The sequence below is a fragment of the Pantoea latae genome (assembly GCF_002077695.1).
Lineage (GTDB): Bacteria > Pseudomonadota > Gammaproteobacteria > Enterobacterales > Enterobacteriaceae > Pantoea > Pantoea latae.
On the sequence record NZ_MWUE01000046.1, the window covers coordinates 1 to 51,745 of the forward strand.

A 51,745-nucleotide genomic window follows, 5' to 3' on the forward strand; every position below is an offset into this window, starting at 1 on the left:
TCGCAGCGCTGAACAGAGTGAGTCTGCCAGGAGAGCCCGCATGGATGCGGGCGAAAGGTGGGGCTGGAACAGGGAGGTTCCATCCCCACCGGTCCGTCAGGCAGACGAATGACGTGAAGGGACCGCGTCAGCGGCGCGAGGACCGCCCGCCCCGGAGCGGCACCAGACTGCGTTATCACCCCGTGCTTAACTGACAAGCATTACGCCAGGGCGGGGTTTTTGTTTATTACATACGCTCGACGGTTTTGATACCCAGGGTATCCAGACCCTGCTTCAGGGTCTTCGCCGTCAGCGCCGCCAGCTGCAGGCGGCTCAGGCGCGTTGATTCCTCTTCCGCGCTGAGTATCGGGCAGTGCTCGTAGAAGCCGGAGAAAAGCCCCGCCAGGTCGTAAAGATAGGCGCACATCACGTGCGGCGTGCCGTCGCGCGCCACCTGCGTGATGGTCTCTTCAAACTGCAGCAGGCGCGTCGCCAGCTGCGCTTCGCGATCTTCGGTAATCGCCAGCGGCGCGTCGATGCTGTCGACGTCAACGCCCGCTTTGCGGAACACCGAGAGCACGCGGGTGTAGGCGTACTGCATATAGGGCGCGGTATTGCCCTCAAACGCCAGCATATTGTCCCAGTCAAAGATGTAGTCGGTGGTGCGGCTCTTCGACAGGTCGGCGTACTTCACCGCGCCGATGCCGACCACTTCCGCCAGCTGCTGCAGCTCCGCTTCGCTCATCTCCGGGTTCTTCTCGCGCACCAGCTTCAGTGCGCGATCGTGCGCTTCGTCCAGCAGATCGGCGAGCTTGATGGTGCCGCCGCTGCGGGTCTTGAACGGACGGCCATCTTTACCCAGCATCATGCCGAAGGCGTGGTGCTCCAGCGGCACTGATTCCGGCACGTAGCCCGCTTTGCGCACGATGGTCCACGCTTGCTGCAGATGCTGATGCTGACGCGAATCGATGTAGTAAAGCACGCGATCGGCCTTCAGCGTCTCGTAGCGATATTTGGCGCAGGCGATATCGGTGGTGGTATAGAGGTAGCCGCCATCTTTCTTCTGAATGATGACGCCCATCGGCTCGCCTTCTTTATTCTGGAACTCGTCGAGGAACACCACGGTGGCGCCCTCGCTGGTCACAGCCAGCCCTTTGGCGCGCAGATCGGCGACGATGCCCGGCAGCATGTCGTTATAGAGGCTTTCGCCCATCACGTCTTTGCGGGTCAGCGTCACGTTCAGGCGATCATAAATCAGCTGATTCTGCCCCATGGTGATATCCACCAGCTTCTTCCACATGGTGCGGCAATATTCGTCGCCGCCCTGCAGCTTCACCACGTAGGCGCGCGCGCGCTCGGCGAAGGCTTCATCTTCGTCGTAGGTGCGTTTCGCTTCGCGGTAGAAGGCTTCCAGATCGGCCAGCGCGATCGCTTCGTGGTGCTCGTTCTGCTGCTTCTCCAGAAAAGCGATCAGCATACCGAACTGCGTGCCCCAGTCGCCGACGTGGTTGGCGCGGATCACGTTATGCCCGAGGAACGACAGGGTGCGCACGGCGGCATCGCCGATAATGGTGGAGCGCACATGGCCGACATGCATCTCTTTCGCCACGTTAGGCGCGGAGTAGTCGACAACGATGGTTTGCGGCTCAACGGCGGCGACGCCGAGACGCGGCTGCGTCAGCGCCTGTTTTGCCTGTGCGGCCAGCCAGCTGCGGTCGAGGAAAATATTGATAAAGCCTGGGCCAGCGATCTCGACCTTGCTGGCGATGCCCGCTAAATCAAGGTGGGTTATCACGCTTTCAGCCAGCTGTCGCGGCGCCTGTCCCAGCTTTTTCGCCACCGCCATAATGCCGTTGGCCTGATAATCCCCAAACTGAATTTTAGCGGACTGACGAACCTGGGGTTCACAGTCGGCCGGCGCACCGGCTAAAATCATCGCCTGACTGACTTTTTCGGAAAGAAGAGCCTGAATATTCACCGCATTACCTTCATATGCTGAAAGGCTCGACTGCTGCGCAGCGAGCCATTGTCATCATCCTGCCAGAGCGCCCACAGGCCGCGCAGAATGGAAAAAAAGAAGGGGGAAGTATACGTGAAATGTCACGTTGCGTCAGCAGTCGCCGCGCAGAGAGAGTGCGGGGAAACGGCGTCAGGCCGGTTTCCCGAAAGAGAGGCTAACGACGGCGAAGATGGCGACGAGGGTTTTTGACGCTTTTATCTTCTCGCACCTTCCAGTGGCGGGAAATTGCAAATCCCATCAGTGCGATCAGGACTGCGACAACAATGAGCATGAACATAGAGCCATTCCTTGTAGTTGTGTTAGGTCAAATTTATAAGAAAGGCGGTGCTGCTGCAATTGTTTGGCGGGCAAATAAGAGTTATCTCATTGTATAAATGAATGTCATTAATTTCAGCAATTTAGTGCACTTTCATCCAGAAACTACTGGCCCTGAAGCGGGGATAAATCCGAATTAAAAGGGCTTATTACATGGTTTTGCGGCAAAATTGGGGGCAAATCGGATGATTCTTATCATTTAATCGCGCCTGAACCAGTGCTGGCGGGACTTTGTATTGATAAAAAAACGTAAACAAACAAGGGCGTTTTATGACTTCCAACCTCTCTTTTCCCTCTGAATTAGCGGATTTAGCGATCGATCTGGCGCGATTTAGCGCAGCGCTGGAAGAATTCGCCGCGCGTCTCGGATTAAGCTTAGCGACGCTCGAAGCGGATCATATTGCCGTGCGCTGCCATCAAAACAGCACCGCGGAGCGCTGGCAGCAGGGACTGGCGAAAATCGGCAGCCAGTTTTCCGAGGCAATCATCAATGGCCGGCCTATCCGCCTGTTTAAGCTGCACCAGCCCTTAGCGCTGAACGGCTGGCAGATCGACGTGGTCGAGTTACCCTGGCCGGGGGAGAAGCGCTATCGCCATGAAGGTTTTGAGCATGTGGAAATCGTGCTGCGCGGCGATCACCAGACGCTGGGCGTGCGCGCCATGGCGCTGCTCAGCGACGACGCGCTGACGCAGCCCGGCATCTCGTTTAAAACCAGTTCGCCAAAAGGGGAAAACGAGCGGCTGCCCAATCCGACCTTAGCGGTGACCGACGGGCAGACCACGATAAAGTTTCATCCGTGGCGACTGGAGGAGATCGTCGCCAGCGAGGCGGGCTAAGCGCGCGCGGCGACCGCTGTCTGGAAACGGCGCAGCGCCTCGTCCAGCGTGGCGTGGGTGCAGCCGAAATTAAAGCGTACAAAGCGATCGTCGCCGAAGTCGCGGCCGGGGGAGAAACCCAGCCCGTGCTTTTCGAAATAGAGCGCCGGGCTGGCGACATCCAGCCCGCTGCAGTCGATCCAGCCCAGGTAGGTCGCTTCCGGCAGCGCCATCGAGACGCCCGGCAGCGCGTTGACGGCCGCATGCAGCCGATCGCGGCTGACGCGCAGATAGTCGAGCTGCGCCGCCAGCCAGGCGTCGCCGTGACGCCATGCCGCTTCGGCGGCCACCAGCGCCAGAATATCGACGTCGGGCACGATGCCGTAGCGCGCCTGCTTAAAGCGCGCGCGCAGCCCGGCATTGGGAATTATCGCCAGCGAGGCGCCCAGCCCGGCAATGTTAAAGCTCTTGGAAGGGGAGATCAGCGTAATGCTGCGCTGCGCGGCGTCTTCGCTCAGGCTGGCGAAGGGGATATGACGCGCGCCGGGCGTCAGCAGCAGATCGCAGTGGATCTCATCCGAACAGACGATTAGATCGTGCCGCTGGGCAAACGCCAGCTGCGCCTCCAGCTCGTCGCGGCGATAAACGGTGCCGCCGGGGTTCTGCGGGTTGCAGAGCAGCAGCAGCCTCTCTTTACCGTTGAGCTGCGCATCCGCCTGACGGAGGTCGACCACCCAGCGTCCCGCCTGCAGCGTCAGCGGCAGATAGCGCTGCTCGCGCTCCGCCAGCTTCGCCGCGCCGCGAAACGGCGGATAAATGGGCGACGGCGAGAGAGAGCGTTCGTCGCGCGCCGTCATGGCACGCACCGTCAGATTAAGGCCGCTCACCACGCCAGGCAGCACCACCAGCCATTCCGGCTCTACTTTCCACTGGTAGCGCTGTTCGAGGCGCGCCAGCGCCGCGTCGATGAAGCCGGCTGGCCGCGTGCCATAGCCGAAAACACCATGATCGGCGCGGCTTTTTATCGCGTCGATCACGCACTCGGGCGAGCGGAAATCGGTGTCCGCCACCCACAGCGGAAGCAGGTCCGGGTCACTGTATTTGTTCCATTTGAGACTATCGCTGTGACGACGGTCTATCCGTTGGTCAAAATTAAATGCCATGCGCGGTTTTCCACGTAAACTGATGTCTGTTGCCAGACTAACCGATAGCCCTGTGTCGAGCCAGACGTCATGTAAAGGAGGAACCGATGACAACCCTGGAAATTTGCTGCTACGGCGTGGATTGCGCCATGACGGCGCAGCAGGCCGGCGCCGACCGCGTTGAGCTGTGCGCCGCGCCGCGCGAAGGCGGCCTGACGCCTTCCGCTGGGTCACTGGAAGCGGCACGACGTGAAATATCGATTCCGGTTCATCCTATCGTCCGGCCGCGCGGTGGCGACTTCTGCTACACCGCGCGGGAATTTGAGATCATGAAATCTGACGTGGCGCGCATCCGCGATATGGGCTTCCCCGGCCTGGTCATCGGCATGCTGGATGAAGAGGCGCATATCGATCGCGCGCGTATGCGGCAGATTATGGCGCTGTGCGACGGCGTGCAGGTCACCTTCCATCGCGCCTTCGACCTCTGCCACAGCCCGAACCGCGCGCTGGACGAATTAACCGCGCTGGGCGTGGCGCGCGTGCTCACCTCCGGGCAGCAGCAGAGCGCGGAAAACGGAATTGCATTATTAAAGGAACTTAATGAACAGAGCGAGGGTCCAATCATTATGGCCGGTGCTGGCGTGCGCCTCAGCAACCTGCAAAAGTTCCTCGACAGCGGACTTTGCGAGGTTCACAGCTCTGCCAGCCGCCTCGTGACCTCGCCGATGCGCTATCGCAAAGCCGGTGTCTCCATGTGTTCTGATGCGGAAATGGATGAGTTCAGCCGTTACTGCGTGGACAGCGACGTGGTGGAAGCCATGAAAAGCGTGATGCAGCTTAATACCGTCAGGGTAGCCTGAATCACCAGAGATTTTGCCGCGCAGCACGCCTTATGACGTGATGTTTGCAAGTACCAAACCCCAGCCATCTTGCTGGGGTTCTTTTTATCTGCCGATTAGCAGCAGGCCGCGCCAGAAGCCGCCAATGCGGTTACACTCAGGTTATTGAGATCACTGGGAGTTACACCATGACACGCTCTCTGACTGCGGCGCTTGCGCTGGCTCTGCTTTTCGCCTCTCCCGCGCTGCGGGCCGCCGGGTGCGCTCCGCACAGCAAGGCCGTCGCCAGTAGCAACAGCTGGATTATGCTGGGCGGCAGCGCCAAAGGCGCGGTGCGTCAGGTGATCGCCGGCGAGTTCGGCAAAGACGTGGACTCGCAAAAGCGGGTGCTGGGGCAGTTCGATCCCTGCGGCATCCTGCTGGTGGCCGACGTCACCTTCGATAAAAAAGAGCACAACGTCATCCTGAGCATGGAGCAGCATATCGCCCGCGTGCAGGGCGGCTGGGTGGCGGAATACGCCTACCTGGTGAAGGTGTTGAAAGAGGGGCAGGAGCAGGTGGTCGACAACCGTCAGGGCACCATTAGCTGGCTGACCGGCCAGCACGGCAATATCGTCACCGCCTCCGATAAATTTACCAGCATGGGCAAGAGCGGTTTTACCGATACCACCTACCGCTACGACGCGCAGCTGCGGCTGGCGAAAAGCGTCTCGCGCGGCACCGACGCGCTGACCAACGGCGAAAGTCGCTGGCAGTGGAATCCGCAAGGGCAGGTGATCAGCGCCATCACGGCGCGCAGCAAAGATCGCTACACCTACGATAAAAATTTCCGCGAATGGCAGCTGCACGGCAGCGCCACCACGCCGGTCAGCTCGCTGCGCTCGGTGGATGAGTGTCAGCTGTGGGACGAGGTCGGCAACTGCACCTTAAGCTACCTGCACGAAACCGAAGTGTTTGATAAAGGCACTATCGAACGCCATCTCAGCGCTGCCTATAAATATCAGTACTGGGATCGGCCGGCGGAGGCGGAGTAGCGCGCAGAAACAGCGCGCCTGCGTTAAAAGTTTGTTAGAGTAAGCGGCGCCATTTCAGGGAGATAACTATGACCGCCACGCTGCTGTTCTCGTTTTTATTCGCTATTACCATTTTGACGCTGACGCCCGGTTTCGACACCGCGCTGGTGCTGCGCACCGCCGCCGCGCAGGGCTGGCGACGCGGCAGCGCAACGGCGCTGGGCATCAACCTCGGCTGTCTGCTGTGGGGCGTCGCGGTGGGGTGTGGCCTGGGCGCGCTGCTGCTGGCGTCGGAGATGGCCTATAACCTGCTGAAGTGGGTCGGCGCCGCTTATTTGCTTTATCTGGGCATCAGGCTGCTGCTCAGTCCGCGCACGCAGCCGCAGGAAGAGGCCACGGGCGAAACCGCGCCGCAAAGCTATCTGAGCTGCTTCAATCGCGGCCTGTTCGGCAATCTGCTCAACCCTAAAATAGGCGTGTTTTACGTTACCTTCCTGCCGCAGTTTATTCCGGCGGGCGCCTCGGTGCCGCTCTGGTGCACGCTGCTGGCGCTGATGCATATTGCGATTGGCCTGCTGTGGAACGCCGTCCTGATCGGCGGCAGCCACTACTTTGCCGCGCACCTGCGCCGTCCGGCGGTGCTCAAGGTGATGGACCGCCTGACGGGCATGGTGTTTATCGGCTTCGCGGCGAAGCTGGCGCTTTCGCGCCGCTAGCCCTTAAGGTTTGGTGGCGACCAGCACCGCGCGCAGCGGCGCCGGGTAGCCTTCCACTGTTTTCGTGGCGTCGTGCGGGTCGAGGAACTCGGCCAGCGATTCGCTGGTCATCCAGCTGGTGCGGCGCTGCTCGTCGGTGGAGGTCACCGCATAGTCGACGATTTTCACGTCAACAAAGCCGCACTTCTCCAGCCAGCTTTTCAGCGCCAGCGCTGACGGAATAAAGTAGACGTTGCGCATCTGCGCGTAGCGCTCGCCCGGCACCAGCACGTCCCGTTCGTCCCCTTCGATCACCAGGGTTTCCAGCACCAGCTCGCCGCCGCTCACCAGCTGGTTTTTCAGCTGCAGCAGATGATCGAGCGGCGAGCGGCGATGATAGAGCACGCCCATAGAGAAAACGGTGTCGAACGCCTGCAGCGTCGGCAGCTGCTCAATGCCGAGCGGCAGCAGATGCGCGCGTCGGTCGTCGCCCAGCAGCTTGCGCACCGCTTCAAACTGGCAGAGGAACAGCTGCATCGGATCGATGCCCACCACCAGCTGCGCGCCTGCGCCGACCATGCGCCACATGTGATAGCCGCTGCCGCAGCCGACGTCCAGCACGGTGCGGCCCGCCAGCGAGGAGATATGCGGCGCGACGCGCTGCCACTTCCAGTCAGAGCGCCACTCGGTGTCGATTGCGGTGCCGTAGAGCGCATAGGGGCCTTTGCGCCACGGCATCAGGTTGCGCAGCAGCTTCTCAATGCCCTGGCGCTGGCGATCGCTCAGGTCGTCGCGATCGGCGCTGACGCTGTGCAGCAGGTCGAGATGCTGCGGCTGCAGCAGCGGCAGATGATCCACCGACTTTTCCCAGTTGCGAAACAGGCCATGCAGGTTCTCTTTCTGCCAGGCGGCGATCTGCGCCGGCAGCACCTCCAGCCAGCTGGCGAGCGGACCGGTGGCGATTTGCTGATAAAAACGGCCAAACTCAATCATTTCAACGCCACCAGCGAGCCAAAGTTAAAGCACTGGAACCAGAGTTCCGCGTGAGAGAAGCCCGCCTGTTTCAGGCGCGCTTTGTGCGTCTCGACGCTGTCGGTCAGCATCACGTTTTCCAGCATGCTGCGCTTCTGGCTGATCTCCAGCTCGCTGTAGCCATTGGCGCGCTTGAAGTCGTGGTGCATATTGAACAGCAGCTCACCCACCTCAGCGTCCTCGAAGCTGAACTTCTCTGACAGCACCAGCGCGCCGCCGGGCTTCAGCCCTTGCCAGATCTTCTCCAGCAGTTGCAGACGCGCAGGGGGATCGAGAAACTGCAGCGTAAAGTTGAGCACCACCAGCGAGGCGTTTTCGATGGCGATATCGCGGATATCGGCCTCAATCACGTTCACCGGCGTGTCGGCGCGAAAGGCGTCGATATGGCGACGGCAGCGCTCGACCATCGCCGGCGAATTATCCACGGCGATAATGGTGCAGCCTGGCGCCTTGATATTGCGGCGCACCGAGAGCGTGGCGGCGCCAAGGGAACAGCCCAGGTCGTATACCTGGCTGTCGGGCGTGACAAAGCGCTCGGCCAGCATGCCGATCATCGAGATGATATTGGAGTAGCCGGGCACGGAGCGCTGAATCATATCGGGGAAGACTTCAGCCACGCGCTCGTCAAAGGTCCAGTCGCCCAGCTTATCGATGGGGGCGGAAAATAGCGTATCGCGGTCAGACATAGTAAATCCGGAAAGACGACGGAAAGGGCGCTATTCTGGCAGAAAGTGGGGCGGGCTGCACCCTTTACGCCCGCGGCGGGTCAATGCAGCGTCAGCACCAGCTCCCAGGGGAGGTAGATCAGATTAAACACAGCCATGCCGCACAGCGCGAACAGGGTCAGCATCATGCCATATTTGCGCCCGGCGAGCACGCTGCGGCGCAGCCCCTGCGCATGCAGCACGCGGCTGGCGAAAAAGATCAGCGCGGTGAGGTGCACCATCCAGATATCGGCACCGTTCATCTCCATCATCACCAGCAGCAGCAGCGCCAGCGGGATGGTTTCCACCGCGTTGCCGTGAATGCGCATCGCCACGCGCAGATCGTGAAATCCGCCGTCGCCGAAGGCGACCCGATAGTGGCGGCGATAGCGCACCACGTCCAGCGCGAACTTCATCACCATCAACACACCCAGTACCACATATAACGCGCTAACCATGCTTTTCCTCGTTGATCAGAACAGCGACTCCTGCTGCGGCCAGGCGGGCCCTTCGCCGATACCGGCGTCGATCGCCTGCAGCTGCGGCCACAGGCGTCGCACCAGCGGAAAGACCTGGCCCATGTCCGGTGTATGGATAAAGAACAGCGGATCGCTTTCCGTCTGCCATTGTGCCAGCTTTTCGCGCCAGACCTGAAAAAATCGCTCGCTCTCGTCTACGTCGTCGCTGCCGATAAAGCGCACCATCGGCCGCTCGCCGGTGCGCAGCGCGTGAGGCGGCACGCGCGGCTTTTGCTGACGCGCATGCAGGGCGGCGGGGCTCTGCGAGGTAGAGGCGTGCGCCGGTCGGCTGTCGAGGATCACCCGATTGACGCCGCGCGCCTGCAGACCCTGATTCAGCGCGCGCTCCGCCTCGCCCTTGGCGAAAAAGGCGGGGTGGCGCACTTCGACGCCATAGCTGAAGCGGCGCGGCAGCCCGTCGAGAAAGCGCCAGAGATCGTCGAGCTGCGCCGGGGAAAAGGCGGCGGGCAGCTGTAGCCAGTACTGACCGATGCGATCCGCCAGCGGATCGAGCAGGCGCAAAAAGTCGTTTAGCAGATCGTCGGTATGGCGCAGCTCGGCCTGATGGCTGATGGTGTGCGGAAACTTAAAGCAGAAGCGGAACGCGTCATGGGTCATATCGCGCCAGCGCTGCACGGTGTCGGGCGCGGGCAGCGCATAAAGCGTGGTGTTGCCCTCCACGCAGTGGAACAGGCGGGCGTAATCGGCCAGGCTCTCAATGCCCCAGCGTTTCCAGTGCGAATGCTGCCACTGCGGCAGCCCAATGCGAAGCGTCACGGCGTCTCTTCTCCTTCTGGTTTGGCTCTACAGGGTAGCCTGGTTGCGCGACGCAGGAAAAACCGGCGACGAAATACGCGCTTTGGCGCGGCTCTACTTATCCTGCCTGGCTTTTTCCATTATAATGACCGCCTTTTTTGCGGCAGCATCTCAAATGGTTACGCGGCCTGATGCTGCCAGGCAGCAGCGGCGAAGTTAAAAGGATACGTTATGCGTACAGAATATTGCGGACAGCTCAATCTGTCTCATGTAGGTCAGCAAGTCACTCTTTGCGGCTGGGTCAACCGCCGTCGCGATCTGGGAAGCCTGATTTTTATCGACATGCGCGACCGCGAAGGCATCGTGCAGGTCTTTTTCGATCCCGATCGTCAGGAGGCTTTCCAGCTGGCGTCTGAGCTGCGTAACGAATTCTGCATCCAGATCAGCGGCACCGTTCGCGCGCGCGACGACAAGAACAAAAACGCCGAAATGGCCACGGGCGAAGTCGAAGTATTCGCCGAGGCGCTGACCATCATCAACCGCGCCGAGCCGCTGCCGCTCGACTCTAACCAGGTTAACAGCGAAGAGGCGCGCCTCAAGTACCGCTATCTCGACCTGCGTCGCCCGGAGATGGCGCAGCGCCTGAAGACGCGCGCTAAGATCTCCAGCTTCGTGCGTCGTTTTATGGACAACGAAGGCTTCCTCGACATCGAAACGCCGATGCTGACCAAAGCGACGCCGGAAGGCGCGCGCGACTACCTGGTGCCGAGCCGCGTGCACAAAGGCAAGTTCTACGCGCTGCCGCAGTCGCCGCAGCTGTTTAAACAGCTGCTGATGATGTCCGGCTTCGACCGCTACTACCAGATTGTTAAGTGCTTCCGCGACGAAGATCTGCGCGCCGACCGCCAGCCGGAATTTACCCAGATCGATATCGAAACCTCGTTCCTCACCGCGCCGCAGGTGCGTGAGATCAATGAGCGCATGATCCGTCAGCTGTGGCTGGAGGTGAAAGGCGTCGATCTCGGCGCATTCCCGCAGATGACCTTTGCCGACGCGATGCGTCGCTACGGTTCCGACAAGCCGGATCTGCGCAACCCGATGGAGCTAGTGGACGTCGCCGACCTGCTGAAAAACGTTGAGTTCCAGGTGTTCGCCGGTCCGGCCAACGACGCCAAAGGCCGTGTTGCCGCGCTGCGCGTGCCGGGCGGCGCTCAGCTGAGCCGCAAGCAGATCGACGAGTACGGCAAATTTGTTGAAATCTATGGCGCCAAAGGTCTGGCGTGGATGAAGGTCAACGCGCGCGCCGACGGCTTCAACGGCGTACAGAGCCCGGTGGCCAAGTTCCTCAACGAAGAGATCGTGGAAGCGATCCTGAGCCGCACCGACGCCGCCGACGGCGACCTGATCTTCTTCGGCGCCGATCGCGCCAAAGTGGTGGCGGACGCGCTGGGCGCGCTGCGCCTGAAAGTGGGCCGCGACCTGAAAATCACCGACGAAAGCGCCTGGGCGCCGCTGTGGGTCATCGACTTCCCGATGTTTGAAGAGGATGACGAAGGCGGTCTGGCGGCGATGCACCATCCGTTCACCTCGCCAAAAGAGATGTCGGCAGACGAGCTGGCGGCCGATCCGCTGAGCGCGGTCGCCAACGCCTACGATATGGTGATCAACGGCTACGAAGTAGGCGGCGGTTCAGTGCGTATCCACAGCGGTAAAATGCAGCAGGCGGTGTTCACCATTCTGGGTATTGAAGAGCACGAGCAGCGCGAGAAGTTCGGCTTCCTGCTCGACGCGCTGAAATACGGCACGCCGCCGCACGCGGGCCTGGCCTTCGGTCTGGATCGTCTCACCATGCTGCTGACCGGCACCGAGAACATCCGCGACGTGATCGCCTTCCCGAAAACCACCGCCGCGGCCTGTCTGATGACCGAAGCGCCGAGCGAGGCCAACCCGGCAGCGCTGCTGGATCTGGGCATTCAGATCGCGCCGAAGAAAGAAAAGTCAGAGAATAAGTAATGTATAAGCACCCGGTCTCGGTTCTGGTGGTGATTTTCGCGCAGGATACCGGTCGGGTGTTAATGCTGCAGCGACGCGACGACAGCAGCTTCTGGCAGTCGGTCACCGGCAGTCTGGAAGCGGGCGAAACCCCGCTGCAGGCGGCGCGACGCGAAGTGCTGGAAGAGCTGGCCATCGACGTCGCGGCTGAAAAGCTGGCGCTGGACGACTGCCACAAAGAGATCGAGTTCGAAATCTTTGCGCACTATCGCCATCGCTACGCGCCGGGCGTGACGCACAACCGCGAACACTGGTTTCGGCTGGCGCTGCCGGCCGAACGTCAGCCGACGCTCAGCGAGCACCTCGACGCACGCTGGCTCGAACCCGCCGCTGCCGCCGCCCTGACTAAGTCCTGGAGCAATCGCCAGGCAATTGAAGAATTTATTTAGCTGCCCGCCGTAGTTTTGCTGGCAGCCTGGACTAAAGAAAATGGGTGCGTTCCCACAGAACTGCACCGCAGAACTCAAACAGTCAGGCGTTATCGGCGCCGCGAGGTTGTTCATCGCCAGCGCGCAGCAACCGGAGCGTACTTATGTACGTGAGGAATGCGAGCACTGCCGGGGAACAAGATCGCAAGCAAGATAGCCTGTACGATGCCTAAACTGGAGAAAAGATCGAATGGCTGGTCATAGTAAGTGGGCGAACACCAAGCACCGCAAGGCGGCGCAGGACGCTAAACGCGGTAAAATCTTCACCAAAATCATTCGCGAACTGGTCACCGCCGCTAAACTCGGCGGCGGCGACGCCGCGTCCAACCCGCGTCTGCGCGCCGCCATGGACAAAGCGCTGTCCAACAACATGACGCGCGACACCATGAACCGCGCTATCGCCCGCGGCGTGGGCGGCGAAGATGACTCTAACATGGAAACCATCATCTACGAAGGCTACGGCCCCGGCGGCTCTGCCGTGATGGTGGAGTGTCTGAGCGACAACCGCAACCGCACCGTTGGCGAAGTGCGCCACGCCTTCACCAAAACCGGCGGCAACCTCGGCACCGACGGCTCGGTCTCCTACCTGTTCAGCAAGAAGGGTGTGATCTCCTTCGCGCCGGGCCAGGATGAAGACAGCGTGATGGAAGCGGCGCTGGAAGCGGGCGCGGAAGATGTGGTGAGCTACGATGACGGCGCGATTGACGTCTTTACCGCGTGGGAAGAGCTGGGCGCGGTGCGTGATGCGCTGGAAGCCGCCGGCCTGAAAGCGGACACCGCTGAGGTCTCGATGATCCCGTCGACCAAAGCGGAAATGGATGCCGAAACCGCGCCGAAGCTGCTGCGCCTGATCGACATGCTGGAAGACTGCGACGACGTGCAGGAAGTCTACCATAACGGCGAGATCTCCGACGAGGTCGCGGAAACGCTGTAATGGCGATCATTCTGGGTATCGATCCCGGCTCGCGCGTCACCGGCTACGGCGTGATTCGGCAGACCGGCCGCCAGCTCACCTATCTGGGCAGCGGCTGTATCCGCACCAATACCACGGAACTGCCGGCGCGCCTGAAGCTGATCTATGCGGGCGTCACCGAGATCATCACCCAGTTCTCGCCGGACTACTTCGCCATCGAGCAGGTCTTTATGGCGAAGAACCCCGACTCGGCGCTGAAGCTGGGGCAGGCGCGCGGCGCGGCGATCGTCGCGGCGGTTAATCTGGAGCTGCCGGTGTTTGAGTACGCCGCGCGTCAGGTGAAGCAGACCGTGACCGGCACCGGCGGGGCGGAGAAGAGCCAGGTGCAGCACATGGTGCGCACGCTGCTTAAGCTGCCCGCTAATCCGCAGGCGGACGCCGCCGATGCGCTGGCGATCGCCATTACGCACTGCCACGTCAGTCAGAACGCGGCGCGCGTCAGCGACAGCAAACTGCTGCTGACGCGTGGGCGTTTGCGTTCAGGCTAGGCGGTTGCGCCGCGTTGCGTTTCAGGCTGGATATTCATCCAGCCTTTTTTATGTTATAAATCCCGCCACATTCGTTGATTAAGGAAGCGTTCAGGTGATAGGTCGTTTACGGGGCAATATTCTGGAAAAGCAGCCGCCGCTGGTGCTGATCGAAGCGCACGGCGTGGGTTATGAAGTGCATATGCCGATGACCTGTTTTTATGAGCTGCCTGAACTCAACCATGAAGCGGTGATCTTTACCCACTTTGTGGTGCGTGAAGACGCGCAGCTGCTGTTCGGCTTCAACAACAAGCAAGAGCGCGCGCTGTTTCGCGAGCTGATCAAAACCAACGGCGTCGGCCCCAAGCTGGCGCTGGCGATCCTCTCCGGCATGTCGGCGCAGCAGTTCGTGACGGCGGTGGAGAAAGAGGAGATTGCCGCGCTGATCAAACTGCCCGGCGTCGGCAAGAAAACTGCCGAGCGTCTGGTGGTGGAGATGAAAGATCGCTTTAAAGGGCTGCATGGCGACCTCTTTTCCGGCGAATCCGCCTTTACGCTGGCCGCGCCGCACGCCGAGCCGGAAAGCAACGACGCCGAGGCGGAAGCGGTTGCGGCGCTGGTGTCGCTGGGTTATAAACCGCAGGAAGCCAGTCGTATGATCAGCAAAGTCGCCCGACCTGACGCGGACTGCGAGACCCTGATCCGTGAAGCGCTGCGCGCCGCCATTTGAGGTAAGTCATGATTGAAGCCGACCGTCTGGTCTCCTCCGCCAGCTATAACGAAGAAGAGAATCTCGACCGCGCTATTCGCCCTAAGCTGCTGGCGGAATATGTCGGTCAGCCGCAGGTGCGCGAGCAGATGGAAATTTTCATCAAAGCGGCAAAACTGCGCGGCGATGCGCTGGATCACCTGCTGATTTTCGGGCCGCCGGGGCTGGGAAAAACCACGCTGGCCAATATCGTCGCCAACGAAATGGGCGTCAACTTACGCACCACCTCCGGCCCGGTGCTGGAGAAGGCGGGCGATCTGGCGGCGATGCTGACCAACCTCGAGCCGCACGACGTGCTGTTTATCGATGAGATCCACCGCCTTTCGCCGGTGGTGGAAGAGGTGCTCTATCCGGCGATGGAAGATTATCAGCTGGATATTATGATCGGCGAAGGCCCGGCCGCGCGCTCGATCAAGCTCGATCTGCCGCCGTTTACCCTGATCGGCGCCACCACGCGCGCCGGTTCGCTCACCTCGCCGCTGCGCGACCGCTTCGGCATCGTGCAGCGCCTTGAGTTCTACAACGTGCCGGATCTGCAGCATATCGTCAGCCGCAGCGCCGCCTGCCTCGGCCTGCCGCTCAGCGACGAAGGCGCGCGGGAAGTGGCGCAGCGCTCGCGCGGCACGCCGCGTATCGCCAACCGCCTGCTGCGCCGCGTGCGCGACTTCGCAGAGGTGCGTGCCAACGGTGAGATGAGCGGCAACGTTGCCGCCAGCGCGCTCGATATGCTGAATGTCGACAGCGAAGGGTTCGACTATATGGATCGTAAGTTGCTGCTGGCGATTATCGACAAGTTCACCGGCGGGCCGGTGGGGCTGGATAACCTGGCTGCGGCTATCGGCGAAGAGCGGGAAACCATTGAAGATGTGATTGAGCCCTTCCTGATCCAGCAGGGCTTTATTCAGCGCACGCCGCGCGGCCGTATGGCCACGCAGCATGCTTATCGCCACTTCGGCCTGGCGCGCGACGAGTAATCAGACGGCGGGCTTGCGCGCCATGCTGAGGATAAACAGCAGCGCGGCGCACAGCACCACCGACGGCCCGGCAGGCGTGTCGTAGAAGGCAGAGAAGGTGAGGCCGCCGGAGACGGCGAGAATGCCGACCACCACCGCCAGACCCGCCATCTGCTCCGGCGAACGCGAAAAGCGGCGCGCCGTGGCGGCGGGGATAATTAGCAGCGAGGTGATGATCAGCGCGCCAACAAACTTCATCGCCACGCCGATGGTCAGCGCGGTCACCAGCATCAAAATCAGGCGGGTACGCTGAATATTGACCCCGTCGACCTGCGCCAGCTCCGGGCTAATGGTCATCGACAGCAGCGCGCGCCACTGCCACGCCATCACCGCCAGCACCACGATCACCCCCGCGCCCATCACCCAGAGATCCTCCGGCGTCACCGCCAGCAGATCGCCGAACAGGTAGGCCATCAGGTCGACGCGCACGTTCGACATCAGGCTCACCACCACCAGCCCAAGCGACAGCGCGCTGTGCGCCATAATGCCGAGCAGCGTATCGATCGCCAGATGCGGCCGGCGCTCGAGGAACACCAGCCCCAGCGCCAGACAGACGGTCACCAGGATCACGGCGTAGTAAGGATTGACGTTAAGCAGCAGGCCGAAGGCGACGCCCAGCAGTGAGGCGTGCGCCAGGGTGTCGCCGAAATAGGACATTTTGCGCCACACCACGAAGGAACCCAGCGGACCGGCCGCCAGCGCCAGCATCACGCCGCCCAGCCAGCCCGGTAAAAGCAACTCAATCATGATGGACCCTGTCCTCTGCGTAAAACGATACGTCCCTGAAGGTCGTGACGATGATTATGGTTATGGCGGTAGATCGCCAGCTGCTGCGCGCCGCGCGGGCCGAACATGGCGATAAATTCCGGGTGCTGCGACACCGCTTCCGGCGTGCCGGAGCAGCAGATATGGTGGTTGAGGCAGAGCACCTCATCGGTTTTCGCCATCACCAGATGCAGATCGTGAGAGACCATCAGCACCGCGCAGTTAAGCTCGTGGCGCAGCTGGTCGATGAGATCGTACAGCGCCACCTGGCCGTTGACGTCGACGCCCTGCGTCGGTTCGTCCAGCACCAGCAGCTGCGGCTGATTGAGCAGGGCGCGTGCCAGCAGCACGCGCTGGGTTTCGCCGCCCGAAAGCTTTTGCAGCGGGGCGTTGAGCAGGTGACCCGCCTGCACGCGCTTCAGCGCCGGCAGCACGTCGGCGCGCTTCGCGCCGCGCGTCAGCAGCATAAAGCGCTCGACGCTGACCGGCAGCGTGGGGTCGATATGCAGTTTTTGCGGCACGTAGCCGATGCGCAGCCCGGCGTCGCGCTGCACCTGACCCGAGGTCGGCGCCAGCAGGCCCAGTACCACGCGCACCAGCGTGGATTTCCCGGCGCCGTTAGGGCCGAGCAGCGTAAGAATGCGTCCTGGCGTCAGCGTCAGGCTAATGCCGGAGAGGACAGGACGCCGTGCGAACTGCACGGAAATGTTTTCAAGCGTGACGAGTGAGGTCATGTTATTTACAGGTTGCACAGAATTTCGAATGTTATAATATCACATCCCATCCCCAGGTCACGATGGAATGACGCATTATGTTACACATTAAAAAGAGTACAGTTTTTACCCTTTCTGCGCTGGCGCTGGCCACCACGCTCGCGCTTCCGGCGCAGGCGAATGTCGTCGCCTCGGTGAAGCCGTTAGGGTTTATCGCTGCGGCCATCGCCGACGGCGTGACCCCGGTGGACGTGCTGCTGCCGGATGGCGCCTCGGAACATGATTACGCGCTGCGCCCGTCCGACGTAAAACGTATGAAAAACGCGGACTTAGTGGTGTGGGTCGGGCCGGAGATGGAGGCCTTTATGACCAAACCCGCCGCAGAATTGCCCGCCGCTAAAAATCTCGAAATCGCCGCGATGCCGGCGGTGAAGCCGCTGCTGCTGAAAGGCGGCGACGACGACGATCACCACGATGACGCCGGCGCGCACGACGACGCTGACGGCCATGACGACGACGCCCATCATCACCATCACGGCGAGTTTAATATGCATCTGTGGTTGTCACCGCAAATATCCAGGCTAGCGGCGGTTGCAATCCACGGCAAATTATTGGAACTTATGCCCGAAAGCAAAGCCAAACTTGACGCGAACCTGCAGCAGTTCGAAAACGAACTGGCGGTGACCGACAAGCACATTAGCGCGCAGCTCGCGCCGGTCAGCAACAAAGGGTATTTCGTTTTTCATGACGCTTACACCTATTTTGAAAAACAGTACGGCCTCTCGCCTACCGGGCATTTTACCGTAAACCCTGAGATTCAGCCGGGCGCACAGCGTCTACATCAAATACGAACACAGTTGGTTGAGCAGAAGGCCGTATGCGTCTTTGCTGAGCCACAATTCAGGCCAGCCGTCATCGATGCGGTTGCCCGCGGCACCAGCGTGCGTAAAGGGACGCTGGATCCGTTGGGAACGAATATCAGCCTTAGTCAGGACAGCTACGTGAAATTCCTTTCACAGCTGTCAGGCCAGTATGCGAGCTGCCTGAATGGAGCATGAGGAATAGGTAAACGTGCAGCAGATAGCCCGCTCTGTCGCCCTCGCATTTAATAATTTGCCGCGCCCCCACCGCGTTATGCTGGGGTCTTTAACCGTTGTCACTCTGGCCGTCGCCGTCTGGCGGCCTTACGTCTACCATCCCACCGATGACGCGATGCCCATCGTCAAGAGCATCGAACTCGATAAAAATCAGCTGCGTACGCTGCTGCCCGAGGCCAGCGAACCGATCGATCAGACCACCTCCGAACCGGAGGAAGAGCTGCCTGCGGACGACATCGACAGCGATGTACCGGACGCGTCTGGCACGCACGAATACACCGTCTCTTCCGGCGATACCCTGAGCAGCGCCCTGAATCAGTACGGCATCGAGCTGGGCGATATCAATGCGCTGGTGAACAGCGATAAAGCGCTGCGCAACCTGCAGGTTGGCCAGCAGCTGAGCTGGACCCTGACCGACGACGGCGCCCTGCAGTCGCTCACCTGGGAGATTAACCGCCGCGAAACCCGCACCTATCAGCGCGGCAATAACGGCGCGTTCACTATGCAGTCCGAGATGCAGAAGGGCGAGTGGCAGAACAGCGTGCTGAAAGGCGAGGTGCGTGGCAGTTTCGCCGCCAGCGCGCAGCGCGCCGGCCTGACCGGCAGCGAAGCGAGCGCGGTGATTAAAGCGCTGCAGTGGCAGATGGATTTCCGCAAGCTGCGCGCCGGCGACGAGTTTAGCGTGCTGATGTCGCGCGAGATGCTCGACGGCAAAAGCGCGCAGAGCCAGCTGCTCGGCGTGCGCCTGCGCTCCGGCGGCAAAGACTACTACGCGTTCCGCGCCGAAGATGGCAAGTTCTACGATCGCAACGGCTCAGGCCTGGCGCGCGGTTTTATGCGTTTCCCGACCGTGAAGCAGTATCGCGTCTCCTCTAACTTTAACCCGCGACGTCTTAATCCGGTGACGGGACGCATCGCGCCGCATAAAGGCGTCGACTTCGCGCTGCCGGTCGGCACGCCGGTGCTGGCGGTGGGCGACGGCGAGGTGGTGGTGGCGAAAAACGGCGGCGCGGCCGGCAACTATGTCGCTATTCGTCACGGCCGTCAGTATATGACGCGCTATATGCACCTGAAGAAAGTGCTGGTGAAGCCGGGCGAGAAGGTGAAGCGCGGCGATCGTATCGCGCTGTCGGGCAATACCGGCCGTTCCACCGGGCCGCATCTGCACTTTGAAATCTGGATCAATAACCAGGCGGTGAATCCGCTGACGGCGAAGCTGCCGCGCATGGAAGGCCTGACCGGCAAAGCGCGCAGCGATTATCTGGCAGAGGTGAAAACCAACCTGCCGCAGCTTAGCTTCAAATAGTCTCTCTGTAAGCCGCGCCTGAAAACCGACGCCCCGCGCGTCGGTTTCTTCCTCTTTGCGTCGGGGATTGCAAATTTACCTGTCGCCACTATCATTAGCGCGTCATTGATTGAGGCGAGTGCATGGAAACCCCGAAAAAAAACAGTGCTGAATTCATTCCCGTTTTTGAACGTTCTTTCTTAAAGCCTAAATACTGGGGCAGCTGGCTGGCGATCGGCGCAATGGTCGGTATGGCCTATTTACCCGCCAAGGTGCGCGATCCGCTGCTGGGCGCGCTGGGCCGTCGCGCGGGCAGGCTGGCTAAAAGCGCTCGCCGCCGCGCGCAGATCAATCTGTTTTACTGTATGCCCGAACGCCCCGAGGCGGAGCGGGAAGCGATCATTGATGAGATGTTCGCAACGGCGCCGCAGGCGATGGTGATGATGGCCGAGCTGGCGCTGCGCGATCCGCAGCAGATCCGCCAGCGCGTGGTGTGGCACGGTCGCGAGATTATCGACGAGCTGCACGCCACGCAGCAGAACGTCATTTTCCTGGTGCCGCACGGCTGGGGCGTCGATATTCCAGCGATGCTGCTGGCGTCCGAAGGACAGAAGATGGCGGCGATGTTCCATAATCAGAGCGACCCGCTGATGGACTATATCTGGAACAGCGCCCGCCGCCGTTTCGGCGGTCGTATGCACGCGCGCAATGACGGTATCAAACCCTTTATCAGCTCGGTGCGTCAGGGTTACTGGGGTTACTATCTGCCCGATCAGGATCATGGCGCGGAGCACAGCGAGTTTGTTGATTTCTTCGCCACTTACAAAGCGACGCTGCCGGCGATCGGACGCTTAATGAAGGTGTGCCGCGCGCGCGTGGTGCCGCTGTTTCCGGTCTATAACGGCAAAACCCACCAGCTTGATATATTGGTGCGTCCGCCGATGGATGATCTGCTTGACGCCGATGACGTGACGCTGGCGCGCCGCATGAATGAAGAAGTTGAGATCTTTGTCGGACCGCATCCCGAGCAGTACACCTGGATACTCAAGCTGCTGAAGACGCGTAAAGAGGGTGATACTGAGCCTTACCGTCGTAAAGAGTTGTTCCCGCGGAAATAAAAAATGCGCCCGCAGTAGCGGGCGCATGAACAGGCTTTTATTCCGGCGTGACCGTAAAGGTCATTTTACCGGTGTACTGGCCGGGATCCGGCAGTTTGCTGATATTTGCTGCCGTAACCATACCGGAAAGATACTCATATTTATGGCCGCCCTGCAGCGTCGTTACTGGGCTAGAAGGATTCCACTGGCGAACTTCACTATCGCCATCTTTCTGGATTAAACCAAATCCCCAGTCGGTGGTTGCGCTGCCCGAGGTGTCGACCAGGCTAAAAACTTTCCCATAGCCTTCAATCGGTTTAGATCCGAGCGCCAGCTGGGCTTTGAAGTCTTCGCCGCAGCTGGTCAGATCAATGGTACCGACCTTGATTTTGGTCGGTAACGCGTCAAAAGAAAAATCACTGGCAGGGACAAAGTCCTGCGCGCGCCCGGTCATATGGATATCGTGCAGCGTCATTTTGATATTACAGCCTGAAACCAGTACGCCTTTTACGTTAACGTTGGCGCTGTTATCGGACGCCATGGCGCTATTGGCCATCGCCATCGCCAGGCAGATCGCCGCCAGAGACGCGGAGGTTTTTATATTCTTCATGATGTATTCCTGATTAATGAGAGTAAAGCAGATATTTACGGCGATAGTGCGCTAGCCTAAAAAAATATTCAGGCAGGGCCGCAGCAGCAGTTAATAAAAGCCGCCTGTGCGTTTTGATTAACGCTCTGCTGGCTCAATCACTGCGTAAGAATATAAGTGCTCTTCGCCGGGTGGCGTATTTATAAAGGAAAGCAGGCAGGCGGGGCAATATAATAAATTCCTTTGAAAGTTGCTTTATTGATAGGCGGGAGCTATAAATCAATAGCTTTTTGGCGCAAAAAGTCAGCGATAGAATCTGATTGGTATGCTATAACTTATTGAATTATATGCTTTAATTTGCCAGGGTGCGGCTGGGGTAAATGTTAAATTACGGCAATAATTTAAAAACAATAATTTAATAAAAAACCGCGCTGTGCACAGCGCGGCTTATTTCTATTTATAGCTTGTTGAGCCTCTATTGATAAATTGCGCATGGAAAATCGCGTTTATAGATGGCTTAACAAACGCCACGCAGTAAACCAAAGCTAAACGCTTCTAATTTGGCTCCGCTTTTTATGTTCATGTAAAAAAAGCAGCATCAAAATAAACCATAAAAATCCCGCGATAAAATTGAGCGAGCTAAACCAGGGCGTGCCGCCGCTGAAATAACAGGCCTTTGCCAGCTCAATGCCAAGCGCCAGCGTCAGAATAGATATCATTCCCAGCATCGCTGCGACGCTGCCTTTACCTTCATTGCTGGCATAGAGCGTCATCCGATAAAGGCCGGCGTTTACCATGCCGGCGCCGTAAGCGTAAAGGCTAAGCCCAGCCGTCAGCAGCAGATAGCTGTGGCTGTCGAGCAGGTTAGCCAGCAGCGCCAGCAGCAGTCCAGCCAGTATTGGCCAGGCGGCAAAACGGATCGGCCGCTCGACGGGAACGCGTCCCGCCAGTTTGCCCAGCGTCAGGTTGCCAAGGATCATGGCGCAAAACACCGGCAGCTGGAGCAGCGCATAGTGCAGGCGCGACAATCCCTCATCGTGGATCAGTATCACGGGCGAAAGGGCCACCCAGGTCAGAATGGGGATAAACACCAGGCCAATAGCGAACGAGCCATACATCACCTGCGTGTCGCGCGCAAGGCGCGCATAGCTGCGTAACAACGTGCGCGGCGCCACAGAGTGGCTACGATCGCCAGCGGTTTCCGGCATCACGCGCCACAGGATCAGGAAGGCGACAGCGCTCAGCAGCGCGAAGAGCCAGAACATGCTGCGCCAGCTCGCCACCGTTAGCCAGGCGGCGCCCGCCAGTGGACCGGCCAGCGGCGCCAGCAGCGCCACGTTCGCCATCAGCGCCATGACGCGCACCGCCAGCGCCTCATCAAACGCTTCCTGAATCGCCGCATAGCTGACCGCGCCGATAAAGCAGAGGCTGATGCCCTGAATAAAGCGCAGCGCGACAAATTCGCGAATGGATCCCACCCAGCTGGTGAGGGCGCAGGCGAGGATAAAAAAAAGAATGCCGCCCAGCATCACCGGGCGACGGCCATATTTATCGGAGAGCGGGCCAAGCAGCCATTGCAGCGCGACGCCACCGAGCAGGTAGGCGGTGAGCGAGGTTGAAACCCACTCCGGGCCAACGCCGAACTCCTGCGTCACCAGCAGCATGCCGGGCTGGATCATATCGTGTGCGATATAGGTGGCGAATTCAAACAGCACCAGCGCCAGCGGAAACAGCAGCAGACCTGCTGTCAGCTTGCTGACGGGTTGATAGCGGGGCATTCAGACTCCTTGTAAAAAATAAAACGCGACCGCCAGGCAGTCGCGTTGTTTACCGCATGCTACAGCAGGGAGGCGCGAAATTAGTCTACGCGCAGCACCCGGCTGGTGTTGGTGGTGCCGGTGGCGCCCATCACGTCGCCCTGGGTCACAATCACCAGGTCGCCGGCGACGAGGAAGCCTTTGTCGCGCAGCAGATTGATTGCATCATGCGCGGCAACCACGCCGTCGTTGTCGCTGTTAAAGAAGACCGGCGTCACGCCGCGGTAGAGCGCGGTGAGGTTCAGGGTGCGCTCATGACGCGACATGGCGAAAATCGGCAGGCCGGAGGTAATGCGCGAGGTCATCAGCGGCGTACGGCCAGACTCGGTCATGGTGATGATGGCGGTGACGCCCTGCAGGTGGTTCGCCGCATACATGGCCGACATGGCGATCGCCTCTTCCACATTGTCGAAGGTCACTTCCAGGCGGTGCTTAGAGACGTTGACGCTGGGGATCTTCTCTGCGCCGAGGCAGACTTTGGCCATCGCGGAAACGGTCTCGGCCGGATACTGACCGGCGGCGGTTTCCGCCGACAGCATCACAGCGTCGGTGCCGTCCAGCACGGCGTTGGCAACGTCCATCACCTCGGCGCGCGTCGGCATCGGATTGGTGATCATCGACTCCATCATCTGCGTGGCGGTGATAATGGTGCGGTTCAGCTGACGCGCGCGGCGGATAAGCGCCTTCTGAATACCCACCAGCTCGGGATCGCCGATCTCGACGCCGAGATCGCCGCGCGCCACCATCACCACGTCGGAGGCGAGGATAATATCGTCCATCGCTTCCTGGGTCGCGACCGCTTCGGCGCGCTCGACTTTCGCCACCAGCTGCGCCTCGCAGCCCGCTTCGCGCGCCAGACGACGCGCATAGTTCATATCTTCGCCGCTGCGTGGAAAGGAGACCGCCAGATAGTCGACGCCGATCTTCGCGGCGGTGATGATGTCCGCCTTGTCTTTCTCCGTCAGCGCTTCCGCCGACAGGCCGCCGCCGAGCTTGTTAATGCCTTTATTGTTGGAGAGCGGGCCGCCGACGGTGACTTCGGTGTACACCTTCATGCCCTGAACTTCCAGCACCTTCAGCTGCACGCGTCCATCGTCGAGCAGCAGGATATCGCCCGGCACCACATCTTCCGGCAGGCCTTTATAGTCGATACCGACTTTCTCTTTATCGCCTTCGCCTTTGCTCAGGCTGGCGTCGAGCAGGAAGCGATCGCCCACGTTGAGGAACACCTTGCCCTCTTTAAAGGTCGACACGCGAATTTTCGGGCCCTGCAGATCGCCCAGAATCGCGACGTGGCGACCCAGCTTCGCGGCGATTTCGCGCACTTTGTTCGCGCGCAGCTGATGATCTTCCGGGGTGCCGTGAGAGAAGTTGAGTCGCACAACGTTGGCGCCTGCGGCGATGATTTTTTCCAGATTATTATCGCGGTCAGTGGCCGGGCCGAGGGTTGTAACGATTTTGGTTCTTCTGAGACGTCTTGACATGAAGGACTCCGTTGACAAATTTGCGTATCCCCTAAAGTGGAAAGGGCGTGAACATTATTCTAACTGAAGGACAGCCTGTGATACGACTCACATTGTGAATGTGATGTTAATTTTTTTGCTCTGCTGCGTTTTCCGTCGCGATGGCTTTATCGAGACGGGAATCTTTTAACGCCTCTTTTACCCGCTTTAAGTTTTCGCGAAACGCGCTGCCGCGTTCGAGAATAAAGCCGGTAGCGAGCACGTCGATGGCGGTGAGCTGCGCTAGGCGGGAAACCATCGGCAGATAGACATCGGTATCTTCCGGGACATCAAGCGTGAGCGCCAGCGTGGCGACCTCTGCCAGCGGTGAAGCGGGAGACGTGACGGCTATCACGGTGGAACCGTTTACACCGGCCAGGCGAGCCAGTTCTATCATATTTTTCGTGCGGCCAGTATGTGAAATCAAAACAAACACGTCGCCAGGTCGACTATTTATACAACTCATGCGCTGGATCACAATATCCTCTGACCAGACCACGGGCAGATTAAAACGCAGAAATTTATTGAAGGCGTCGTGCGCCACCACCGCCGACGCGCCCAGGCCAAAAAAGGCGACTTTGTGCGCCTGCGACAGCGCCGCCACCGCTGCGCGAATGACACCGAGATCGAGCTGGTTGCGCACCCGCTGCAGACCCGCCAGCGCCGAGTCAAAAATTTTATGGCTATAGCGTTCGGCGTCGTCATGCTCGTCGACGTCGCGGCTGACCCAGCTGGGCGCCTTCGCCAGGCTTTGCGCCAGCTGCAGCTTAAAAGCGGGAAAGCCGTGCGCGCCCAGCCGATGGCAGAAGCGATTAACGGTGGGCTCGCTCACCTCGGCGGCGCGCGCCAGGCGGGCGATGCTGGCGTGGATCGCCTCCTGCGGCGCCGCGAGGATCTGCTCGGCAACTTTGCGTTCAGATTTGCTGAGCGACGCCAGCTGCGCGCTGATTTTTTCCAGCATATTCATAAGTGGATGACCATTATCGCTTTTATCGATGCCAGCGATGACTGGCAGAGAGGGGATAAAAGCGTGAATATACCGCGTTCGCCATGACCGCGCGCAAGTGAGGATAAGTCGACGGGGATATTTTTTGTCATAATTTGAGCCGGATTAAGTTTTGCCGGAGATCGTCCGCCGCACTAAATTGGGTAAAAGCGCACGCAGTATCACATCGGCACGCCTTATTCCGTACAGAGTTAACTCTGCGGACCAGCATAGAGTCGGTTTACCTGACCCCCTGAAATAAGTACATTGTGCTGAAAGAAAATTACAACACGGACCCGGTGGATGAGGATGCAAACGCCAACGGGATCATCCTGCAATGAGGAGAGGAAAATGGCGGTAACACAAACAGCCCAGGCATGCGATCTGGTGATATTCGGTGCCAAAGGCGATCTTGCGCGCCGGAAACTGTTGCCTTCACTGTATCAGCTGGAAAAAGCGGGACAGATCCACGAGGAAACCCGCATTATCGGCGTGGGACGCGCCGAGTGGGATAAAGCAGCCTACACCAAAGTGGTGCGTGAAGCGCTGGAAACCTTTATGAAGGAGAAGATCGACGAAGCGCTGTGGGACAAACTCAGCAACCGCCTCGACTTCTGCAATCTCGACGTTAACGACACCTCTCATTTCCCTAAACTGGGCAAAATGCTCGACCAGGACAAGCGTACCACCATTAACTATTTTGCCATGCCGCCCAGCACCTTCGGCGCCATCTGCAAAGGACTGGGATCGGCGAAGCTGAACGCGAAGCCGGCACGCGTGGTGATGGAGAAGCCGCTCGGCACCTCGCTGGAAACCTCGAAAGAGATCAACGACGCGGTGGGCGAATTCTTCGACGAGAGCCAGGTGTTCCGTATCGACCACTATCTCGGCAAGGAGACGGTGCTCAACCTGCTGGCGCTGCGCTTCGCCAACTCGATCTTCGTCAACAACTGGGACAACCGCACCATCGACCACGTGCAGATCACCGTGGCGGAAGAGGTGGGCATTGAAGGACGCTGGGGCTACTTCGACCAGGCGGGCCAGATGCGCGATATGATCCAGAACCACCTGCTGCAGATCCTCACCATGATCGCCATGTCGCCGCCGTCCGACCTGAGCGCCGACGCCATTCGCGACGAAAAAGTGAAGGTGCTACGCTCGCTGCGCCGCATCGATCAGACCAACGTGCGCGACAAAACCGTGCGCGGCCAGTACACCGCCGGCTTCGTGCAGGGTAAAAAGGTGCCGGGCTACCTTGAAGAAGAGGGCGCCAATAAATCGAGTTCGACAGAGACCTTCGTCGCCATTCGCGTCGATATCGACAACTGGCGCTGGGCGGGCGTGCCGTTCTACCTGCGCACCGGCAAGCGTCTGCCGACCAAATGCTCTGAGGTGGTGGTTTACTTTAAGAACCCGGAGATGAACCTGTTCAAAGACTCCTACTCCGAACTGCCGCAGAATAAGCTGACCATCCGTCTGCAGCCGGACGAAGGCGTCGATATCGAGATCCTCAACAAGGTGCCAGGTCTGGATCACAAGCACAAGCTGCAAACCACCAAGCTGGATCTGAGCTATTCGGAAACCTTCAACCAGTCGCATCTGGCCGACGCCTATGAGCGCCTGCTGCTGGAGACGATGCGCGGCATCCAGGCGCTGTTTGTGCGCCGCGACGAGGTGGAAGCCGCATGGACCTATGTTGACTCCATTATCGACGCCTGGGCCGCCGACGGCGACTCCTCCAAGCCTTATCAGGCAGGCACCTGGGGGCCGGTGGCGTCCGTGGCGATGATCACCCGAGACGGCCGTTCCTGGAACGAGTTCGAATAATCCTGAAAACAGCCCGCGCTATGCGGGCTTTTTTACGTCTGCGCGCAGAAAACTGAACCGCAGTTTCAAAAACAGCGCCGGGCGGATAGACGATGCGGAAGGCGATCCTGTATGGTAGTGGCGCATTGATGGCGCGCTGCGCGGCAGTCGCCGGTATGGATAAGCAAGGGGAACTGATGAAGAACTGGAAGACGAGTGCTGAAAAGATTCTGACCACTGGACCTGTGGTGCCGGTGATCGTAGTGAACAAGCTGGAACATGCGGTGCCGATGGCGAAAGCGCTGGTGGCCGGCGGCGTGCGCGTGCTGGAAGTGACGCTGCGCACGCCGGTGGCGATGGACGCGCTGCGCCTGATGATCAAAGAGGTGCCGGACGCCATCGTCGGCGCGGGCACGGTGATCAACACCCAGCAGCTGCAGGAAGTGACCGAGGCGGGCGCGCAGTTTGTGATCAGTCCCGGCATTACCGAACCGCTGCTGAAGGCGGCGGTAGAAGGCCCGGTGCCGCTTATTCCCGGCATCAGCACCGTTTCCGAGCTGATGACCGGCATGGACTACGGCCTGCGCGAGTTCAAATTCTTTCCGGCGGAAGCGAACGGCGGCGTCAAGGCGCTGCAGGCGATCGGCGGTCCCTTCCCGCAGGTGCGTTTCTGCCCGACCGGCGGCATCTCGCCCGCGAACTATCGCGACTACCTGGCGCTGAAGAGCGTGCTCTGCATCGGCGGCTCCTGGCTGGTGCCGAACGACGCGCTGGAGTCAGGCGACTGGGATCGTATTACCCGCCTGGCGCGCGAAGCGGTAGCGGGCGCGCAGTAACCGCAAGCGGTGAGCAGGGCGCTCACCGCTCTCTCTTACCCTTCTACTTTTACCGCTGCGGCGCTGGCAATGGCGCGCGCAACGGCGTCATCCACGCTGTCGCCGCTCGCCAGCGCCACGCCGAGACGGCGCGAACCGGCGATTTCCGGCTTGCCGAACAGGCGCAGCTGCAGACCGGCGCCCAGCGCCGCTTCCACATTGACGAACTGAACATTCTGGCTGTGCAGCTGCGGCAGGATCACCGCCGACGCCGAAGGACCATACTGGCGGATCGCGCCGATCGGCAGGCCGAGAAAGGCGCGCACGTGCAGCGCGAACTCAGAGAGATCCTGCGAAATCAGCGTCACCATGCCGGTATCGTGCGGACGCGGTGAGACTTCGCTGAAGATCACCTCATCGCCGCAGACAAACAGCTCGACGCCGAACAGGCCGAAACCGCCCAGCGCCTTTACCACATCGCCGGCGATCGCCTGCGCGCGCTGCAGCGCCAGCGCGCTCATCTGCTGTGGCTGCCAGGATTCGCGGTAGTCGCCATCTTCCTGACGATGACCGATCGGCGCGCAGAAGTGAACGCCATCTACCGCGCTGACGGTCAGCAGCGTAATTTCAAAATCGAAGTTAACCACGCCCTCGACGATTACGCGGCCTGCGCCGGCGCGGCCGCCCTGCTGCGCATACTCCCAGGCGCGATCGAGCTGGCTCGCATCGCGGATAAAGCTCTGGCCTTTGCCTGACGAACTCATCACCGGCTTAACGATGCAGGGAAAGCCGATCTCCGCCGTTGCCGCGTCGAAGCTCGCCTTGCTGTCGGCGAACCGGTAGCTCGAGGTCGGCAGCGACAGCTCTTCCGCTGCCAGACGGCGAATGCCTTCGCGGTTCATGGTCAGGCGCGCGGCGCGCGCGGTCGGCACCACGCGCTGACCCTGCTGCTCCAGTTCAACCAGCTTATCCGTGGCGATCGCTTCGATTTCCGGCACCACGTAATCGGGCTTTTCCTGCGCGATCAGCGCGGCCAGCGCCTCGCCGTCAAGCATGTTTACTACGTGGCTGCGGTGCGCCACGTGCATTGCAGGCGCATCGGCGTAGCGATCGACCGCAATCACTTCCACACCCAGTCGCTGGCACTCCAGCGCCACTTCTTTACCCAGCTCGCCCGAGCCTAACAGCATGACACGCGTCGCCGCCGGACGCAGCGCAGTTCCAAGAGTCGTCATAATTTCACCTGTGAGTCAAAACGCGCGCAGTATAAACGAAAACGTTTGCGTTCTCATCCTCCTCTGCTTTGCCTCTCTTTTCTCACCTTGACGTTACCTGACGTCCGCCAGGGCAGAGTAGGGGCCTTATCGCCTAAAGAAGGAGTGAACGATGAACAACCTGTTGCAGCAGCTTCAGTCGCTGCTGGCGAAGAAAGGTCACAGCGGCGGCAACGGCGGTTTGAACGATATGCTGGCACCCGGCGCGCTGGGTGGCCTGGCGGGCCTGCTGATCGCCAGTAAAAAGTCGCGCAAGCTGTTAACCGACTATGGCGGCAAAGCGCTGATTATCGGCGGCGGCGCGGCGGCGGGCGCGCTGCTGTGGAATAAATATAAGCAGCGCGTGCGTGACACCCACCAGAATGACGCGGGCTTTGGCGAGTTGCAAACCCCGGCGGACCAGCGCGCCGAGCGGCTGGTGACGGCGCTGGTGTTCGCCGCCAAAAGCGACGGCCATATCGACGCTAAAGAGCGCGCCGCCATCGAGCGCAGCATTCACGAGTCGGGCTATGGGCAGCAGGCGGAAGCGCTGATCCAGCAGGCGATGAGCCGCCCGCTCGATCCCACCTGGCTGGCAGCCGACGTAAAAAACGAAGACGAAGCGCTGGAACTCTATTTCCTGAGCTGCGCCGCCATCGACGTTGACCACTTTATGGAGCGCAGCTACCTCACCGCGCTGGGCGACGCGCTGAAGATCCCGCAGGATGTGCGCGACGGCATCGAAAACGATCTGCGCGAGCAAAAAGCGCGTATCCCGGCGGATTAAGCGCGCCACGGCCGCCCAGTGCGGCCGCAATAACAAGGTGTTACGCACAAAAATTTGGCTTCCCAGCGACCTGATGCCACCCTTAAGGGATATCAATAACAGGGAGACACCGCATGCAGGCCCCCATCGCAAAAAAAATCCCCCACGCCATGACGCTCCACGGCGAAACGCGCGTGGATGATTACTACTGGCTGCGCGACGATAAGCGCGACAACGAAGAGGTGCTGGACTATCTGCGCGCCGAAAATAACTACGGCAAGCAGATCATGGCGACCCAGCAGCCGCTGCAGAACCGCATATTAAAAGAGATCGTCGATCGCCTGCCGCCGCAGGACCATTCGGTTCCCTATGTGCATAACGGCTATCGCTATCAGAGCCGCTATGAGAGCGGCAACGAATATGCTGCCTATTATCGCCAGCCCGCCGACAGCGCCGTCAGCGACGAGTGGACGCTGCTGCTGGACGCCAACCAGCGCGCCTCGCACAGCGAGTTCTATACCATGGGGTCACTCAACATCAGCCCCGACAATAAGGTGATGGCGCTGGCAGAGGACTTCCTTTCCCGGCGACAGTACGGCATTCGCTTTCGTTGCCTGGAGAAAGGGAGCTGGTATCCCGAGGTGCTGAACAACGCCTCATCGAGCCTCGCCTGGGCCAACGACTCCCGCACGCTCTACTACGTGCGCAAGCATGAGCAGACGCTGCTGCCCTATCAGGTCTGGCGTCATGAACTCGGCACGCCGCAGAGCGACGATCGGCTGGTGTATGAAGAGCAGGACGACACCTATCATCTCAGCGTGCATAAAACTACGTCCGACCACTTTATTCTGATTGCGCTGTTCAGCACCAATTCCAGCGAGATCCAGCTGCTCGACGCCGGCTTCCCGGACGCCACGCCGCAGGTCTTTCTGCCGCGCCGTAAAGATCATGAGTACAGCCTGGATCACTATCAGCATCAGTTTTATATCCGCTCGAACCGGGAAGGGAAGAACTTCGGGCTCTACCGCACGCGCTGGCTGGAGGAGTCGCGCTGGGAAACCCTGATTGCGCCGCGCGACCATGTGGTGATGGAGGACTTCCAGCTGTTCCGCGACTGGCTGGTGGTCGAGGAGCGTCAGCGCGGCCTGACCAGCCTGCGTCAGATCCACTGGCAAACCGGCGAAGACACCGGCATCGCCTTCGACGATCCCACCTACGTGACCTGGCTGGCGTTTAACCCCTCGCCGGAAACCAGCAAGCTGCGCTACGGCTACGGCTCGATGACCACGCCCACCACGCTGTTCGAACTCGATATGGACACCGGCGAACGGCGTATTCTCAAACAGAGCGCGGTCGGCAACTTCGATCCCGATAATTACAAAAGCGAGCACCACTGGATCACGGTGCGCGACGGCACGGAAGTGCCGGTGTCGCTGGTCTATCACCGCAAACACTATCAGCCGGGCAAAAACCCAATGCTGGTTTACGGCTATGGCGCCTACGGCAGCAATATGGAAGCGGACTTTAGCGTCAGCCGCTTGAGCCTGCTCGAACGCGGCTTCGTCTACGCGCTGATTAACGTGCGCGGCGGCGGGGAGCTGGGACAGCAGTGGTATGACGGTGGCCGCCTGTTCAACAAGATGAACAGCTTTACCGACTTTATCGACGTGACGCAGGCGCTGGTGAAAAAAGGCTTTGGTCAGCCCGAGCAGCTCTACGCCATGGGCGGCAGCGCAGGCGGCCTGTTAATGGGCGCGGTGATCAATATGGCGCCGCAGCTGTTTCACGGCGTGGTGGCGCAGGTGCCTTTTGTCGACGTGGTGACCACCATGCTGGATGAGTCGATCCCGCTGACCACGGGTGAATATGACGAGTGGGGCGATCCCAACGAGGCGGACTATTACGGATACATCCGTCAGTACAGCCCCTATGACAACGTCGAGGCGAAAGCCTACCCGCATATGCTGGTGACCACCGGGCTGCACGACTCGCAGGTGCAGTACTGGGAGCCGGCGAAGTGGGTGGCGAAACTGCGCGCGCTCAAGACCGACCACAATCTGTTAATGCTCTGCACCGATATGGACGCCGGTCACGGCGGAAAATCGGGACGCTACAAATCCTATGAGGGCATTGCGCTGGAGCTGACCTTCCTGATCGCGCTGGCGCAGGGCAGCCTGCCGCCGCAGCGCGACTACTGATCGTCGCTGATATATTTGCGCAGCGCCTGCCGCAGCGGCGGGCGCAAATCGCGCACGTTTTCCAGCACCCAGCGCAGATAGCGCGGATCTTTGCGCGCGATAGCGGCGACGCTTTGGCCACGATACTTGCCGAAAGGCAGCACGTCGCCCGCCACGCTGGCGGGCTGGCAGCGCTGCGCCATCTGCGTCGCGTCCCAGCCGGAGGTTTCCATAATACGGATCAGCAGCGCGGCGGTAACGTAGCAGTCGTAAAGCGCGCGGTGGGCGTGCAGATCGGCGGGCGGCGTCACCTCCAGCTTCAGGCTGTGGCGCAGCGCCTGATTGCCATATTTGATGCCGGGCCACAGCTGACGCGACAGCACCATGGTGCAGATCCAGTCGCCGTGCATTTCCGGCAGCATGCGGCGGTCAAAGCTGGCGTTATGCGCCACGTAAAAGGCGCTGCCGTGATAACGGCCTATCGCTTCTTCAATCGTCGGCTTGCCTGCCACCATCGCTTCGGTAATGCGGTGCACCGCCATCGCCTGGCGGCTGATGGGGCGATCCGGCAGGATCAGGTCGCTCATAGGGTTGACGATCTGCCCGTCGATGACGTCAACAGACGCCACTTCCACGACGCCGCCGTGCAGCCCGCAGGTTTCAGTATCAATGACGCGTAGCATAATTTACTTCATTTTGGGTTCATAGGGCAGGCGCGAGAAGTTCAGCGACGCCTGGCGATAGTGCATCAGACGCTGGCGGAACCAGTCGCGCAGCGCAGCCGGCTGCTCGTACTCAACCATCTCTGCCACCACCGGCATGTTGTAGCGCTCTTTGAACGCCACGCCCGCTGCGGCCAGTTCAACGTTGACTTTATCTTTCTCTTGCTGAGAAAGCAGGGCGAGGTTATGGCTCATGGGGATCTCCTGAAGACAGGGGGCAAAAATAATGCTTATCCCTGTCTGAATCAAGGGCAAAGGATAGCATTGCTGGCCCTCGACACCTCAAAAACCTCGGCGTATCCTTGCGCCACGTTTGCCGCCGATGCGTTGGCTAAGAGGATGATCCCATGCAAAAAAGAGCATTTTTATCAGGCGCCGCCGCGCTGGCCAGCGCCGCGCTGTGGTTGATTAGCCAGCCGGCGCTGGCGCATGCACACCTGACGTCGTCGGAGCCGGCCGACAACGCGGTGGTCGCCGCCTCGCCGCAGGCGCTGATTCTGACGTTTAGCGAAGATGTGGAGCCTGCGTTTAGCGGCATTACGCTGCTGGGCGCGGATAAACACAGCCTCGTCGGCGACAAGGCGCAGCAGGACGCGCAGCAGCGCAACCGCCTGATCCTGGCGCTGAAAACGCCGCTGGCGGCGGGCGACTATCAGGTTAAGTGGCATGTGCTGTCGGTGGATGGTCATAAAACCCAGGGCAGCACCCGCTTCCGCGTAAAATAGTCTGTGTCTCCTCTCTGGATCCTGCTGCGTGCGCTCCATTTTGGCGCTGTGATGCTGCTGGCGGGCAGCGCGTTTTATACTACGCTACTGGCGCCGCCGCGCTATCGCCGTGCGCTGGCGCAGCGCCTTCTGCCGCTCATGCGCCTGTGCGCCTCGCTGGCACTGCTCAGCGCGCTGCTGATGCTGGCGACCCAGCTGGCGTTGATGAGCGGTGACTGGCGCAACCTGAGCGACAGCGGGATCTGGCGCGCCGTGCTCAGCACGCGCTTCGGCGTTGTCTGGCAGTGGGAAGCCGGGGTGGCTGGCGTAACGCTGCTGGCCAGCCTGCTGCGCGGTGAGCGGCGGCAGCAGGCGTGGCTGGCAGGCGCCCTGTTGCAGCTGGGCTGTATGGCGCTGATCGGACATGCGGCGATGCGCGAAGGAATAGCCGGCGCGCTGCAGCAGGGCAATCACGCGCTGCATCTTATCGGCGCCGCGTTCTGGAGCGGCGGCCTGTTGCCGCTGTTGATCCTGATGCGCGAAGCGCGGAAAATCGATCGCCGCAGCGACGCGATTCGCTCCATGATGCGCTTTTCGCGCTACGGTCATCTGGCGGTGGCTGTCACGCTGCTGACCGGCATCGTCAACGCGCTGCTTATCGCCGGCTGGCCGCGCCAGTGGCACGCTGGCCTCTACAGCGATCTGCTGTTAATAAAAGTGGCGCTGGTGGCCCTGATGGTCGCTATCGCGCTGGTTAACCGTTATCTGCTGGTGCCGCGTTTCCGCCTCGCGGGGCAGGGCGCGCAGCAAAAATTTATCCGTATGACGCAGCTTGAGCTGCTGCTGGCATGCGCCGTGGTGGGTCTGGTCAGCATTTTCGCCACGCTGTCGCCAGCCTGAGTATGACCCGTTTTGACTGAGTAAAAAGGTAGGCTATGTTGCTGAAGAAAGTGATCCCCGCAATGCTGTTGTTCTCTCTCTGTGGCCAGGCGCTGGCGGCAGAAATTATTACCGTGAGCCGTTTTGAAGTGGGCAAGGCAGCCTGGCCTTTTAGCCGTGAAGAAGTGATGCTGACCTGTGAGAAAGACGGTTCGCTGTTCGCCATTAACCCCAGCACGCTGATGCAGTATCCGCTTAACGATAAAGCCGACGCGCGCGTGAAGTCCGGTCAGGTGAAGGCGCAGCCGATTTCGGTGATCCAGGCGGAAGATAAAAGCCACCCGGGCCAGATGATGAGCCTGCAGCCCATCGTCGAGCGCACGCAGGCGCTGTGCGATAAATAATACCTTCTCCGGCGCGGTTCGCTTGCGCGCCGTTTTCCGCTGATTCTGCCGTCAGGATCACAAACTGATCCTGCGGATTTCCGCTGCCTGAGCGATCGCTGGCATTTCCACAGACGTGGGCTAACCTTAAGTTGCAAGGCGACATCGCCTGCATTAATGCCAACTTTTAGCGCACGGCTCTCAACGAGCCATTTCCCTGGACCGAATACAGGAATCGTGTTCGGTCTTTTTTTGTGCTCTGAACTTAGCCTCCTGTCAAAATACCTTTCTCTGCCACTATTAACCTTTTGCCTTAACCTTATTACGCCGCATGTATTAATATGGGCATTGGTAAATAAGTATGAATAAGACCCGCGCGCTTCCCTGATTGTTATTTCTCTAAGTTCCTGTTCGTAGGGTTATTATATCGCTTTCCCGCTGGGTATAATTTTGGCGCTGTCGCTTCGTTAAGGGCGAAAATAGTTTTACTGGTCAGGAATTGCCTTGCAGATAACCTCAGCTCAGCTAGTCTTAATCATGCAACACGAAATACGGCTGGCGTAACAGATTTATGCCGGTTGCCATTGACCCAATGACAATATATCCAGGAGGATATGATGGCCGAGCATCGTGGTGGTTCAGGTAATTTCGCAAATAATCCTGAAAAAGCGTCAGAGGCTGGTAAAAAAGGCGGTCAGCACAGCGGCGGTGGTTTCGCCGGTGACCGTGAAAAAGCTTCTGAAGCAGGTAAAAAAGGTGGTCAGAATAGCCATAGCGGCGGACGCAAGTCCTGACCAACAGAACCTGATACATTCTGTGTAGACCACCTGCCCCGGCATCTGATGTCGGGGTTTTTTTATGCTCTGCAATCGCCTTTTTGCGCGAGGTCGCGCCTTCAGGCGGCGCGGCGCAGGGCCAGTTAACGAATTAAGATTTTTCAGCTTGTCGACAAAACACAGCAAGGTAAGATCCCTGTTTTACAGGGAGACGGTTATGAAAAATGTTGTGCTGAGCATGCTGGCTAAAATATCCAAAATTGATGCGGAAACCAAGCAGCTGACGGCGCGCGTAGAAGCGCAGTCGCTGTTAATCAGCGCGCTGGTGCTGGCCGTCAGCAGGCAGGGCGGCGTCACCGAGATGATCGACAGCGCCAACAAGGCTATCAATACCGTAATCGATTCAGCCGATTCCGACGAGATGCTGAAATCTGACGCCGCTATTCTGCTGCAGGAGTTTCAGGAGCTGCTGACCATTTCCCGCGCGGTGGACAGCGCCGATAATCAGCTGAATCAGGCGGGCCTGGCGGAAATCAGCGGCGTTTCCCCGCTGATTAATGCTCAGCCGCCGCTCAAAGAGTAGCATCCTGCCGTCCGACACGCCGCGCGCAGCGCTGATATGCCTGCGCGCCCGTCGACACAAACTTATCCTTTCCCGCTTTGATTTTCCCTGACGGAGGATGGCGCCAGCAAATATCGCCGCCTCTGCCTGGCTGACAGAAAAATAACCTCGCAAAAAAACGCAACAGTACAAAAGGCGCGGATATATATCCTTATAAAGGGTGCGCATATTATGCCTGAAATAATGAGAGTAGCGTAAAATAGCCAATCATTTTTCTCTGCGCTAACTGGTTAATATTTCTCGGTTGCCGGTTAATTTGCTGCTGATAGCGATTCCGAAAAGTTTACGGTCACGCTTTCATTTTCCGCGAACCTCTTCCAGGCTTGTCTGGCTTATTCTTGTAAAAAAGCCAGGAGATAAAATATGTTCCACCATTCATCAAAACTTCAATACCCTGTTCGCGTCGATAAAGCGGATCCCGAATTTGCTATGCTGCTGCAACAGGCGATCGGCGGGGTTGAAGGGGAAATTCGTGTGGCAATGCAGTATTTCTTCCAAGCGATGGGCGCACGCGGCGATGCGCGTATCCGCGACCTGCTGATCTCCACCGCAACGGAGGAGCTGGCGCATATCGAAATGCTGGCGCATGCCGTCGCGCTCAACCTGGAAGGGGCACCCCTGTCCTACCAGGAAGCCTCTGCGAAAGATCCCGTTGTCAATGCGGTGCTGGGCGGCATGAACCCGCGCCATATCCTCTCTTCCGGTCTGGCGGCGATGCCGGTCAATGCCAACGGCGTGCCCTTTGATATGAGCCATATCTATGCCTCCGGCAACGTGGCGGCTGATATGCTGGCCAACGTAACGGCGGAAGCGACAGGCCGCGTGCTGGCGACCCGTCTCTACAACCTGACGGAAGACACCGGCATGAAGGACTTCCTCTCATTCCTGATCGCCCGCGACACCATGCACCAGCAGCAGTGGCTGGCGGTGATTGAGGAGATGGGCGGGCTCAACGCCTCGCTGCCGATCCCCAACAGCTTCCCGCAAAGCGAAGAGGCGAGCGAGCACTCCTACTACGTGCTCAACACCTCGCTGGATAAACCGCTGCCGAAAGGTCGCTGGTGCGAAGGTCCTTCATTTGACGGCAAAGCCCAGTTTACGGCGAAAGAGAAGCCTGAGCTGCTGGGCGACGAGCCGCTGCTGGGCCATGCGCGTCCCGGTTCCGGCGCGCAAAGCGAGCAAGAGCTGTCCGGCACCGTGCCGCCTGCATTAAAACCGTAATCGCAGCCTGTCCAGGGAAGGGCGCCACCGATCGATTTGTCCAGTAGCGAAACAAATTCAGTGGGCGGTGAGAGAACCGGCTGACAGGGTAGTCTTGCTGGTTTCTCTCTGCGTTGGCTGTCGCTTATCAGGTAAAAATGAACGATAGCGGGCGCGGGGCATTTTTTTGTCGTACCAGTCAAAACAGGAGAGCAAAAAAATATTTTTTCTCACCTGCGCTCTGCGTCTCATTTTGTCGGCTGGCGCCGCGGCAAAAATGAAAAACCCCAGCGGGCGCCGGGGTCAAAAAGAGCACTTATCTGGACTCAAGCACCTGCTGCAGCCAGACCAGTTCGTCATCGAAGCCGGACTCGCGTAACAGCTGGAAATAGGATTGCTGAATCTCTGTTGATACTGACGCCAACAGCATGCCCAGCATTCCTTTGGTTTTACAGATTTCTAATGCTGCGTTTTCGAGAGAATCAAGGTTAAAACTTACGTTATCAAGCGTTGCAGCGACCATTTTTTATTCTCCTGACGGAGGTAATCAGCCATCCCTCCTTTGCTGTGTGTATCTGCTCCACGTTGTGGACGGGCTGAGATCTCACACTAGCGCAGTTTCGTCAGGGAGAAACATCCTGATATCTGAACAGTAATCGCCGCGCGGTGGCGCTTTTACGCCTCTTTATTACGGAAAATCTGAGAAGCAGGCCAACAGCATTCGGCCGCTAACCCACCAACAGCAAATGCACCAGACGCGCCAGCGATTCCAGCAACAGCAGACTGCCGACAAAGATAAGCACCAGCACGCTGATAAATTGTTTCCGGCTGTTCATCACGCCTCCCTGAAGATGTGACCGGCTATACTTTAACCCGCATCAGATAAACCAGTTGTTAACAAGCGGGCTAATAATGCACTACCAGTATCTCAACGGTGAAAACTGGCAAAACATATGGATTGTAGGCGATCTGCACGGCTGCCGTAGTCAGCTGGATGCGCTGCTGTTGGAAAAGGGCTTCGATAAGCGGAACGATTTACTCATCTCCGTCGGCGATTTAATCGATCGCGGGCCTGACAGCCTCGGCTGTTTGCAGCTGCTGGAGGAGCCGTGGTTTCGCTGCGTGCGCGGCAATCATGAAGAGATGGCGCTGCGAGCGTTACAGTGTCACGATTCGCTGCTCTGGACCCTGAACGGTGGCGAGTGGTTTTATCAGCTGAAAGGCGCGCGGCTGATTGCCGCGCGTCACGCCTTGCGGCAGCTGAAAAGCCTGCCGCTGATCCTGCACCTGCAGCTTGCGGAACGCATCGTGGTGGTGGCGCACGCCGACTATCCGGCAGACCGCTACGCGTGGGAGCAGCCGCTGGACTGGCATCAGGTGGTGTGGAATCGCGAGCGTATCGCCCAGCTGAAAGCGGGCGATGCGGCGAGGATCGCGGGCGCGGATGATTTTTACTTCGGCCATACGCCGCTGCAGCATCCGCTGGAAACGGGCAATTTGCACTATATCGACACCGGCGCGGTGTTCGGCAACTCGCTGACGCTGCTGCAGTTGCAGTAGGCCTCAGCGGAACAGCCGGCCGTCACGCACCAGCTCGCGCGGATAGCTGTTTTTAATGCGGCTGCCGACACGCTTCGCCAGCCCGAGCGGCTGCTGCTGATAGGTCACTATCGCTTCATCGCGCGTCGGCGGCACGTCAGGAAAAATATCCCGCCCGCGATACCACTCCAGCGCCTCGTCGGCGGTCAGCTCAAAGCGGTTTTGCCCATCCGGCTGCGCCAGCGCTATCGCCGCCTCATGCTGCCAGCGATAGCCTTTGGCGAAGGTCTCGGCCAGCTTCAGCCCGATCCGCGAGAAACGTACGCTGTTGAGCAGCGGGGCGATCGCCGCGGGGAACAGCCAAATCTCTTTGTCGCGCTGCCATAGCGTTAGATCGTCGTTCCAGCGCAGACAGACTGCTGCCGCCGCTTCGGCCACTTCCGCCGCCCTCTTTTTATCCAGCGGCGTAAAGGGCAGTTTGCCCAGCTTATAGCCAGGCGTCGGCAGCGGCGCCACCGAGTCGGTTTTACGTAGCCGCGCGACAAAGAAACCTTCGCTGTCGAACAGCTGCGGGAAGACGTGCAAAAAGCCCTCCGGCGTCAACGCCTGCGCGGCGCCGGCGAACAAACCGCTGAGCGGCGCGATCTCCACCGCCTGCGGATAGCGCGCCAGCAGCCAGGCGACCACCTGCTGATTTTCGATCTGATTCAGCGTGCAGGTGGAGTAGACCAGCGTGCCGCCCGGCTTTAGCGCATGGAAAGCGCTTTCGATCAGGTCGCGCTGGGTGGCGGCGATAGCTTCAGTGCTGCTCAGCGACCAGTTTTTTAGCGCATCCGCATCTTTTCGAATCACGCCTTCGCCAGAGCAGGGCGCGTCGAGCAGTACGGCGTCGAACCGTTCCGGCAAGGCGGGGCCGAAGACGCGCGCGTCGAAATGGGTCAGAGCGACGTTGCTGACGCCGCAGCGGCTGATATTGGCGTGCAGCACCTTGACGCGACTGGCGGAAAACTCATTGGCGAGGATCGCGCCGCGATTGCCCATGCGCGCCGCCATCTGAGTGGTTTTCGAACCGGGCGCTGCGGCCATATCCATCACCAGCTGCGCCTCGGGCGCGGCGTCGAACAGCGCGCTGACCGGCAGCATGGAACTCGCCTCCTGGATGTAGAACAGCCCACTAAGATGTTCCGCCACGCTGCCCAGCGGCAAACTCTCATCGTCGCGTTCAATCCAGAAACCCTCCGCGCACCAGGGCACCGGCGTCAGGCGCCAGCCGTAATCCGCCGTCTGGGCGAGAAAATCCGCCACGGCGATCTTGAGGGTGTTGACGCGGATGCTGCGGCGCAGCGGCTGCTGGCTGATAGCGATAAAGCGTTGCAGTTCGGCGTCGTCGGGCAGCGCCGCGCGCATAAGATCCAGGAAGTCAGAGGGGAAAAGGTCGGCCACAGGCAGGTTCCAGTTAAGGCATTAAGGTCAAAAAACAGGGCGGCAGTGTAGCATGAAAGCGTCAGATCGGTTCGAACAGCTGGCGCAATGGTCTGAAGTGACCGGGACGGTTGCTGAGACGCCCCCAAAGAGAGGGTGCGTCTCAGCGTGGGCAGCGAGGCTGCCCGGTCTTATTACTGCTGCGGGTCAGGGATCGCCGTGCCCCAGCTGCGCCAGTTTTTCGGCGCTTCATCCTGCAGCAGGAAGTGCTTGTCCGCGCCCGCCTGCGGCGCCAGCGGCACCGTCGGCGGCGTGGCAAACTGAATGCCGCCGCGAATAAACTGCTGGAAGGTGCCGGTTTTCACCACGCCGCCAATCAGGCCGAAGTCGAGGTTATAGCCCGACGCCAGCCAGAACACCGAGTTGTTGCGCACCAGATGCTGATACTTTTTGCTGATGCGCAGCGCAATCTGCACGCGATCCGCCATATTGCCAAGTGAGGTGCCGGTCACGGTGCCGACCTCGACGCCGCGGAACAGCACCGGCGTGCCGATAGAGAGCGAGCCCGCCTCGGCGGCGTCGACATAGATGGTCAAGCCGTTGAGATAGCGCGAATCGGTAATGGTGCTCTCCTGCAGCTCAAAGTTGCGCGCCGGCACGCCCTTGCCAGGGTCGACGTTGACGTAGGGCTGCAGCAGGGTTTCCAGATGGTTAACGCCCGCCGGGGAGATCTCCGGCGACACCACCGAGAAATGGCTGCCGCTGCGGGCGAAGTCCTGCACATATTCCGGGTAGAGCACCGCTTTCGCCACCACCTGATTGTTGTCCTGGCTCAGCGACAGCGACTCGACCTGGCCGATATTGATGCCGAGATAGCGAATCGGCATCCCCTCTGACAGCTTGCTGGCGTCAAAGGTGTGCAGCGTAATCTGGCTGCCGACCGCGCGCGCCGCCGTCTCGGAAGGATAGAGCGTGCGCTTGCTGCCTTTGGCGTTCGCCGCGCCGCTCATATTGTCGAAGCTGATCGCCCCGCGCAGCGCGCGATTCAGCGGCGACGCCTGCACCGTCAGGCCGCTGCCGTTTAGCTGCACGCGCGCGCCGCCTTCCGCCCAGAACACGCTTTCGTTGGTCAGCAGCTTGCGGTACTCCGGCTTGATATGCACGGCGATATCGAACGCGCTGGCGCGCGGCGTGACGTCGACGATCTCGCCAACCTCATATTTACGGTAGAGCACCACCGAGCCGGCCTGCACGTCCGGCAGGCTGTTCGCCGTCAGCATCAGGGTGGTGGAAGGGCGATCGCCGATAATGCCTTCTTCTGCCTTTTCGGCGTCGGCGTAGAGCGGATAGGCCGCTTTCACCTCGCCTTTATTGCCTGGCTCAAGACGGATGCCGCCATCCACCCACTCGCGGGCGCTGGCGCCCAGCACCTTCATGCCGTCGAGGCCGAACTTAACGTCGAGCCGGCTGTTGACGATAAATTTGCTGTCGCCGTGCACCAGATTGCGATAGCCCGGCTCGATGGCCGCGACAAACTGGATGCCTTTCTCATTCAGCTCGCGCGAAATCACCTGGCCGATTTTCATGCCGTGCAGCATCACCGGCTGACCGGCGTCGATGCCGTAGCTCTCCGGCGCGCTGAGTTTTACCGTCAGCACATCAGGCTTCTGCAACAGCGACTCGCTGGCGGGCAGCACGGTGAAGTGGTTCTGCGGCTCGCCGTCGCCCGGCACCAGCTCCAGCGTATTGCCGGTCAGCAGGCTGCTCAGATTGGTGTCGGTCAGGCTCACTTTTGGGCTGCGCATCTCGATGCGCGTGTTGCTGCGCATCAGGCTGACCACGGAAGGATCGAGTGTCAGCTCGCCCGTGACCTTGCCGCCGCTCAGCAGGTTAAGCTTTGTCAGGCTGCCGACTTCCAGCCCCTGATAGATCAGCGGCGTGCGGCCCGCTTTCAGGTTATTACCGTTGGGCAGATCGAGCGTGATCACCACGCCGCGCTGGCTGTGCGCCAGGTCGGGATAGAGCTGATAGTTCTGGTCCGTCTTCGCCGGTGGCGCGTCGTCTGGCGAGTCAAAGGCGATGGCACCGTTGACCAGCGCCGCCAGGCTCTCAAGCTGCACCTTCGCGCCGCTCAGGCTGACGTCGGCGCTCAGGCCGGAGACATTCCAGAAGCGGCTGTTGCTTTTCACCAGGTTGTTGAAGCGACGTTCGATCAGCACATCAATAGTGACGCCGTCCGTATTGCCGTTGATGCTGTAGTCGTAGACGCGACCGACCGGGATCTTACGGTAGTAGACCAGCGAGCCGGAGTTGAGCGCGCCCAGGTCCGGCGCGTGCAGGTGGATCAGCAGCTCGCCGGTGTTGACGCGGTACTTCGGCTGGGTATCCTGGGCGATAAAGCTCTCGCGCGGCTTGCCGCTGCCCGGCATCATGCCGATATAGTTGCCGCCCACCAGCGCGTCGAGTCCCGATACTCCCGCCAGCGAGGCCTTCGGCGTCACCAGCCAGAACTGGGTATTCTCGCGCAGCGCCTCTTTCATATCGCTTTTAATGCTCGCCTTGATCTGAATGGTGCGGTAATCGTCGCTCAGGTTAATGCCCTGCACGGTGCCGACCTCCACGCCCTGATAGCGGATCGGCGTGCGTCCCGGCACGATGCCGTCCGCCGACTGGAAGTTAATGGTGATCACCGTGCCGCGCTCTTCGTAGTTGGTCCAGAGCAGCCAGCCGGCGATCAGCATCGCGACAATCGGCAGAAGCCAGAATGGAGAGACTTTACGTTTGCTGCGCAGCGTAGCGTTAGTCGGTGTAGTCGGCGTTTCCTGTTGCATGTGCATCCCAAAGCAGGCGGCTGTCGAGCCACTCAACGGCCATAATGGTCAGGATCACCGCCGCGCCGAAGTAAAACGCGGCGGGTCCCATGGTAAAAGCCAGCAGCTGATCGCGATTGACCAGCGACATGGTTAATGAAATCACAAAAAGATCGAGCATGGACCAGCGGCCAACCCAGGTCACCACCCGCAGCAGGCGAATACGGGTTTTTAGCCCCTGCTCGCAGCGGAAATGGATGCTTAACAGCAGCGTCAGCATCACCAGCACTTTGGTAAAGGGCACCAGAATACTGGCGATAAACACCACCGCCGCCACCGGAATATTGCCAGAGGCCAGCCCGAGAATGCCGGAGAAAATCGTATCCTCGCGGCGTGAACCGTTAAGGTAGACCACCGAGATCGGCAGCAGGTTGGCGGGGATCAGCAGCACCACCGAGGCGATCAGCGCCGCCCAGGATTTTTGCAGGCTGTGACGCCGGCGAAAGTCGAGCGGGGTATGGCAGCGCGGGCAGCGGCCGCGCGCGTCCGGCTCGCCGGTATTATGGCAGTTCAGGCAGACCTGTAGCCTGTCGCGCGCGGTGGCGTACTGCTTCTGCGGATAAAAATGCTCCCACAGCTGCTCTACATTCAGATGGATCAGCGTCAGCAGGCTCAGCACCGTCAGCGTCAGGTAGGCGGCCAGCCCGTAGCCGACCTCCAGTGAGGCGTAGTCCTGCACTTTGATCGAGGCCACCGCGATGCCCACCAGATAGATGTCGAGCATCACCCACTCTTTGACCTTTTCCAGCATCAGCAGCACCGGCCGCAGATTCATCCCCAGTCGATGGCCGAGGGTCAGGTAGCCGATGCCGACCACCAGCGCCGCCGGCGCGCCAATGGTGCAAAACGCCACCATCGAGGCGGTGAGCACGTTGCCCTGTTCCGCCATCTGGATAACGCCGCCGAGCAGGCTGGCGTTGATGCGCATGCCGAGCAGGCGAATATCCACCAGCGGCAGGGTAAACGCGAACGGCATCAGCACCAGAATGGCCGCGGCCATCACCGTCAGCCGGGTCATTGACCAGTCGCGTCCGCTGATAATTTGCGCATGGCAGCGTGGACAATAGGCAGACTGATGCGATTTCACATCCGGTAAGGAAAAAAGGGTATCGCATTGCGGACAACGCTGATAACGTGCGTGGGGCAATGGCTGGCTGATGGCGTGAATTTTCATAGGGTGGTGCACGTTTCGCCCAGATATGTGTCGCTGTGACCGGATGCGGTGGTGGGGCAAAAAAACGTTTTCACGTTTCTGACACGCCCGTAAGGGGCCCACGTTTCGATCCACAAAAATCTAAGGTTATAGCAACTAACGCTATGATTCACCTTGTGGCGGTGGATATTTAGTGCTTATTTTAACGGGCGGTTAAATAAAGCCGCTCTGTTGTTAATGTTAATGGTTAAATAATGAACAAAACTGCCTTTTACGCTGATTTGAATCGCGACATGCGCGCGCTGCTCGCGGGCGAGACGTCATTTCTCGCCGCTATGGGCAATTTCAGCGCGCTGCTGTATGAACGCCTTGAAGGCGTGAACTGGGCGGGCTTCTACCTGCTGACAGAAGCCGATACCCTGGTGCTGGGCCCTTTTCAGGGCAAAATCGCCTGCGTGCGCATTCCAGTGGGCAAAGGCGTCTGCGGCACGGCGCTGGCGCAGGATCGCGTGCAGCGCGTCGACGACGTGCACGCCTTTCCGGGTCATATCGCCTGCGACGCGGCCAGCAATGCCGAGATCGTGATTCCTCTGAAAGTAAATGGTGCGCTGGTAGGCGTTCTGGATATCGACAGCACGGTGTTCAATCGCTTCGACAGCGAGGATGAAACTGGGTTGGTTGCACTGACTGATGGGCTTTGCGACGTGCTGGCAGACAGCGATATCGAAAAATTTTTGCAGCTGTCGCGCAGCTAATCGACTGGATCGCATGGCATTTGGCGATGTTGTCATTATAATGTCGCCTGTTCATGCCTGCTCTGGTCGGCAAATCCGTTGTAATCAGGAAATTTCATGGAAAATCAACCTAAGTTGAATAGCAGTAAAGAAGTGATCGCCTTTCTGGCGGAACGTTTTCCAAACTGCTTTAGCGCCGAAGGTGAAGCGCGTCCGCTCAAAATCGGAATCTTTCAGGATCTGGTGGAGCGCGTTCAGGGCGAAATGAGTCTGAGCAAGACCCAGCTGCGTTCAGCGCTGCGTCTCTATACCTCCAGCTGGCGTTATCTCTACGGCATTAAAGCCGGCGCGACGCGTGTCGATCTCGACGGCAACGCCTGTGGCGTGCTGGACGAGCAGCACGTGCAGCATGCGCGTCAGCAGCTGGAAGAGGCGAAAGCGCGCGTTCAGGCGCAGCGCGAGCAGCAGAAAGCCGCAAAACGCGAAGCGGGCGAAGCGGGTAAAGAGGGCGCTGAACCGCGTCGTCCGCGCCGTCCTGCCGCGCGCAAACCGGCCGACGGCGAGGCGCCGCGTAAAGCGCGTCCTCAGGCGCCGCGTGCTGCCGCTCAGGATCGTAAACCGGCTCCGCGTCCGGCTGCGCAGGCGAAACCCATCACCGATACCTCAACTTTGCAACCTGGCCAGAATATCAAAGTCAAAGCAGGCAAAAGTGCGATGGACGCGACCGTTCTTGAAGTGTCAAAAGACGGCGTTCGGGTACAGCTCGCTTCCGGCATGGCAATGATTGTGCGCGCAGAACACTTGCAGTTCTGAAACGGAGGCTGACCCCGGCATGAACACCCTGTTAAAAATCGGTATGATTGCGGGCCTGCTACTGGCAGGCCCTTCATTTGGCGCTGAGAATATTACCCGCGCCGATCAGATCCCCCAGCTTCACGAAGATCCGCAGGATCCCACCGTCAGCGAACGGGTGACCTCCCGCTTTACCCGCTCACACTATCGCCAGTTCGATCTCGACCAGGCGTTTTCAGCGAAAATTTTTGACCGCTACCTTAATCTGCTCGACTACAACCACAACGTGTTGCTGGCGTCGGATGTGGCGCAGTTCGCCGATAAAAAAACCACGCTCGGCGATGAGCTGCGCAGCGGCAAGCTGGACGTGTTTTACGATCTCTATAATCTGGCGCAGAAACGCCGTTTTGAGCGCTATCAGTACGCGCTCGACGTGCTGAACCGTCCGATGAACTTCAGCGGCAACGATACGATCGATATCGACCGAGCCAAAGCGCCCTGGCCGAAAGATCAGGCCGAGCTGAACGCGTTATGGGACGCAAAGGTCAAATATGACCAGCTCAGCCTTAAGCTGGCGGGCAAAGACGAAAAAGAAATCCGCGATGTGCTGACCAAGCGCTACAACTTCGCGATCCGTCGTCTGGCCCAGAGCAACAGCGAAGATGTGTTCCAGATGGCAATGACCGCGTTTGCGCATGAAATCGACCCGCACACCAACTACCTGTCGCCGCGCAACACCGAACAGTTCAACACCGAAATGAGCCTGTCGCTGGAAGGTATCGGCGCGGTGCTGCAGATGGATGACGACTATACGGTGATCAACTCTATGGTCGCGGGCGGTCCGGCGGCGAAGAGCAAGTCTATCAGCGTCGGCGACCGCATCGTCGGCGTCGGTCAGCCGGGCAAGCCGATGGAAGATGTCATCGGCTGGCGTCTGGATGACGTCGTCGCCAAAATCAAAGGGCCGAAAGGCAGCAAAGTTCGTCTTGAAGTGCTGCCGGCGGGCAAGGGCACCAAAACCCGCACCGTCACCCTGACGCGTGAAAAGATCCGCCTGGAAGATCGCGCGGTGAAGATGAGCGTGCATAACGTCGGTAAAGAGAAGGTCGGCGTGCTGGATATTCCCGGCTTCTATGTCGGCCTGACCGATGACGTCAAAGTGCAGCTGCAGAAACTGCAGAAGCAGAACGTCGACAGCATCGTCATTGATCTGCGCACCAACGGCGGCGGCGCGCTGACCGAAGCGGTGTCGCTCTCCGGCCTGTTTATTCCCAGCGGCCCGGTGGTGCAGGTGCGCGACAACAACGGTCGCGTGCGTGAAGACAGCGACAACGACGGCGTGGTCTACTACAAAGGCCCGCTGGTGGTGTTAGTGGATCGCTTTAGCGCCTCCGCCTCGGAGATTTTCGCGGCGGCGATGCAGGACTACGGTCGCGCGTTGATCGTCGGCGAGCCGACCTTCGGCAAAGGCACGGTGCAGCAGTACCGCTCGCTGAACCGCATCTACGATCAGATGCTGCGTCCTGAATGGCCTGCGCTCGGTTCCGTGCAGTACACCATTCAGAAGTTCTACCGCATCAACGGCGGCAGCACCCAGCGTAAAGGCGTCACGCCGGATCTGCTGATGCCGACTGGCGTGGAAGCGGCGGAAACCGGCGAGAAGTTCGAAGATAACGCGCTGCCCTGGGACAGCATCAACGCGGCCACCTACAGCAAAACCGGCGACGTCAAGCCGCTGGTGGCGCAGCTGACCAAACAGCACGAGGCGCGTATCGCTGAGGATCGCGAGTTCCAGTACATCATGAAAGATATCGCGCGCTTTAACGCGATGAAGGACAAGCGCAATATCGTGTCGCTCAATCTTGCCCAGCGCGAGAAAGAGAACCACGAAGAAGATGCGCTGCGTCTGGAGCGTATCAACGCGCGCTATCAGGCCGAAGGCAAAAAGCCGCTGAAGAGTCTGGACGATCTGCCGAAGGATTATAAAGAGCCCGATCCTTACCTCGACGAGACGGTCCGCATCGCCAACGATCTGGCGCAGCTGGATAAGTCGTCGTCCGCACCCGCCGCGCAGTAAGCGCACCGGGTTTAGAAAGCACCGCGCCGCGGTGCTTTTTTTTGCCCTTAACCCGGCCGCGTGCGCCAGGCGTGACAGAATGTAAAGTTATGTCTTTTTAGGCACTTAAAGCTTAAGGTCGCTTGAAATGCGCCGCGATGACCCTAGGATAGGGATCCGCGCAGTCAGCGCATGAACAACTGAGGAAGATTAACTTTTATGATGCGTATTGCTCTTTTCCTGGTGACCAACTTAGCTGTGATGTTGGTCTTTGGGCTGATCCTCAGCCTCACAGGGATCCAGTCAAGCAGTGTTCAGGGCCTGATGATTATGGCAGGCCTGTTTGGCTTTGGCGGTGCGTTTGTTTCACTGCTGATGTCGAAGTGGATGGCGTTGCGTTCGGTCGGTGGTGAAGTGATTGAACAACCCCGTAATGAAACGGAACGCTGGCTGATGCAAACTGTGGGCCAGCAGGCGCAGCAGGCGGGCATCGCCATGCCGCAGGTGGCGATCTACCATGCGCCTGATATCAACGCCTTCGCCACCGGCGCGCGCCGCGACGCCTCGCTGGTTGCTGTCTCTACCGGCCTGTTGCAGAACATGAGCCGCGACGAAGCGGAAGCGGTGCTGGCGCACGAGATCGCGCATATCGCCAACGGCGATATGGTCACCATGACCCTGATTCAGGGCATCGTGAACACCTTCGTGATTTTTATCTCGCGCATTATCGCGCAGGTGGCGTCGGGCTTTCTTTCCGGCAACCGCGACGGCGAGGAGAGCAGCAACGGCAATCCGCTGGTCTACTTTGCGGTGGCGACGGTGCTGGAGCTGGTGTTCGGTATTCTGGCCAGCATCATCACCATGTGGTTTTCGCGTCACCGCGAGTTCCACGCCGACGCCGGCTCAGCGAAGCTGGTGGGCCGCGAGAAGATGATCGCCGCGCTGCAGCGTCTGAAAACCAGCTATGAGCCCCAGGAGCCGAGCAGCATGATGGCGTTCTGCATCAACGGCAAAAACAAGTCGCTGAGCGAGCTGTTTATGTCGCATCCGCCGCTGGATAAACGTATTGAAGCGCTGCGCAGCGGTCAGTATCTGAAGTAACCGCGCCGCCAGCAAAAAGGCGACTCCCCGGAGTCGCCTTTTTTATGCGTGACCTCTACTGCGCCTCGGCGCGTTTCTGCGACAGGCGCGACAGGCTGAAGAGCGCGGCGACGCTGGAGAAGGCGCCGGCCAGGATCAGCGAAGCGTGCGTGCCGCTCTGATCGAACATATTGAACATCAGCGCCACCAGCGCCGCGCCGCTGCTCTGACCCAGCAGGCGCGCAGTGCCCAGCATGCCGCTGGCACCGCCGCTGCGGCTGCGCGGAGCGGAGGAGATAATGGTGTGGTTGTTGGGCGACTGGAACAGGCCGAACCCGGCACCGCACAGCGCCATACGCCAGATAATATCCCAGTCCTGCGGCTGCGCCGGCAGCAGCGCCAGCAGAAACAGCCCCGCCGCGAACAGCGCCAGGCCCAGCCCGCCGAGCAGCCCGGCGTGAACATGCTCGATCAGCCGGCCGGCAATCGGCGCCAGCACCATAGTGGCCAGCGGCCAGGGCGTCAGCAGCAGGCCGGTCGCCACTTCATCGCGTCCCAGCACGTTTTGCAGGAAAAAGGGCAGCGACACCATCGCCAGCATCTGCGCGCAGAACGAGCAGATGGAGGTGCAGATTGAGAGGCTAAAGAGCGGAATGCGCAGCAGATCGACCGGCAGCAGCGGCACCGGCAGCCGCTGCTGGCGCTGGACGAAGAACCAGCCGACGACCGCCAGCACCACTAGTTCAGCCAGCACCCGCGCCGGGCGATCGCCCTGAGAGAAACTGGTCAGCGCGTAGATCAACAGGCCAAAAAAGAGCGCGTTCATCAGCGCGCTCGGCACGTCGAACTTCTGGCTTTTCGCTTTCTGGCTGTTGTCGGGCAGGAAGCGCAGCGCCAGCCACAGCGCAATCACCCCAAGCGGCACATTAATCAGAAACAGCCACTTCCAGCTGGCGAACGACAGGATGGCCGCCGCCACGGTCGGCCCGGCGGCGCTGGAGACCGCTACCACCAGCGAGTTGATCGCCATGCCGCGTCCCAGATAGCGCTGCGGATAGATGATGCGTATCAGCGCCGTATTGACGCTCATCAACGCCGCGCCGCCAAAGCCCTGCAGCACGCGCGCCAGCGTCAGCATCGAAAGCGATGAAGAGAGGGCGCAGAATAGTGAGGTAAGGATAAACAGGCCAAGACCGACCTGGTAAACGCGGCGATAGCCGAGCATATCGCCGAGAAACGAGAGCGACAGCAGCGAAGCGACAATGGCGATTTGATAGGCGTTGACGATCCACACCGACTGCGCCGGGCTGGCTTGCAGTTCGCGCGCAATCGTCGGCAGCGCGACGTTAGCGATGGCGCCGTCCAGCACCGCCATCATAATGCCCAGCGCAATGGTGAAAATCGCGCCGTAGCGCTGCGGCACGGGCAAACCATCCTGAAAAGGTGTAGGGGACATAGAGAGATAAGTAAAGTGGGTGAATATCATCATGCTAACCAAATGTGTGGCGCCGCGCACCGTTTTTACCGTAAAAAAGGGTATTTAAACGCGGGCATCACGCGTGAGGCGATGGTGCGGCGCGCGGCGACGCGCTATATTGGTTAACTGTTCCGAATTTATTAAAACGATTTTAAAAAGGGTGCGCGATGGCCGCCAGTGAAAACGATAAACAACCCGACGCCGTTTCCTCTGTAATGAAGGTGTTCGGCATTCTACAGGCGCTGGGCGAAGAGCGCGACCACGGCATTACCGAGCTGGCGCAGCGCGTCATGATGTCGAAAAGCACCGTTTACCGCTTTCTGCAAACCATGAAGGCGCTGGGTTATGTGACGCAGGAAGGGGAGAGCGAAAAATATTCCCTGACGCTGAAGCTGTTTGAACTGGGCGCGAAAGCGCTGCAGAACGTCGATCTGATCCGCAGCGCCGACGTGCAGATGCGCGAGCTCTCCCGCCTGACCAAAGAGACGATTCACCTCGGCGCGCTGGAAGAGGACAGCATCGTCTACATCCATAAGATCGACTCGCTCTACAATCTGCGCATGTACTCGCGCATCGGGCGCCGTAATCCGCTGCATACCACGGCAATCGGCAAAGTGCTGCTCGCCTGGCGCGACCGCGCCGAAGTCCAGGAGATCCTGAAAGATGTCGAGTTCAAGCGCAGCACCGCCAACACCATCGTCTCTAGCGAGGCGCTGATCGCGGTGCTGGATCAGGTGAAAGCGCAGGGTTTCGGCGAAGATAACGAAGAACAGGAAGAGGGATTGCGCTGCATCGCCGTGCCGGTTTTCGACCGCTTCGGCGTGGTGATCGCCGGCCTGAGCATCTCTTTCCCGACGATTCGTTTCTCAGAAGAGGCGAAAAGCGACTATGTGGCGATGCTGCATCGCGCGGCGCGCACGCTCTCCGCTGAGATGGGCTATCACCACTACGCCTTCTGACCAAAAATAGCGGCCTTTTCATTTACGCGTGTGAGCATGCTGGGGTGCGGGCCACTGCGCCTCCTCTGCTGCCGGGCCGTCCTCGCGCCGCTTCGCGGTGCCTTCGGCTGCAACGTCGTGCCGGACGGACCGTTCGGGTACGGCCATCCAGGCCTACCCGAACTGCCGGTCGCATCCCT

At 59.8% G+C, this 51,745-nt stretch carries 50 protein-coding genes; 29 read left to right on the forward strand and 21 right to left on the reverse strand.

The window, feature by feature from the left end:
• Positions 1-226: 226 nt before the first annotated feature.
• Both argS and B2J69_RS24465 read right to left on the reverse strand, forming a co-directional pair.
• Positions 227-1,957: an arginine--tRNA ligase gene (argS, locus tag B2J69_RS22810; protein WP_081142653.1), complete on the reverse strand. Its 1,731-nt coding sequence runs from the start codon at positions 1,955-1,957 to the stop codon at positions 227-229.
• A 196-nt stretch (positions 1,958-2,153) separates the two neighbouring features.
• Entirely contained in the window at positions 2,154-2,276 is a 123-nt protein-coding gene (locus B2J69_RS24465; RefSeq protein ID WP_255729570.1) for a hypothetical protein, read from the reverse strand.
• A 308-nt stretch (positions 2,277-2,584) separates the two neighbouring features.
• On the opposite strand from B2J69_RS24465, the gene B2J69_RS22815 reads away from it, so the two are divergent.
• On the forward strand, positions 2,585-3,151 hold the full coding sequence (locus tag B2J69_RS22815) for a VOC family protein (protein ID WP_081142655.1): 567 nt from the start codon (positions 2,585-2,587) through the stop codon (positions 3,149-3,151).
• Here the strand turns inward: B2J69_RS22815 and B2J69_RS22820 are convergent.
• Positions 3,148-4,293: a MalY/PatB family protein gene (locus B2J69_RS22820; protein ID WP_081142657.1), complete on the reverse strand. Its 1,146-nt coding sequence runs from the start codon at positions 4,291-4,293 to the stop codon at positions 3,148-3,150. The genes B2J69_RS22815 and B2J69_RS22820 overlap by 4 nt on opposite strands.
• Positions 4,294-4,379: 86 nt before the next feature.
• Here B2J69_RS22820 and cutC point away from each other — a divergent pair, with 86 nt between their 5' ends.
• The 3 genes from cutC to B2J69_RS22835 all read left to right on the forward strand — a co-directional run bounded on the left by cutC (position 4,380) and on the right by B2J69_RS22835 (position 6,840).
• Entirely contained in the window at positions 4,380-5,132 is a 753-nt protein-coding gene (gene cutC / locus B2J69_RS22825) for a copper homeostasis protein CutC (protein ID WP_081142659.1), read from the forward strand.
• A 167-nt stretch (positions 5,133-5,299) separates the two neighbouring features.
• Positions 5,300-6,145 carry a hypothetical protein gene (locus B2J69_RS22830; RefSeq protein ID WP_236722777.1) on the forward strand — a complete coding sequence of 282 codons (846 nt, stop codon included), beginning with the start codon at positions 5,300-5,302 and terminating at the stop codon, positions 6,143-6,145.
• 68 nt (positions 6,146-6,213) lie between these two features.
• Complete coding sequence (locus B2J69_RS22835) at positions 6,214-6,840, forward strand: LysE family translocator (RefSeq protein WP_081142661.1); 627 nt, start codon at positions 6,214-6,216, stop codon at positions 6,838-6,840.
• Between the two features lie 3 nt (positions 6,841-6,843).
• Here B2J69_RS22835 and cmoB read toward each other — a convergent pair whose 3' ends face one another.
• The 4 genes from cmoB to B2J69_RS22855 all read right to left on the reverse strand — a co-directional run bounded on the left by cmoB (position 6,844) and on the right by B2J69_RS22855 (position 9,850).
• Complete coding sequence (gene cmoB, locus B2J69_RS22840) at positions 6,844-7,812, reverse strand: tRNA 5-methoxyuridine(34)/uridine 5-oxyacetic acid(34) synthase CmoB (protein ID WP_081142667.1); 969 nt, start codon at positions 7,810-7,812, stop codon at positions 6,844-6,846.
• Positions 7,809-8,537 (reverse strand): carboxy-S-adenosyl-L-methionine synthase CmoA, encoded by a 729-nt coding sequence (gene cmoA / locus B2J69_RS22845; RefSeq protein WP_081142669.1) that lies wholly within the window; start codon positions 8,535-8,537, stop codon positions 7,809-7,811. Before cmoA ends, cmoB begins: the two co-directional genes overlap by 4 nt.
• Positions 8,538-8,617: 80 nt before the next feature.
• Entirely contained in the window at positions 8,618-9,013 is a 396-nt protein-coding gene (locus B2J69_RS22850) for an MAPEG family protein (protein WP_081142671.1), read from the reverse strand.
• A gap of 15 nt (positions 9,014-9,028) precedes the next feature.
• A complete protein-coding gene (locus B2J69_RS22855; protein WP_081142673.1) occupies positions 9,029-9,850 on the reverse strand; it encodes a DUF72 domain-containing protein in 822 nt (273 codons plus the stop codon).
• Positions 9,851-10,060: 210 nt separating this feature from the next.
• Here B2J69_RS22855 and aspS point away from each other — a divergent pair, with 210 nt between their 5' ends.
• From aspS to ruvB, 6 genes are all read left to right on the forward strand, one after another.
• The gene (gene aspS / locus B2J69_RS22860) at positions 10,061-11,842 is read left to right on the forward strand and encodes an aspartate--tRNA ligase (RefSeq protein WP_081142675.1); all 1,782 of its coding nucleotides are present in this window, start codon (positions 10,061-10,063) and stop codon (positions 11,840-11,842) included.
• A complete protein-coding gene (gene nudB, locus B2J69_RS22865; protein WP_081142677.1) occupies positions 11,842-12,270 on the forward strand; it encodes a dihydroneopterin triphosphate diphosphatase in 429 nt (142 codons plus the stop codon). The genes aspS and nudB overlap by 1 nt, the downstream gene beginning before the upstream one ends.
• A gap of 229 nt (positions 12,271-12,499) precedes the next feature.
• The gene (locus tag B2J69_RS22870; RefSeq protein ID WP_081142679.1) at positions 12,500-13,243 is read left to right on the forward strand and encodes a YebC/PmpR family DNA-binding transcriptional regulator; all 744 of its coding nucleotides are present in this window, start codon (positions 12,500-12,502) and stop codon (positions 13,241-13,243) included.
• Positions 13,243-13,770 (forward strand): crossover junction endodeoxyribonuclease RuvC, encoded by a 528-nt coding sequence (gene ruvC / locus B2J69_RS22875; RefSeq protein WP_081142681.1) that lies wholly within the window; start codon positions 13,243-13,245, stop codon positions 13,768-13,770. Before B2J69_RS22870 ends, ruvC begins: the two co-directional genes overlap by 1 nt.
• A gap of 94 nt (positions 13,771-13,864) precedes the next feature.
• The gene (gene ruvA, locus B2J69_RS22880; protein WP_081142683.1) at positions 13,865-14,479 is read left to right on the forward strand and encodes a Holliday junction branch migration protein RuvA; all 615 of its coding nucleotides are present in this window, start codon (positions 13,865-13,867) and stop codon (positions 14,477-14,479) included.
• A gap of 8 nt (positions 14,480-14,487) precedes the next feature.
• Positions 14,488-15,492: a Holliday junction branch migration DNA helicase RuvB gene (gene ruvB, locus B2J69_RS22885; RefSeq protein WP_081142685.1), complete on the forward strand. Its 1,005-nt coding sequence runs from the start codon at positions 14,488-14,490 to the stop codon at positions 15,490-15,492.
• Here the strand turns inward: ruvB and znuB are convergent, their stop codons facing one another.
• A complete protein-coding gene (znuB, locus tag B2J69_RS22890; RefSeq protein WP_081142686.1) occupies positions 15,493-16,278 on the reverse strand; it encodes a zinc ABC transporter permease subunit ZnuB in 786 nt (261 codons plus the stop codon).
• Positions 16,275-17,030, reverse strand: a complete 756-nt coding sequence (znuC, locus tag B2J69_RS22895) for a zinc ABC transporter ATP-binding protein ZnuC (protein WP_081142687.1) — start codon at positions 17,028-17,030, stop codon at positions 16,275-16,277. The genes znuB and znuC overlap by 4 nt, the downstream gene beginning before the upstream one ends.
• A 77-nt stretch (positions 17,031-17,107) precedes the next feature.
• Here znuC and znuA point away from each other — a divergent pair, with 77 nt between their 5' ends.
• The 3 genes from znuA (at position 17,108) to lpxM (ending at position 20,509) form a co-directional block, all read left to right on the forward strand.
• Positions 17,108-18,067 (forward strand): zinc ABC transporter substrate-binding protein ZnuA, encoded by a 960-nt coding sequence (gene znuA / locus B2J69_RS22900; protein ID WP_081142688.1) that lies wholly within the window; start codon positions 17,108-17,110, stop codon positions 18,065-18,067.
• A 13-nt stretch (positions 18,068-18,080) separates the two neighbouring features.
• Complete coding sequence (gene mepM / locus B2J69_RS22905; protein WP_081142689.1) at positions 18,081-19,412, forward strand: murein DD-endopeptidase MepM; 1,332 nt, start codon at positions 18,081-18,083, stop codon at positions 19,410-19,412.
• A gap of 122 nt (positions 19,413-19,534) precedes the next feature.
• Positions 19,535-20,509, forward strand: coding sequence for a lauroyl-Kdo(2)-lipid IV(A) myristoyltransferase (gene lpxM, locus B2J69_RS22910; RefSeq protein ID WP_081142690.1), 975 nt, complete (start codon positions 19,535-19,537; stop codon positions 20,507-20,509).
• 37 nt (positions 20,510-20,546) lie between these two features.
• Here the strand turns inward: lpxM and B2J69_RS22915 are convergent, their stop codons facing one another.
• The 4 genes from B2J69_RS22915 to hexR all read right to left on the reverse strand — a co-directional run bounded on the left by B2J69_RS22915 (position 20,547) and on the right by hexR (position 25,363).
• Positions 20,547-21,098: a hypothetical protein gene (locus B2J69_RS22915; RefSeq protein ID WP_081142691.1), complete on the reverse strand. Its 552-nt coding sequence runs from the start codon at positions 21,096-21,098 to the stop codon at positions 20,547-20,549.
• Between the two features lie 524 nt (positions 21,099-21,622).
• Entirely contained in the window at positions 21,623-22,855 is a 1,233-nt protein-coding gene (locus B2J69_RS22920; RefSeq protein ID WP_081142692.1) for an MFS transporter, read from the reverse strand.
• 80 nt (positions 22,856-22,935) lie between these two features.
• Positions 22,936-24,378 (reverse strand): pyruvate kinase, encoded by a 1,443-nt coding sequence (gene pyk / locus B2J69_RS22925; RefSeq protein WP_081142693.1) that lies wholly within the window; start codon positions 24,376-24,378, stop codon positions 22,936-22,938.
• A 106-nt stretch (positions 24,379-24,484) separates the two neighbouring features.
• Positions 24,485-25,363: a transcriptional regulator HexR gene (gene hexR / locus B2J69_RS22930; RefSeq protein ID WP_167376601.1), complete on the reverse strand. Its 879-nt coding sequence runs from the start codon at positions 25,361-25,363 to the stop codon at positions 24,485-24,487.
• Between the two features lie 369 nt (positions 25,364-25,732).
• Here hexR and zwf point away from each other — a divergent pair, with 369 nt between their 5' ends.
• The gene (gene zwf, locus B2J69_RS22935; protein ID WP_081142694.1) at positions 25,733-27,208 is read left to right on the forward strand and encodes a glucose-6-phosphate dehydrogenase; all 1,476 of its coding nucleotides are present in this window, start codon (positions 25,733-25,735) and stop codon (positions 27,206-27,208) included.
• A 176-nt stretch (positions 27,209-27,384) separates the two neighbouring features.
• Positions 27,385-28,023 (forward strand): bifunctional 4-hydroxy-2-oxoglutarate aldolase/2-dehydro-3-deoxy-phosphogluconate aldolase, encoded by a 639-nt coding sequence (locus tag B2J69_RS22940; protein WP_081142728.1) that lies wholly within the window; start codon positions 27,385-27,387, stop codon positions 28,021-28,023.
• Between the two features lie 35 nt (positions 28,024-28,058).
• On the opposite strand, the gene purT is transcribed toward B2J69_RS22940, so the two are convergent.
• Complete coding sequence (gene purT, locus B2J69_RS22945; protein WP_081142695.1) at positions 28,059-29,237, reverse strand: formate-dependent phosphoribosylglycinamide formyltransferase; 1,179 nt, start codon at positions 29,235-29,237, stop codon at positions 28,059-28,061.
• A gap of 151 nt (positions 29,238-29,388) precedes the next feature.
• Between purT and B2J69_RS22950 the strand changes: the two genes are divergently transcribed.
• Both B2J69_RS22950 and B2J69_RS22955 read left to right on the forward strand, forming a co-directional pair.
• Positions 29,389-30,042, forward strand: coding sequence for a tellurite resistance TerB family protein (locus tag B2J69_RS22950; RefSeq protein ID WP_081142697.1), 654 nt, complete (start codon positions 29,389-29,391; stop codon positions 30,040-30,042).
• Between the two features lie 113 nt (positions 30,043-30,155).
• On the forward strand, positions 30,156-32,219 hold the full coding sequence (locus B2J69_RS22955; RefSeq protein WP_081142699.1) for a prolyl oligopeptidase family serine peptidase: 2,064 nt from the start codon (positions 30,156-30,158) through the stop codon (positions 32,217-32,219).
• On the opposite strand, the gene exoX is transcribed toward B2J69_RS22955, so the two are convergent.
• Both exoX and B2J69_RS22965 read right to left on the reverse strand, forming a co-directional pair.
• Positions 32,213-32,881, reverse strand: coding sequence for an exodeoxyribonuclease X (exoX, locus tag B2J69_RS22960; protein WP_081142701.1), 669 nt, complete (start codon positions 32,879-32,881; stop codon positions 32,213-32,215). The two genes, B2J69_RS22955 and exoX, sit on opposite strands and share 7 nt — an antisense overlap.
• Positions 32,882-32,884: 3 nt before the next feature.
• Complete coding sequence (locus tag B2J69_RS22965) at positions 32,885-33,115, reverse strand: DNA polymerase III subunit theta (RefSeq protein ID WP_081142703.1); 231 nt, start codon at positions 33,113-33,115, stop codon at positions 32,885-32,887.
• A 152-nt stretch (positions 33,116-33,267) separates the two neighbouring features.
• Here B2J69_RS22965 and copC point away from each other — a divergent pair, with 152 nt between their 5' ends.
• The 6 genes from copC to B2J69_RS22995 all read left to right on the forward strand — a co-directional run bounded on the left by copC (position 33,268) and on the right by B2J69_RS22995 (position 37,505).
• On the forward strand, positions 33,268-33,645 hold the full coding sequence (copC, locus tag B2J69_RS22970; RefSeq protein ID WP_081142705.1) for a copper homeostasis periplasmic binding protein CopC: 378 nt from the start codon (positions 33,268-33,270) through the stop codon (positions 33,643-33,645).
• Positions 33,646-33,648: 3 nt separating this feature from the next.
• On the forward strand, positions 33,649-34,524 hold the full coding sequence (gene copD, locus B2J69_RS22975; RefSeq protein ID WP_143806334.1) for a copper homeostasis membrane protein CopD: 876 nt from the start codon (positions 33,649-33,651) through the stop codon (positions 34,522-34,524).
• Positions 34,525-34,559: 35 nt separating this feature from the next.
• Positions 34,560-34,907 (forward strand): YebY family protein, encoded by a 348-nt coding sequence (locus B2J69_RS22980; RefSeq protein WP_081142708.1) that lies wholly within the window; start codon positions 34,560-34,562, stop codon positions 34,905-34,907.
• Between the two features lie 596 nt (positions 34,908-35,503).
• Positions 35,504-35,680, forward strand: coding sequence for a con-10 family general stress protein (locus tag B2J69_RS22985; RefSeq protein WP_081142709.1), 177 nt, complete (start codon positions 35,504-35,506; stop codon positions 35,678-35,680).
• A gap of 199 nt (positions 35,681-35,879) precedes the next feature.
• A complete protein-coding gene (gene iraP / locus B2J69_RS22990) occupies positions 35,880-36,245 on the forward strand; it encodes an anti-adapter protein IraP (protein ID WP_081142710.1) in 366 nt (121 codons plus the stop codon).
• A 402-nt stretch (positions 36,246-36,647) separates the two neighbouring features.
• On the forward strand, positions 36,648-37,505 hold the full coding sequence (locus B2J69_RS22995) for a manganese catalase family protein (protein WP_081142711.1): 858 nt from the start codon (positions 36,648-36,650) through the stop codon (positions 37,503-37,505).
• A gap of 295 nt (positions 37,506-37,800) precedes the next feature.
• Here the strand turns inward: B2J69_RS22995 and B2J69_RS23000 are convergent, their stop codons facing one another.
• Positions 37,801-38,007, reverse strand: coding sequence for a hypothetical protein (locus B2J69_RS23000; RefSeq protein WP_081142712.1), 207 nt, complete (start codon positions 38,005-38,007; stop codon positions 37,801-37,803).
• A 389-nt stretch (positions 38,008-38,396) separates the two neighbouring features.
• On the opposite strand from B2J69_RS23000, the gene B2J69_RS23005 reads away from it, so the two are divergent.
• Positions 38,397-39,044, forward strand: coding sequence for a metallophosphoesterase (locus tag B2J69_RS23005; protein ID WP_081142713.1), 648 nt, complete (start codon positions 38,397-38,399; stop codon positions 39,042-39,044).
• 3 nt (positions 39,045-39,047) lie between these two features.
• On the opposite strand, the gene rsmF is transcribed toward B2J69_RS23005, so the two are convergent.
• The 3 genes from rsmF to yebS form a co-directional block, all read right to left on the reverse strand.
• Entirely contained in the window at positions 39,048-40,472 is a 1,425-nt protein-coding gene (rsmF, locus tag B2J69_RS23010; protein WP_081142714.1) for a 16S rRNA (cytosine(1407)-C(5))-methyltransferase RsmF, read from the reverse strand.
• A 167-nt stretch (positions 40,473-40,639) separates the two neighbouring features.
• Positions 40,640-43,276, reverse strand: a complete 2,637-nt coding sequence (locus B2J69_RS23015) for a PqiB family protein (protein WP_081142715.1) — start codon at positions 43,274-43,276, stop codon at positions 40,640-40,642.
• A complete protein-coding gene (yebS, locus tag B2J69_RS23020; protein WP_081142716.1) occupies positions 43,245-44,489 on the reverse strand; it encodes a membrane integrity lipid transport subunit YebS in 1,245 nt (414 codons plus the stop codon). The genes B2J69_RS23015 and yebS overlap by 32 nt, the downstream gene beginning before the upstream one ends.
• Before the next feature lie 233 nt (positions 44,490-44,722).
• Between yebS and B2J69_RS23025 the strand changes: the two genes are divergently transcribed.
• The 4 genes from B2J69_RS23025 to htpX all read left to right on the forward strand — a co-directional run bounded on the left by B2J69_RS23025 (position 44,723) and on the right by htpX (position 49,151).
• A complete protein-coding gene (locus B2J69_RS23025; protein ID WP_081142717.1) occupies positions 44,723-45,223 on the forward strand; it encodes a GAF domain-containing protein in 501 nt (166 codons plus the stop codon).
• Positions 45,224-45,319: 96 nt separating this feature from the next.
• Positions 45,320-46,015 (forward strand): RNA chaperone ProQ, encoded by a 696-nt coding sequence (proQ, locus tag B2J69_RS23030; protein WP_081142718.1) that lies wholly within the window; start codon positions 45,320-45,322, stop codon positions 46,013-46,015.
• A gap of 19 nt (positions 46,016-46,034) precedes the next feature.
• Complete coding sequence (prc, locus tag B2J69_RS23035; RefSeq protein ID WP_081142719.1) at positions 46,035-48,071, forward strand: carboxy terminal-processing peptidase; 2,037 nt, start codon at positions 46,035-46,037, stop codon at positions 48,069-48,071.
• 198 nt (positions 48,072-48,269) lie between these two features.
• On the forward strand, positions 48,270-49,151 hold the full coding sequence (htpX, locus tag B2J69_RS23040; RefSeq protein ID WP_081142720.1) for a protease HtpX: 882 nt from the start codon (positions 48,270-48,272) through the stop codon (positions 49,149-49,151).
• Between the two features lie 55 nt (positions 49,152-49,206).
• Here htpX and B2J69_RS23045 read toward each other — a convergent pair whose 3' ends face one another.
• Positions 49,207-50,586, reverse strand: a complete 1,380-nt coding sequence (locus B2J69_RS23045) for an MFS transporter (RefSeq protein WP_081142721.1) — start codon at positions 50,584-50,586, stop codon at positions 49,207-49,209.
• 188 nt (positions 50,587-50,774) lie between these two features.
• On the opposite strand from B2J69_RS23045, the gene kdgR reads away from it, so the two are divergent.
• Positions 50,775-51,566 carry a DNA-binding transcriptional regulator KdgR gene (gene kdgR, locus B2J69_RS23050; RefSeq protein ID WP_081142722.1) on the forward strand — a complete coding sequence of 264 codons (792 nt, stop codon included), beginning with the start codon at positions 50,775-50,777 and terminating at the stop codon, positions 51,564-51,566.
• Positions 51,567-51,745 lie beyond the last annotated feature (179 nt).

What these genes read in the sequence shown, in the direction of transcription:
- B2J69_RS22870 (WP_081142679.1), top strand. Translation starts at nt 12,500, where the DNA reads ATGGCTGGTCATAGTAAGTGGGCGAACACCAAGCACCGCAAGGCGGCG.
- kdgR (WP_081142722.1), top strand. Translation starts at nt 50,775, where the DNA reads ATGGCCGCCAGTGAAAACGATAAACAACCCGACGCCGTTTCCTCTGTA.
- B2J69_RS24465 (WP_255729570.1), bottom strand. Translation starts at nt 2,276, where the DNA reads ATGTTCATGCTCATTGTTGTCGCAGTCCTGATCGCACTGATGGGATTT.
- znuC (WP_081142687.1), bottom strand. Translation starts at nt 17,030, where the DNA reads ATGACCTCACTCGTCACGCTTGAAAACATTTCCGTGCAGTTCGCACGG.
- proQ (WP_081142718.1), top strand. Translation starts at nt 45,320, where the DNA reads ATGGAAAATCAACCTAAGTTGAATAGCAGTAAAGAAGTGATCGCCTTT.
- B2J69_RS22835 (WP_081142661.1), top strand. Translation starts at nt 6,214, where the DNA reads ATGACCGCCACGCTGCTGTTCTCGTTTTTATTCGCTATTACCATTTTG.
- B2J69_RS22940 (WP_081142728.1), top strand. Translation starts at nt 27,385, where the DNA reads ATGAAGAACTGGAAGACGAGTGCTGAAAAGATTCTGACCACTGGACCT.
- B2J69_RS23025 (WP_081142717.1), top strand. Translation starts at nt 44,723, where the DNA reads ATGAACAAAACTGCCTTTTACGCTGATTTGAATCGCGACATGCGCGCG.
- nudB (WP_081142677.1), top strand. Translation starts at nt 11,842, where the DNA reads ATGTATAAGCACCCGGTCTCGGTTCTGGTGGTGATTTTCGCGCAGGAT.
- B2J69_RS22985 (WP_081142709.1), top strand. Translation starts at nt 35,504, where the DNA reads ATGGCCGAGCATCGTGGTGGTTCAGGTAATTTCGCAAATAATCCTGAA.
- znuB (WP_081142686.1), bottom strand. Translation starts at nt 16,278, where the DNA reads ATGATTGAGTTGCTTTTACCGGGCTGGCTGGGCGGCGTGATGCTGGCG.
- cmoA (WP_081142669.1), bottom strand. Translation starts at nt 8,537, where the DNA reads ATGTCTGACCGCGATACGCTATTTTCCGCCCCCATCGATAAGCTGGGC.
- B2J69_RS22920 (WP_081142692.1), bottom strand. Translation starts at nt 22,855, where the DNA reads ATGCCCCGCTATCAACCCGTCAGCAAGCTGACAGCAGGTCTGCTGCTG.
- htpX (WP_081142720.1), top strand. Translation starts at nt 48,270, where the DNA reads ATGATGCGTATTGCTCTTTTCCTGGTGACCAACTTAGCTGTGATGTTG.
- B2J69_RS23005 (WP_081142713.1), top strand. Translation starts at nt 38,397, where the DNA reads ATGCACTACCAGTATCTCAACGGTGAAAACTGGCAAAACATATGGATT.
- cmoB (WP_081142667.1), bottom strand. Translation starts at nt 7,812, where the DNA reads ATGATTGAGTTTGGCCGTTTTTATCAGCAAATCGCCACCGGTCCGCTC.
- B2J69_RS22815 (WP_081142655.1), top strand. Translation starts at nt 2,585, where the DNA reads ATGACTTCCAACCTCTCTTTTCCCTCTGAATTAGCGGATTTAGCGATC.
- lpxM (WP_081142690.1), top strand. Translation starts at nt 19,535, where the DNA reads ATGGAAACCCCGAAAAAAAACAGTGCTGAATTCATTCCCGTTTTTGAA.
- B2J69_RS22915 (WP_081142691.1), bottom strand. Translation starts at nt 21,098, where the DNA reads ATGAAGAATATAAAAACCTCCGCGTCTCTGGCGGCGATCTGCCTGGCG.
- B2J69_RS22830 (WP_236722777.1), top strand. Translation starts at nt 5,300, where the DNA reads ATGACACGCTCTCTGACTGCGGCGCTTGCGCTGGCTCTGCTTTTCGCC.
- B2J69_RS22850 (WP_081142671.1), bottom strand. Translation starts at nt 9,013, where the DNA reads ATGGTTAGCGCGTTATATGTGGTACTGGGTGTGTTGATGGTGATGAAG.
- ruvB (WP_081142685.1), top strand. Translation starts at nt 14,488, where the DNA reads ATGATTGAAGCCGACCGTCTGGTCTCCTCCGCCAGCTATAACGAAGAA.
- B2J69_RS23015 (WP_081142715.1), bottom strand. Translation starts at nt 43,276, where the DNA reads ATGCAACAGGAAACGCCGACTACACCGACTAACGCTACGCTGCGCAGC.
- prc (WP_081142719.1), top strand. Translation starts at nt 46,035, where the DNA reads ATGAACACCCTGTTAAAAATCGGTATGATTGCGGGCCTGCTACTGGCA.
- znuA (WP_081142688.1), top strand. Translation starts at nt 17,108, where the DNA reads ATGTTACACATTAAAAAGAGTACAGTTTTTACCCTTTCTGCGCTGGCG.
- purT (WP_081142695.1), bottom strand. Translation starts at nt 29,237, where the DNA reads ATGACGACTCTTGGAACTGCGCTGCGTCCGGCGGCGACGCGTGTCATG.
- B2J69_RS22955 (WP_081142699.1), top strand. Translation starts at nt 30,156, where the DNA reads ATGCAGGCCCCCATCGCAAAAAAAATCCCCCACGCCATGACGCTCCAC.
- pyk (WP_081142693.1), bottom strand. Translation starts at nt 24,378, where the DNA reads ATGTCAAGACGTCTCAGAAGAACCAAAATCGTTACAACCCTCGGCCCG.
- iraP (WP_081142710.1), top strand. Translation starts at nt 35,880, where the DNA reads ATGAAAAATGTTGTGCTGAGCATGCTGGCTAAAATATCCAAAATTGAT.
- B2J69_RS23045 (WP_081142721.1), bottom strand. Translation starts at nt 50,586, where the DNA reads ATGTCCCCTACACCTTTTCAGGATGGTTTGCCCGTGCCGCAGCGCTAC.
- yebS (WP_081142716.1), bottom strand. Translation starts at nt 44,489, where the DNA reads ATGAAAATTCACGCCATCAGCCAGCCATTGCCCCACGCACGTTATCAG.
- B2J69_RS22995 (WP_081142711.1), top strand. Translation starts at nt 36,648, where the DNA reads ATGTTCCACCATTCATCAAAACTTCAATACCCTGTTCGCGTCGATAAA.
- B2J69_RS22980 (WP_081142708.1), top strand. Translation starts at nt 34,560, where the DNA reads ATGTTGCTGAAGAAAGTGATCCCCGCAATGCTGTTGTTCTCTCTCTGT.
- hexR (WP_167376601.1), bottom strand. Translation starts at nt 25,363, where the DNA reads ATGAATATGCTGGAAAAAATCAGCGCGCAGCTGGCGTCGCTCAGCAAA.
- zwf (WP_081142694.1), top strand. Translation starts at nt 25,733, where the DNA reads ATGGCGGTAACACAAACAGCCCAGGCATGCGATCTGGTGATATTCGGT.
- ruvC (WP_081142681.1), top strand. Translation starts at nt 13,243, where the DNA reads ATGGCGATCATTCTGGGTATCGATCCCGGCTCGCGCGTCACCGGCTAC.
- B2J69_RS23000 (WP_081142712.1), bottom strand. Translation starts at nt 38,007, where the DNA reads ATGGTCGCTGCAACGCTTGATAACGTAAGTTTTAACCTTGATTCTCTC.
- exoX (WP_081142701.1), bottom strand. Translation starts at nt 32,881, where the DNA reads ATGCTACGCGTCATTGATACTGAAACCTGCGGGCTGCACGGCGGCGTC.
- cutC (WP_081142659.1), top strand. Translation starts at nt 4,380, where the DNA reads ATGACAACCCTGGAAATTTGCTGCTACGGCGTGGATTGCGCCATGACG.
- B2J69_RS22965 (WP_081142703.1), bottom strand. Translation starts at nt 33,115, where the DNA reads ATGAGCCATAACCTCGCCCTGCTTTCTCAGCAAGAGAAAGATAAAGTC.
- B2J69_RS22950 (WP_081142697.1), top strand. Translation starts at nt 29,389, where the DNA reads ATGAACAACCTGTTGCAGCAGCTTCAGTCGCTGCTGGCGAAGAAAGGT.
- aspS (WP_081142675.1), top strand. Translation starts at nt 10,061, where the DNA reads ATGCGTACAGAATATTGCGGACAGCTCAATCTGTCTCATGTAGGTCAG.
- B2J69_RS22820 (WP_081142657.1), bottom strand. Translation starts at nt 4,293, where the DNA reads ATGGCATTTAATTTTGACCAACGGATAGACCGTCGTCACAGCGATAGT.
- copC (WP_081142705.1), top strand. Translation starts at nt 33,268, where the DNA reads ATGCAAAAAAGAGCATTTTTATCAGGCGCCGCCGCGCTGGCCAGCGCC.